The organism is Microcoleus sp. AT9b-C3, assembly GCF_036705485.1.
In the GTDB taxonomy this organism is placed as follows: Bacteria; Cyanobacteriota; Cyanobacteriia; order Cyanobacteriales; family Microcoleaceae; genus Microcoleus.
Genome location: NZ_JAUBUR010000043.1, coordinates 1 through 50,638, shown reverse-complemented (window position 1 = coordinate 50,638; position 50,638 = coordinate 1). Strand labels below are relative to the sequence as shown.

General features: G+C 47.5%; 36 protein-coding genes and 1 pseudogene. 22 read left to right on the top strand and 15 right to left on the bottom strand.

Going from position 1 to position 50,638, the window contains the following annotated elements; translation table 11 throughout:
• Window positions 1-72: 72 nt before the first annotated feature.
• Window positions 73-552, top strand: a pseudogene (locus QUB77_RS27195) (ATP-binding cassette domain-containing protein); the annotation flags it as partial.
• 17 nt (window positions 553-569) lie between these two features.
• Here the strand turns inward: QUB77_RS27195 and QUB77_RS27190 are convergent.
• Together QUB77_RS27190 and QUB77_RS27185 are read right to left on the bottom strand one after the other, a co-directional pair.
• On the bottom strand, window positions 570-1,481 hold the full coding sequence (locus QUB77_RS27190; protein WP_333179457.1) for a hypothetical protein: 912 nt from the start codon (window positions 1,479-1,481) through the stop codon (window positions 570-572).
• 290 nt (window positions 1,482-1,771) lie between these two features.
• Window positions 1,772-2,044, bottom strand: coding sequence for a hypothetical protein (locus QUB77_RS27185; protein ID WP_333179455.1), 273 nt, complete (start codon window positions 2,042-2,044; stop codon window positions 1,772-1,774).
• Between QUB77_RS27185 and dnaX the strand changes: the two genes are divergently transcribed.
• The gene (gene dnaX, locus QUB77_RS27180; protein ID WP_333179452.1) at window positions 2,021-5,371 is read left to right on the top strand and encodes a DNA polymerase III subunit gamma/tau; all 3,351 of its coding nucleotides are present in this window, start codon (window positions 2,021-2,023) and stop codon (window positions 5,369-5,371) included. The two genes, QUB77_RS27185 and dnaX, sit on opposite strands and share 24 nt — an antisense overlap.
• Before the next feature lie 138 nt (window positions 5,372-5,509).
• Here dnaX and clpX read toward each other — a convergent pair whose 3' ends face one another.
• The 3 genes from clpX to tig all read right to left on the bottom strand — a co-directional run bounded on the left by clpX (window position 5,510) and on the right by tig (window position 9,315).
• Window positions 5,510-6,853, bottom strand: a complete 1,344-nt coding sequence (gene clpX, locus QUB77_RS27175; RefSeq protein ID WP_333041646.1) for an ATP-dependent protease ATP-binding subunit ClpX — start codon at window positions 6,851-6,853, stop codon at window positions 5,510-5,512.
• Between the two features lie 9 nt (window positions 6,854-6,862).
• Complete coding sequence (gene clpP / locus QUB77_RS27170) at window positions 6,863-7,552, bottom strand: ATP-dependent Clp endopeptidase proteolytic subunit ClpP (protein WP_006632929.1); 690 nt, start codon at window positions 7,550-7,552, stop codon at window positions 6,863-6,865.
• A gap of 347 nt (window positions 7,553-7,899) precedes the next feature.
• Entirely contained in the window at window positions 7,900-9,315 is a 1,416-nt protein-coding gene (tig, locus tag QUB77_RS27165; protein WP_333179447.1) for a trigger factor, read from the bottom strand.
• Between the two features lie 679 nt (window positions 9,316-9,994).
• On the opposite strand from tig, the gene QUB77_RS27160 reads away from it, so the two are divergent.
• From QUB77_RS27160 to QUB77_RS27145, 4 genes are all read left to right on the top strand, one after another.
• Window positions 9,995-10,234, top strand: coding sequence for a hypothetical protein (locus QUB77_RS27160; RefSeq protein ID WP_333179444.1), 240 nt, complete (start codon window positions 9,995-9,997; stop codon window positions 10,232-10,234).
• A gap of 96 nt (window positions 10,235-10,330) precedes the next feature.
• Entirely contained in the window at window positions 10,331-11,374 is a 1,044-nt protein-coding gene (locus QUB77_RS27155; protein WP_333179442.1) for an aspartate-semialdehyde dehydrogenase, read from the top strand.
• A 107-nt stretch (window positions 11,375-11,481) separates the two neighbouring features.
• Window positions 11,482-12,405, top strand: a complete 924-nt coding sequence (dapA, locus tag QUB77_RS27150; protein ID WP_333179440.1) for a 4-hydroxy-tetrahydrodipicolinate synthase — start codon at window positions 11,482-11,484, stop codon at window positions 12,403-12,405.
• 260 nt (window positions 12,406-12,665) lie between these two features.
• Window positions 12,666-14,552 carry a ribonuclease J gene (locus QUB77_RS27145; protein ID WP_333179438.1) on the top strand — a complete coding sequence of 629 codons (1,887 nt, stop codon included), beginning with the start codon at window positions 12,666-12,668 and terminating at the stop codon, window positions 14,550-14,552.
• Between the two features lie 227 nt (window positions 14,553-14,779).
• On the opposite strand, the gene QUB77_RS27140 is transcribed toward QUB77_RS27145, so the two are convergent.
• From QUB77_RS27140 to QUB77_RS27130, 3 genes are all read right to left on the bottom strand, one after another.
• Window positions 14,780-15,055, bottom strand: coding sequence for a MoaD/ThiS family protein (locus tag QUB77_RS27140; protein ID WP_006632924.1), 276 nt, complete (start codon window positions 15,053-15,055; stop codon window positions 14,780-14,782).
• A 135-nt stretch (window positions 15,056-15,190) separates the two neighbouring features.
• Window positions 15,191-16,489 carry a threonine synthase gene (thrC, locus tag QUB77_RS27135; protein WP_333179436.1) on the bottom strand — a complete coding sequence of 433 codons (1,299 nt, stop codon included), beginning with the start codon at window positions 16,487-16,489 and terminating at the stop codon, window positions 15,191-15,193.
• 501 nt (window positions 16,490-16,990) lie between these two features.
• Window positions 16,991-17,251 carry a MoaD/ThiS family protein gene (locus QUB77_RS27130; RefSeq protein WP_015179186.1) on the bottom strand — a complete coding sequence of 87 codons (261 nt, stop codon included), beginning with the start codon at window positions 17,249-17,251 and terminating at the stop codon, window positions 16,991-16,993.
• 494 nt (window positions 17,252-17,745) lie between these two features.
• Between QUB77_RS27130 and QUB77_RS27125 the strand changes: the two genes are divergently transcribed.
• Window positions 17,746-18,033 carry a hypothetical protein gene (locus QUB77_RS27125; protein ID WP_006632921.1) on the top strand — a complete coding sequence of 96 codons (288 nt, stop codon included), beginning with the start codon at window positions 17,746-17,748 and terminating at the stop codon, window positions 18,031-18,033.
• A gap of 540 nt (window positions 18,034-18,573) precedes the next feature.
• Here QUB77_RS27125 and QUB77_RS27120 read toward each other — a convergent pair.
• The gene (locus tag QUB77_RS27120) at window positions 18,574-19,950 is read right to left on the bottom strand and encodes a cytochrome P450 (protein ID WP_333179432.1); all 1,377 of its coding nucleotides are present in this window, start codon (window positions 19,948-19,950) and stop codon (window positions 18,574-18,576) included.
• Between the two features lie 138 nt (window positions 19,951-20,088).
• Window positions 20,089-20,694, bottom strand: coding sequence for a hypothetical protein (locus QUB77_RS27115; RefSeq protein WP_333179429.1), 606 nt, complete (start codon window positions 20,692-20,694; stop codon window positions 20,089-20,091).
• Between the two features lie 686 nt (window positions 20,695-21,380).
• On the opposite strand from QUB77_RS27115, the gene QUB77_RS27110 reads away from it, so the two are divergent.
• The 5 genes from QUB77_RS27110 to QUB77_RS27090 all read left to right on the top strand — a co-directional run bounded on the left by QUB77_RS27110 (window position 21,381) and on the right by QUB77_RS27090 (window position 26,963).
• On the top strand, window positions 21,381-21,989 hold the full coding sequence (locus QUB77_RS27110; RefSeq protein ID WP_333179426.1) for a COP23 domain-containing protein: 609 nt from the start codon (window positions 21,381-21,383) through the stop codon (window positions 21,987-21,989).
• 116 nt (window positions 21,990-22,105) lie between these two features.
• Window positions 22,106-22,498, top strand: a complete 393-nt coding sequence (locus tag QUB77_RS27105) for a hypothetical protein (RefSeq protein WP_333179423.1) — start codon at window positions 22,106-22,108, stop codon at window positions 22,496-22,498.
• A 111-nt stretch (window positions 22,499-22,609) separates the two neighbouring features.
• Window positions 22,610-23,833 carry a COP23 domain-containing protein gene (locus tag QUB77_RS27100; RefSeq protein ID WP_333179420.1) on the top strand — a complete coding sequence of 408 codons (1,224 nt, stop codon included), beginning with the start codon at window positions 22,610-22,612 and terminating at the stop codon, window positions 23,831-23,833.
• Window positions 23,834-24,043: 210 nt separating this feature from the next.
• On the top strand, window positions 24,044-26,284 hold the full coding sequence (locus QUB77_RS27095) for a phosphoketolase (RefSeq protein ID WP_333179418.1): 2,241 nt from the start codon (window positions 24,044-24,046) through the stop codon (window positions 26,282-26,284).
• 79 nt (window positions 26,285-26,363) lie between these two features.
• A complete protein-coding gene (locus tag QUB77_RS27090) occupies window positions 26,364-26,963 on the top strand; it encodes a Uma2 family endonuclease (protein WP_333179415.1) in 600 nt (199 codons plus the stop codon).
• Window positions 26,964-27,551: 588 nt separating this feature from the next.
• On the opposite strand, the gene QUB77_RS27085 is transcribed toward QUB77_RS27090, so the two are convergent.
• Window positions 27,552-28,373, bottom strand: a complete 822-nt coding sequence (locus tag QUB77_RS27085) for a methyltransferase domain-containing protein (protein ID WP_333179414.1) — start codon at window positions 28,371-28,373, stop codon at window positions 27,552-27,554.
• A gap of 299 nt (window positions 28,374-28,672) precedes the next feature.
• Between QUB77_RS27085 and QUB77_RS27080 the strand changes: the two genes are divergently transcribed.
• From QUB77_RS27080 to QUB77_RS27045, 8 genes are all read left to right on the top strand, one after another.
• Window positions 28,673-29,344, top strand: a complete 672-nt coding sequence (locus QUB77_RS27080; RefSeq protein WP_333179412.1) for a response regulator transcription factor — start codon at window positions 28,673-28,675, stop codon at window positions 29,342-29,344.
• Window positions 29,344-31,299 carry a CHASE2 domain-containing protein gene (locus tag QUB77_RS27075; RefSeq protein WP_333179409.1) on the top strand — a complete coding sequence of 652 codons (1,956 nt, stop codon included), beginning with the start codon at window positions 29,344-29,346 and terminating at the stop codon, window positions 31,297-31,299. The genes QUB77_RS27080 and QUB77_RS27075 overlap by 1 nt, the downstream gene beginning before the upstream one ends.
• A 328-nt stretch (window positions 31,300-31,627) precedes the next feature.
• On the top strand, window positions 31,628-32,374 hold the full coding sequence (locus QUB77_RS27070) for a DUF928 domain-containing protein (RefSeq protein WP_333179406.1): 747 nt from the start codon (window positions 31,628-31,630) through the stop codon (window positions 32,372-32,374).
• A gap of 27 nt (window positions 32,375-32,401) precedes the next feature.
• Window positions 32,402-36,658, top strand: a complete 4,257-nt coding sequence (locus QUB77_RS27065) for a tetratricopeptide repeat protein (protein WP_333296152.1) — start codon at window positions 32,402-32,404, stop codon at window positions 36,656-36,658.
• Between the two features lie 428 nt (window positions 36,659-37,086).
• Window positions 37,087-37,875, top strand: a complete 789-nt coding sequence (locus tag QUB77_RS27060) for a calcium-binding protein (protein ID WP_333179403.1) — start codon at window positions 37,087-37,089, stop codon at window positions 37,873-37,875.
• A 381-nt stretch (window positions 37,876-38,256) separates the two neighbouring features.
• A complete protein-coding gene (locus QUB77_RS27055) occupies window positions 38,257-39,975 on the top strand; it encodes a S8 family serine peptidase (RefSeq protein WP_333179401.1) in 1,719 nt (572 codons plus the stop codon).
• Window position 39,976: 1 nt separating this feature from the next.
• Window positions 39,977-40,141: a hypothetical protein gene (locus QUB77_RS27050; protein WP_333179400.1), complete on the top strand. Its 165-nt coding sequence runs from the start codon at window positions 39,977-39,979 to the stop codon at window positions 40,139-40,141.
• A 244-nt stretch (window positions 40,142-40,385) separates the two neighbouring features.
• Complete coding sequence (locus QUB77_RS27045) at window positions 40,386-42,992, top strand: CHAT domain-containing tetratricopeptide repeat protein (protein WP_333179397.1); 2,607 nt, start codon at window positions 40,386-40,388, stop codon at window positions 42,990-42,992.
• A 48-nt stretch (window positions 42,993-43,040) separates the two neighbouring features.
• On the opposite strand, the gene QUB77_RS27040 is transcribed toward QUB77_RS27045, so the two are convergent.
• Together QUB77_RS27040 and QUB77_RS27035 are read right to left on the bottom strand one after the other, a co-directional pair.
• Window positions 43,041-44,999, bottom strand: a complete 1,959-nt coding sequence (locus QUB77_RS27040) for a cation:proton antiporter domain-containing protein (RefSeq protein ID WP_333179395.1) — start codon at window positions 44,997-44,999, stop codon at window positions 43,041-43,043.
• 548 nt (window positions 45,000-45,547) lie between these two features.
• Entirely contained in the window at window positions 45,548-46,816 is a 1,269-nt protein-coding gene (locus tag QUB77_RS27035) for a GH25 family lysozyme (RefSeq protein ID WP_333179391.1), read from the bottom strand.
• Window positions 46,817-46,929: 113 nt separating this feature from the next.
• On the opposite strand from QUB77_RS27035, the gene QUB77_RS27030 reads away from it, so the two are divergent.
• Together QUB77_RS27030 and QUB77_RS27025 are read left to right on the top strand one after the other, a co-directional pair.
• Window positions 46,930-47,424, top strand: a complete 495-nt coding sequence (locus QUB77_RS27030) for a DUF427 domain-containing protein (protein WP_333179389.1) — start codon at window positions 46,930-46,932, stop codon at window positions 47,422-47,424.
• A 394-nt stretch (window positions 47,425-47,818) separates the two neighbouring features.
• Window positions 47,819-48,928, top strand: a complete 1,110-nt coding sequence (locus QUB77_RS27025; protein WP_333179386.1) for a diguanylate cyclase domain-containing protein — start codon at window positions 47,819-47,821, stop codon at window positions 48,926-48,928.
• 59 nt (window positions 48,929-48,987) lie between these two features.
• Here QUB77_RS27025 and QUB77_RS27020 read toward each other — a convergent pair whose 3' ends face one another.
• Window positions 48,988-49,227, bottom strand: coding sequence for a helix-turn-helix transcriptional regulator (locus QUB77_RS27020; protein WP_333179383.1), 240 nt, complete (start codon window positions 49,225-49,227; stop codon window positions 48,988-48,990).
• Between the two features lie 278 nt (window positions 49,228-49,505).
• Window positions 49,506-50,471, bottom strand: a complete 966-nt coding sequence (locus tag QUB77_RS27015) for a methyltransferase domain-containing protein (protein ID WP_333179381.1) — start codon at window positions 50,469-50,471, stop codon at window positions 49,506-49,508.
• Window positions 50,472-50,638: the final 167 nt, after the last annotated feature.

Genomic DNA, 50,638 nt, shown 5'->3' with positions numbered 1-50,638 from the left:
TCAGCTCCGAGTTAACCATTTTTCTTCATTTTACATCATCTTGCATTTGTCTCACATTTATTTGAAATGACTATAGTTAAAATCCGCCGCGACATCGGCTATATTTTCCAAGCTCACAATTTGCTCAAATGCTTGAGTGCTAGGCAAAATGTGCAAATGTCTTTAGAACTGCACAGTCATCTTTCTCCCCAAGAAACTAATGATAAAATAGAGGGAATGCTGCAAGCTGTAGGCTTGGGAGAAAGAATGGATTATTACCCAGACAGCCTTTCTGGTGGCCAGAAACAAAGAGTTGCGATCGCCCGCGCATTAGTCAGCCAGCCGAAATTAGTATTAGCAGACGAACCCACAGCAGCACTAGACAGTAAATCAGGTCGAGATGTGGTAGAAATTATGCGAGGTTTGGCCAAAGAACAGCACTGCACTATTTTGCTTGTCACCCACGACAACCGCATTTTAGATATAGCCGATCGCATTATTCACATGGAAGACGGATACCTCGCACAAGACACATCAACAACGGCGGCAACCGGCGTTCTTTCGGGAAAATAATATTAACCCACCTAAACTTATTTCCGAGAACCGGGACGCTTTCCTCCTACCTTGGCAGGACTTTTCGTTGCACCTTTGGCTGGAGTTTTAGAACTACTTTTGCCACTTTTTTGACCCTTAATTCCTACCAATTGGCTATCATTGGCATTTGTAGGTCTGCCGGCAGGCGTTCTCGTAGTCCTAAAGGTAACATTCACCCCTTCATTCGACTGTTCCAACACCAACATCGGCGTCGGCTTGGCTTTTTGATCCCACTCAATATGAACGATGCGACCTTGAATTGTCGGCTGCCAACTGTCGTGGTCGTCTGAAGGACTCAGATAAGTTTCCAAACAGTCAATAATTTGATTAATTGTTGCTGATGTTGCCTGAGTCGGCAGTTTCATCAGCTTAATTTGAATCCGAAACAGCACACGTTTTTCTATTTTTACTGCCGGATCGCCAGTTTCGTATTCGATATCAAACATCGAATCTACTTGCCTGCCGCTGCCCGCATTCCCGTTTTTATCTCCCACTGCACCCTGAGTCGGACGCAGGGCAATACTAATTTTCTCTTTGACTTTTACCTTAATCTGGTTCACAATGGCAAAGTGAAATACTTCTTCCGCCATTCGCATTCTCAGGTAGTCTAAATTAAAGTCTCGCGAGTGGATCAGGTCGGGATTCTTTTCCATCTTTAACATGGTTTCCAGAGCCATTTTGTATTTTTTCTGGAGTTCTCGATTTCTAAACTCCTCAAATTTGAGCTTTTTGCTCAAATCGTCGAGTTTGAGCTTGGTAAACACCGCTAAACCGATAAGCAATAACAACAGTAATCCCGACCCTCCCATTAAGAGTTGGTCTGAGGACGGATCTCCGGGTTTAGCCTGTTTAGGTTTGGGAGAGGCTACTGCCAACCTTGGTTCTACAAGGATTATTTGGGTTGACATGGGCTTTTAAAGGGTAAAATTTGACGCTATATTTCTACAGGACTCCAGAGTAGAGCTGGTAGTGCAACTGGATCAACCAACATTGACATCATTCCACCATCATCTTGGTACAACTGGATTTCTGCAACTGGAGCACGCACCCTCTAATTAATACTTTATCTTTAACTGCAAGCAGGTTTCCGAAATATCGGAAAATCGCGCGCTGGTATTGGCCAATAGAAATGGTGAATTGCCTGTAATATATTATACCAATATAGCTAAAAAAAATGTTTGTTCGGCGGTCTCCGTTTCTAGAAAAATAAAAAGAAATACACATAAATTAATGGTAACTCTGGGAGCGAGCAGCGGAAAACATCACGGAGAACAGTCGATCGCCCGGACGATCGAGGGGCGGACGTTGGGAGAGTGATAATTCCTACTGTGCGCTCGCGGGCGCCGTGCAAGCCCGCTGGGCGGCTTGCTGTGAGAGTCGAGCTCTCTTTGCGATCGAACAACGTCTCCTTAGCTAAGATTACAGCTAATACCACCAATATTCGATCGTGACCTACGAACCCCTGCACCACAAATATCGCCCTCAGACATTTGCCGAATTAGTCGGTCAAGAGGCGATCGCCCAAACCCTCACCAGCGCCATCCTACAAGAGCGCATAGCACCAGCATATCTATTCACCGGCCCCAGAGGCACCGGTAAAACCTCCAGTGCCAGAATTTTCGCCAAATCCCTCAACTGTATTTCTACGGTTGCCCCCACCCCCACACCCTGTGGCAAATGCAACGTTTGCCAAGAAATTGCCCGAGGTTCCACACTAGATGTCATCGAAATTGACGCCGCCAGCAACACCGGAGTAGATAACATTCGGGATTTGATCGAACGAGCTCAATTTGCTCCCGTACAGTGCCGCTATAAAGTATATGTAATCGACGAGTGTTTGACCGGTGATTCTCAGGTAAAAACTAGCGAAGGCCTGATGCGGATCGACAATCCCAACATCAAAGGAAAACACGTTCTCAGCTATAACGAAACTTCAGAAGTTTGGGAATTTAAAAAAGTTTTGAGGTGGTTAGACCGAGGGGAAAAACAAACACTGGTGATTAAAACCGCCAACCGAGAAATCAGATGTACTGGCAATCATCCAATCAGGACAGAACAGGGATGGATACGAGCAAAAGACGTAAAAGAAGGAGTGAAGATACTATCCCCTGTGAATGTGGGTGCGGCACCCTCATTCACAAAATTGGAACAGATGGACGCTTGCGGAGATTTGCCAGAGGACATCAATTTTACGGGAATACCTACGGACAAAAATCTTACGACTTTGCCTCTATTCTCGAACAGGCTCAAGCCATCCGACCTCTCTGTGCGTGTGGCTGTGGAGAACAACTCGAAATACCAGACTTTTTACAAAAAAAAGGCAAAGGGATTAAGAGCATTCAGTCTCATTGGCAGCGACATCCGTATAAAAAAGGACATGGACTTTGGGATGCAAGAACGGAAAAGTTCTTGGCAAATGCCGAAGTTTTGCAACCAGAAACACTCGGACTCATCTACGGAACATTGCTTGGAGACGGTTTTATCACCTACCCAAATAAATATAGCCGATTTCCAAGATTGGGCTGGACACACGGAGAAAAGCAGCGGGAATGGTTGGAATACAAAGCTTCTTGCCTTTCGACACTGCGACCAAAGTTACGAGTTACACCTAACCGAGGATACGGAAATATATCAGTCTGTTGCAACACAGCCTGCCATCCCCAACTTAGAGATGTCTTTGACGCTGTTAAACCCAATGGAAACGGAAAATACGTCACAATGGATTGGCTCGATCGCGTCACTCCAGAAGGACTTGCTTGGTGGTACATGGATGATGGCTCGCTCAGCATTTCCCCAGAAGGAAGTCCAAGTATCCAAATTCATACAGAAGGATATTCTAGGGCAGAAAATCAACTCCTTGCCAATTGGCTTACAGGTTTGGGATACCCAACAACAACTAAATTTTACAGAAGGTCTAACACCTGTAAAACTTACGACTACATACACATGGGTGCTGAAACCAGTAGAAAATGGGTATCAGACTTTAAAAAGTATTCAATCCCTTCAATGGATTACAAGTTTGGAGACAGTCGAATCTGTAAAAGTCGCTGGGGTCGAGAGAGTTTATGATATTGAAGTAGAAGACAACCACAATTTTGTCGCTAACGGTCTTCTAGTTCATAATTGCCATATGCTAAGCACCCAGGCATTCAACTCTCTACTCAAAACCCTAGAAGAACCGCCCGATCGCGTTGTATTCGTCCTCGCCACAACCGACCCACAAAGAGTATTACCAACTATTATTTCTCGTTGCCAAAAGTTCGACTTTCGCCGCATACCCCTCGATGCAATGATTGCTCATTTGCACAAAATTGCTAAATTAGAAAATATCAATATTGCCACTGATGCAGTACAAATGGTTGCTCAAATCGCCCAAGGAGGTCTGCGAGATGCCGAAAGTTTGCTCGACCAACTAAGCTTATTTCAGGGTGAAGTAACAGTCGAAAAAGTTTGGGATTTAGTCGGCGCAGTCCCCGAAAATGACTTAATGGATTTGCTGCAAGCTATTGATACAGATAACGCTACAGCACTAATAGACATGACCCGCCACCTCATGGATCGCGGTCGGGAACCGCTAATCGTGCTGCAAAGTCTCGCGAGCTTTTACCGAGATTTGCTAATAGCCAAAGCTGCACCGAAACGGTCAGATTTAGTAGCTTTAACATCTGCAACTTGGGAAAAACTGGGGGATTTTGCCCGCAATTGGGATGCCGAGTTAATTTTAGCAGCTCAGAAACATTTGCAAACCCACGAAGTGCAAATTAAAAACACTACTCAGCCGCGTTTGTGGCTGGAAGTAACGCTGTTGGGATTGTTGCCCTCAGCAATTAGAACTCAGCAGCAACCTGCCGCAGAACCAGGTAAAAAAAATATTACTCCATCACAAATTCACCCCCCCCAACCCCCCCTTGCTAAGGGGGGAAGCCAGATATCTAATATTGAACAATCTTCAGTTCCCAATTCGCAAAATCCTCAACCGGCTTCACAGCCTGTGGCTAATCGAATAGAATCCACACCTCCTGCTGCAATTCCCGCACCTGTACCAACTGCTGAAACTAATCAAACAAATTATTCACCGACTAATTCAGCCGATGAAATCGATTTAAATCGAGTGTGGGAACAGGTACTTGACCGCGTGCGGCCGCATGGAACTCAATCGCTGCTTCGCCAACATGGACAGCTAGTAATTTTTAGCAATAATACTGCTCATGTTAAGATTAGTTCGCAGCCGTTGCTCAATATGGTTAAAGACAAAGTAGCTAATATTGAAGAAGCTTTTTTGCAAATTTTTAGCCGTCCAGTAACAGTAAAAGTGGGCTTGACAAATCCCGCTGAAACTAATAGTTCCCGCGCCAAGGATTTGCCAAATTCTAACGGACGTGTAGCCGAAAATCCCAGGAATTATCATCCTGCAGATGATGCGGGCCAAGAGGTTCAGAAGTCTGCGGATTCTGAGATTACAGATGATTTTTTCGGGAATGGTGGAGAAGAACAAAAACACCCGCCAGCGCCTGAAAATACTGGCGTTAATGTGCCGACAATTTCCGAATCGCGATCGCCCACAAATGGCTCTACAGACTCTCAAAATGATTTTAACGCTCAGGCTATAGCGGTGCGTGATGACGCTCAATATGTCGCGAATACGGCTAGGCAATTGGCTGGTATGTTTGACGGGGAAGTAGTCGATTTGTCGGATGACTTGGAGATTTGGGAGTCGGAAACTTTTAGATTGGAATCTGAACCGGATTTTTCCGAGTTATCTTCTGAGTTAGGTGAGGATGATTTTATAGATTGGTAAGTAGATCACTAAAAAAAACCGAGAAACCTGGTTTTTGTAGTAGGGGCGGTGCCAAGAGTGGCCGCCCTTCCAGGTTTCTTAATACCCTAAAAGTTTTAGGTTGAATTAGAGTCACCTAGTGATTGTGAATATCTACTTTTAAGCTGACTCTGGCTTGGGCAGCGAAGACGGAAGTACCAACAACTCAGCAGTCGATCGCTTCTCGACCATTTCCTTAGTAATCGTACACCGGGCAACATCCTTGCGCGACGGCAACTCGTACATCACATCCAACATCAATTCTTCGACAATTCCCCGCAGCGCCCGCGCTCCAGTTTTGCGGCGGTATGCTTCCTGGGCGATCGCCCGAATCGCCTCTGGCTTAAAGTCCAACTGCACATTATCCATCTTCAGCAGCTTTTGATACTGCTTAACCAAAGCATTGCGCGGCTCAGTCAAAATCGCCATCAGCGTTTCCTCATCCAGCGGCTCTAACACCGCCGCCACCGGCACCCGCCCAATAAACTCAGGAATCATCCCAAACTTCACCAAATCATCCGGTTCCAGTTGCTTGAGTACATCAGCAGCCCGCTTTTCCTTCGGCTGAGCTTCTCCGGGCTGAATAAAACCCATTGACTTTTTACCCGTTCTCTGCTCTATCACTTTCTCCAGACCGACAAAAGCACCGCCGCAGATAAACATGATATTGCTAGTATCAATTTGGATGCAGTCTTGGTAGGGATGCTTGCGCCCGCCTTGGGGAGGTACATTGGCGATCGTCCCCTCCAGCATTTTCAGCAGCGCCTGCTGCACGCCTTCCCCCGACACATCCCGCGTAATCGAAGGATTTTCGCTCTTGCGGGCTATTTTGTCAATTTCATCAATATAAATAATTCCGCGCTGCGCCTCTTCCACGTCCATATCTGCCACTTGCAGCAGTCGCAGCAAAATATTTTCCACATCTTCCCCGACATAGCCTGCTTCTGTCAGCGTCGTCGCGTCAGCCACCGCAAACGGCACGTCTAGCATATCCGCCAAAGTCTGAGCCAGCAGCGTTTTCCCGCAGCCCGTCGGCCCGATTAACAAAATATTCGATTTTTGCAGTTCTACTTCTTCCGGCGGGTGCTTGCCGCTATTTTTTGCATGGATAAAGCTGAGGCGCTTGTAGTGGTTGTAAACTGCCACCGAGAGCACCTTTTTCGCCTCATCTTGCCCGATCGCGTTTTCGTCGAGGTAATTTTTAATTTCCCTCGGCTTGGGAATTTGGCTCAGCGACATACTTTTGCCCGAGGTACCGCGGCGCTTTGGCGTCGTTTCCTGCTTCGGGGCCACCGCCGCTGCGGGCACTGCACTCGAATCAAACAACTCCTCATCTAAAATTTCATTGCACAAGTCAACGCATTCGTCGCAGATATACACCCCGGGCCCTGCGATCAACTTGCGTACTTGCTCTTGAGACTTGCCACAAAACGAACATTTTAGATGGGAGTCGTACTTAGACATAACAGCCTCTTAATTCAGTGCAGTGACATTCTCTCCCGCCGCCGGAAGGTTTTCTTTCGCGATAACTCGATCGACCAAACCGTAATTTTTGGCTTCCTCGGCTGACATAAAAAAGTCGCGCTCTGTATCAGCCTCTAATTTGTCGAGTGGTTGACCTGTGTGGTGCGCTAGCAGTTGATTCAGCTTACGCTTATGATAAAGGATTTCTTTGGCTTGAATCTCAATATCAACTGCTTGACCTTGAGCGCCTCCGAGTGGCTGGTGAATCATAATCCGGGAACTCGGAAGAGACATCCGCTTACCGTGGGCTCCTGCGGTCAGCAGAAATGCGCCCATACTCGCTGCCAAACCGTAACAAATCGTCACCACATCCGGGCGGATTTGCTGCATTGTGTCATAAATTGCCATGCCGGCCGTCACCGAGCCGCCGGGGGAATTTATGTACATTTGGACATCTTTTTCTGGATCTTCGGCATCTAGATACAATAGCTGAGCCACTATCGAGTCAGCAACTTCGTCGGTTACGGGAGTTCCTAAAAACACAATTCGCTCCCGCAGCAAGCGCGAGTAAATGTCAAAAGCCCGCTCGCCCATCCCCGACTGTTCTAGTACCATCGGCACTACATTGCTGGGGCTGGAACTGACATCAAAATCGTTATAGCTTGTAATTAGGTAATTGGAAGATTGAGATACAACCATAAGACACCAGTCAAGGATTCTAGACAATTTGCTGCTGCTGATGAAAGCTTTAAATTAAGCCGCCAGCTTTTAACTATTATGCCTCTTCTGAACGGATATCGGGGGAATGGGGAGTTTTGAGTTTTGAAATTGCTTTCTGCGCTGGGCGCAACGCTGGAGTGACTTGCAAGGCTCGCGGGGTGAATGAGTTAAAACACTTACTGGTAAATCATCCCTGCTTTTAGTGGACACCCCGAGCTTTTAGTAAGGATCGGGCGCACCCGGAGCTTGTAGTTAAGGATCAGGTGCGCCGTTAAAATCACGGTTGATTTCATGCCCCCAATTAGGACATTTGAACACATTAAGTTCTATTCTTCGCCTACGACTTCCACTTCAACGCTCGTGGCTGCTTCTGCTGAATCTTCAGCGTCTGATTCTTCTGATTCTGCTGCTGCAGGAGTCAGAGAGCCTTCAGGTACGAGTTCGATTGTCCCTTTTTCTTCCAACCATTTCAGGGTTTTTTGTTTGAGCAAGTCTTCTGCTACAAATTCCTGCAACCTTTGGGGGTCAAAATCTCCTTTGGGAAACTGCTTTCTGATTTTTGCTACTTCTGCTGCTACTTCTGCTGGTTCAACAGATAAGGATTCCAGCTTGGCTACTTCTGCCAAAGCTAAATTCTGCTTGAGGCGCTCGATTGCTTCCGGGCGCGAGCGTTCCCGCATCGGCCCCATATTTTCTTCCGTAAACAGTTGGTTGATATCTATGCCGTAATTTTTCAATTGCACGGCTTGTTGATTCAACAAATAATCGATTTCGCGATCGACCATTGTTTCGGGAATTTCCACGTCTATTAGCTGCACGAGGGCTGCTGATATAGCTTTTTCCTTATTTGCTGATGTCTTGTTTTCTTGGTCTGCTTTAAACCGAGTTTCGAGCGATTCGCGCAGTTCTGCTAAGGTTTCAAACTCACTGACTTCTTGGGCGAAGTCGTCGTCCAACTCCGGCAATTCTTTTTCCTTAAGTTCTTTGAGGGTAATCGTAAAGACTGCCGGTTTTCCTGCTAGTTCTTCACTGCTATACTCATCTGGGAACTGCACGGAAACTTCTCTCGTTTCTCCCGGATTCATCCCGATCATGCCTTGGATAAAGCCCGGTACAAACTGATTTTCCGACAATTCTACTTGAAAATCTTCTGCTTGACCGCCGGGAATTTCTGCTGGAGTTTCGCCTTCTGGTGCTTCGGCAAATCTACCGGAGAAATCAACCAAAGCCATGTCTCCCAACTGAGCCGGTCGGCCTTCTACGGGGATTAAAGCAGCTTTGTCCGATCGATATTTTGCCAGAACTTCATCTACCTGAGACTCATCATACTTAGCTTCTTCTGCTTGAAGCTGCAAACCAGTGTACTGACCCATTTTCACTTCGGGTTGTACATCAACCTTCGCCGAAAAAATCAGAGGCTGTTCTGGATCAAACTTCTCTAGTAATTCTTCAAACTCGGTGCGAAGTTCAAAACTGCCAATTGCGGCAATTTTTTCTTGTTCGAGGGCTTTTTGCAGGGAATCATTAATCAAATTTTCCAAAGCCGTCGCCTTCAAGCGAGTTTGGCCTAGGCGCTGTAGCAAAACTTGACGGGGAACTTTGCCTTTGCGGAACCCAGGAATATTAACCTCGCGAGCGAATTGTTTAATTACTTGCTCGTAAGCTTGTTTTGACTTTTCTGACGGTACTTCGATTTCCAGACCAATTTGGCTAGCTGGAAGTTTTTCCTGGGTTACTTTCATCGGCTTTTGTGATATTTAACAATAGTGTATTGACACTCCCTGACCTAAAGGACAGGGATTCTTAATTCAGCGACTGACCTGAAAATGTTGCGTCCTTTCGGCAATCCTCAAACTTTTTAACCGTAGAAATCCTACCAATTAACGAGCCTGATTCGCAGTCATCCCTCTTGGTCTATCTCCAAAAGCGTACTAGGATATTTACCTAGAGTTCGGGTATGCCCTACCCTACTTAACAAGACTAAAATAGTTTGTTTCTCTGGTTACAGGAACTGTGTTAAGCCCCTAGCTGTTTATAGAGTTTTCGCCGCTCTTTGTCCACCGGTTTACGCGCCCAAGTGTGTCGTTAACTGTTTTTATGCACTATGACGCCGGAGTTTAACCTTGACTACTGTAGTCTACTAGAAATTTCCTGACTTTTAGGAAGGGATTTAAGAAATTAAAGCCGTCCTAAAAGGACAGGGTTTTAGACCCAATTTCCTTGATAAAATACATACAAATCTGACTTTGCCTGCATTTTAATTTTGTACGCTTTGACTCGTAACGGCACAACTACAACACCTTTACCGGATGAGACTGTAAGTCATTTCCGGCTACTTTTTTGGCTCTTGCCAATTAGTTTTGGTTTGAGGATACTAGCTTTTGCTGCTAGGAATGTGGAGGTTAAGTCCACTAATTGCCGATGCACCATAGCACATATCGCCCTGTGATGTCAATCTTGCCGGCCTCTGCGGCCAGTCAAAGTCAATGGATGCGCCTGCGAAAATGCCGATATATCGCAAAACTTAACCGGATGCGGATTGGGCGTGGGCGAGCGGCAAAAGATGCTAAACTGGCATTGGGTACGATCGCACAGACCGATCGGGAAGTTCGATCGCCCTTTTCGCTTAACTGCACCATTGCTATCCTCTCATGCTCCTGATATCGCATAACATTAATTAAGTTTGATATTGAGAATTGCAGTTATTTAAATTTTTGATTTCGATCGTTTAGACTTTAATTTTTGGAGGAAACTAATTTGTCTCAATCCTATCGAGTTGCCATTTTAGGAGCTACCGGCGCAGTCGGGGCAGAGTTGCTAGAACTATTGCACAGCCGGAGTTTTCCGATTTCTAACTTGAAGCTGCTGGCTTCGGAACGTTCAGCAGGCACAACTTTGCCTTTTGGCGGTGAGATGCTGCCGGTCGAAGCAGTTTCGGCGCGATCGTTTGATAATGTAGATCTGGTACTCGCCTCTGCCGGTGGCTCTACTTCTAAGTTATGGGCTCCGCAAGCGGTGGCAGCCGGGGCAGTGGTAATTGACAATTCTAGCGCTTTCCGCATGGATGCGACCGTACCGCTAGTGGTACCCGAAGTCAATCCCCAAGCGGCGGCAGCTCACCGAGGTATAATTGCTAATCCCAACTGCACGACTATTTTGATGGCAGTTGCCCTTTGGCCACTTCACAAAGTTAGGCCGATACAGCGCATCGTTGTAGCGACGTACCAGTCTGCCAGCGGGGCGGGGGCGAGGGCAATGGAGGAAATGAAAGCTCAAGCAAGAGCAATTTTGCAGGGGGAAACGCCCAAAACCGATATATTTCCCTACCCCTTAGCATTTAATTTGTTTCCGCACAACACCCCGATTAATGATTTAGGGTATTGTGAAGAAGAGATGAAAATGGTAAACGAAACTCGGAAGATATTTGGTACGGACGAGATTAAAATTACGGCAACTTGTGTGCGGGTTCCCGTACTGCGGGCTCATTCGGAAGCGATTAATCTAGAGTTTGCAGAGCCATTTAGCGCGATCGAGGCCAGGGAAATCTTAAAGCAGGCAAGCGGGGTTAAGCTGGTAGAAGACTGGCAAGCTAATTATTTCCCGATGCCCGCAGAAGCCAGCGGTAAGGATGAGGTGTTAGTTGGCAGGATTCGTCAAGATATTTCTCACCCCTGCGGGTTGGAAATGTGGCTGTCGGGCGATCAAATCCGCAAAGGGGCGGCTTTAAATGCGGTGCAGATAGCTGAGTTGCTGGCCCAAAAAGATTTGTTGCGAACCCCAGTGGCGGCGGCTTCTAATTAGGGAAAATTCTGGCAATTGGAAAATTGAAATTGGGGATTTTAGATAAACCTTTCATCTGAAATCAAAAATTTAAAATCAAAAATCAACAGTCTAAAATCGGAGAAAGTGTGGTAAAGTTTGGACGGGTTCTGACTGCAATGATTACGCCGTTTAAGGAAGACGGCAGTGTTAACTATGCGGTAGCAGAACAATTGGCAGTTCATTTAGCCGATCGCGGTACAGATAGCTTGGTAGTGTGCGGCACTACAGGCGAGTCTCCCACTATGACCTGGGATGAAGAATACGAATTATTTCAGGTGGTACAAAAGGCGGTGGTCGGTAAGGCGTTGGTAATCGCAGGAGCCGGATCGAATTCTACTTCAGAAGCAGTCGCAGCTACGAAAAAAGCAGCTAAACTCGGGTTAGATGGCTGTTTGCAGGTGGTTCCTTATTATAACAAACCGCCGCAAGAAGGTTTATATAATCATTTTCGGGCGATCGCGCAATCTGCTCCCGAATTGCCTATAATGTTATATAACATCCCCGGTCGCACTGGTCAGAATATGTTGCCGGAGACGGTGGCTCAATTGGCAGAAATCCCCAACATTGTGGCCGTAAAAGAAGCAAGTGGCAACTTGGATCAAGCAAGTCAAATTCGGTGCTTGACATCCCCTGAATTTGCCATCTATTCTGGAGATGATTCCCTAACTTTGCCAATGCTGGCGGTAGGAGGATCTGGTGTAGTTAGCGTAGCCAGCCATCTGGTAGGAGAGCAACTGCAACAGATGATCGAAGCTTTCGAGGCCGGTCAAGTTCAAGTCGCTACCCAGATTCACTTGCAACTTTTTGACCTGTTTAAAGCTCTTTTTCTCACCACAAATCCCATTCCCGTCAAGACAGCTCTCAAACTTCAAGGCTGGGATGTAGGCTCCACCCGTCCGCCCCTGTGCGATCCGCCAGTTGAGGTAACTCAAAAGTTAAAGGACGTACTGAGTCAGCTAGCAGCAGTATCAGCTAGCAAGACGAGCGAGAACGAGTTTTCAGACAACTGAATATTGGTTGTTATCAGTCATTAGTTCTGAGTCATCAGTCATTAGTAATTAAGTGTTAGTAAGTAGCTAACAGTCAAGGATTAAAGACTGAAGATAGAAGAATGAAGGCCCAAGACAACTGACTGTACGGGATAGTAAAACCCGCCAGGGAGTTTTCCATAAATATTTGGAAAAATATCGCCCTACCAACTAACAGTAGACGAAAGACGACAGACGACAGACCACAGACCAATAACAAAAATAACTAACAAAGGATACGCATGATCAACAAGAATACAACTGCATCTGCTCTAAAAGTTATTCCCCTCGGCGGGCTGCACGAAATCGGTAAAAACACTTGTGTGTTCGAGTACGGCGACGAAATAATTCTTTTAGATGCCGGTTTAGCGTTCCCGACAGATGGAATGCACGGGGTAAATATAGTCCTCCCAGACATGACTTACCTGCGGGAAAACAGCCACAAAATTAAAGGTATGATCGTGACTCACGGTCACGAAGACCACATCGGCGGCATCCCTTATCACCTCAAACAATTTGAAATTCCCGTCATCTACGGCCCCCGTTTGGCGATGGCTTTGCTAGCCGGAAAACTCGAAGAAGCCGGAGTGTCTCACCGCACAGAATTGAGAACGGTTCGACCCAGGGATACTGTCAGAATTGGCAAGAATTTCTTAGTTGAATACATTCGCAATACTCACTCGATGGCCGACAGTTTTACTGTGGCAATTCACACTCCCGTCGGAATTGTGATCCACACCGGAGACTTTAAAATTGACCACACTCCTGTAGACGGCGAGCATTTTGATTTGCAAAAGCTGGCCGAGTACGGCGAGAGAGGCGTGCTGTGTTTGATCAGTGATTCTACTAACTCGGAAGTTCCGGGTTTTACCGCTTCAGAACGTTCTGTGGCTCCGAATTTAGACAGAATTATCGCTCAAGCACCGGGACGGGTGATGGTGACGACTTTTGCTTCCTCGGTACACCGATTGCAAATTGTTTTGGACTTGGCTAAGAAAAACAATCGCTATGTCGGAGTGGTTGGCCGGTCGATGCTTAACGTCATCGCTCACTGCCGCAATCTCGGCTACATCAAATGCGAAGATAGTATTTTCAAACCGCTGAAAGAAATCCGCAATTTGGCTGAAGACAAGGTACTGATTTTAACTACAGGTTCCCAAGGCGAACCGATGGCGGCGATGACTCGCATTGCTAACGGCGAACATCACGAACTGAAAATTAGAAAAGGCGATACAGTCATTTTCTCAGCTAATCCGATTCCGGGAAATACGATCGCAGTGGTAAACACGATCGATAAACTGATGATGCTGGGAGCACACGTGGTTTACGGCCGCGACAAAGGCATTCACGTTTCCGGCCACGGCTGTCAAGAAGACCAAAAGTTAATGATTAACATGACTCGTCCTAAGTTCTTCTTGCCGGTTCACGGGGAACACCGGATGCTGATCCAGCACTCCAAGACGGCTCAAAGCATGGGCATTCCCGCTAGCAATATGGTGATTATTGACAACGGCGATGTCGTAGAGTTGACTGAAAATTCGATACGGGTGGCTGGTCAAGTGGCTTCAGGAATTGAATTAGTAGATGCTTCTCGATCGGGCGTTGTCAAAGCTAGCGTCCTCAAGGAACGTCAGCAGTTGGCCGGAGATGGCGTTGTAACTGTAGCGGCGGCTTTGAATTGGGAAGGCAAATTAGTTGCCAAACCAGAAGTTCACTTGAAAGGTGTAGTGACATCAGCCGATCGTGCCGAAGTGATCAAATTAATCACTCAAACCATTGAAACAGTTTTGAGCGATCGCTGGTCAGAATTTGTCAAACCCGCCACTGCTGACTCGCAAGTTGATGTTGACTGGGTAGGAGTTCAAACGCAAATAGAAAAGGCTATTCAGCGAGTGATGCGCCGGGAACTTCAAAGCAATCCCCTGCTGGTATTCCTGATGCAAATTCCAGAAGAAGCAGTGCGATCGGAAAAAGTAGCAGCATCTCCCGGTTCCCTGGAAGCACCTAAGCTATTATCCTCGCAATCATCGCCCTCGCAATCATCGCCATCATCCCCATCCTTGCCATCTCCTGCCAATCAGGTGACGGGCCGGCGCCGTCCCCGGACTGCTGCAAGGGCAGCTTCTTAGGGCGATAATTCTCGGACGCACTGCGAACCAAGAAAGGAGTTTTAGGTTGTGTAGTTGCGCTTGGACGCCCAAGCGCAACTACAAGCCTAGATTTGATTTCACAAATAGATTTCCTCACTAAGTGAGGGAATAGTTTTTAACCGCCGATAAACGCAAATGAACGCAGATAGTAATTAATTCTATCTGCGTTCATTTGCGTTTATCTACCACCATCTGCGGTTGCAAAATCAGCCACCAGCAACTGCTGGAACAATGCTAACTTCATCGCCATCTTGGAGAGCAGTTTTTGAGCCATCCAAAAAGCGGATGTCTTCGCTGTTGACGTAGAAGTTGAGAAATCTGCGGGGCTCTCCTTTTTCGTCGCACAGGCTTTTTTTGATGCCGGGACAATTTGTTTCCAGCGATTCAATTAGTTCGGAAATGTTATCGCCAGCGCACTCGATGGTGGCTTGATTGTTGGTAAATTTTTGCAGGGGAGTGGGAATTAAAACTTTGACGGTCATTTTTTTAGTCCTTAGTCAGTAGTCATTTATGAGTTATTAGTCCTCAGTCATTAGTCATCAGTGATGGGTCAGTAGTCATCAGTCAACAGCTTAACAACCTATGACTAATGACTGCCGACTACTGACTAATAGCTGTTAAACCGAAACTTGTTGCCATTCTAAGCGTTCGAGTGTGCGGGCACGTTCTAGGGCGCGCTCGAAGGCTTCTAGTTTCGGTTCGAGGGTGATGGGTTCGCCGATGTAGCCTTGAACTGCTTCTTGCGTTTTCAAACCGTTGCCGGTGATGTAAGCGACGGTGGTTTCATCGGGATTGATTTTACCTGCTTCTACGAGTTTCTTCAAGACTGCGATTGTTGTGCCGCCTGCGGTTTCAGTGAAGATGCCTTCGGTTTCTGCCAACAGTTTCATGCCTTCGATGATTTCGGTGTCGCTGACTGATTCGATGTTGCCGCCTGTTTTGCGGGCGATTTCCAAGGCGTACATACCGTCGGCTGGATTGCCGATCGCGATCGACTTAGCAATTGTATTCGGTTTCACCGGTTTTACGAAATCGCGGTCTTCCCGGAATGCTTGGGCGATGGGGGAACAGCCGTCAGCTTGGGCACCGCTGAATCGAACTTTCTTTTCGTCCACTAAACCGACTTCGATGAATTCATTAAAGCCTTTGTAAATCTTTGTGAACAAAGAGCCGGATGCCAGGGGAGCCACGATGTGATCGGGCAATTGCCAGCCTAGCTGTTCGGCAACTTCGTAACCGAGGGTTTTTGAGCCTTCGGAATAGTAGGGACGCAAGTTGATATTGACAAATCCCCAGCCATGTGTATTGGCGACTTCGCAACAGAGACGGTTAACTTGGTCGTAGTTGCCGTGAACTGCCATGACAGTTGGATTGTAAATCAGAGTGCCGAGGACTTTGCCTGCTTCTAAGTCTGAGGGGATGAAGACTACGCAGTCGAGTCCGGCGTGGGCGGCGATCGCAGCCGTAGAGTTAGCTAAATTGCCGGTGCTGGCGCAGGATACTGTTGTGAAACCCAATTCTCTCGCTCTACTGAGGGCAACTGACACCACTCTGTCTTTAAAGCTGAGAGTGGGCATATTGACGGCATCGTTTTTAATATAAAGATTTTTTAGACCGAGGCGGCGCGCCAAGCGGTGGGATTTTAATAGAGGAGTCATCCCAGTGCCGACATCGATGACGTTATCTGTAGCGACTGGTAAAAATGCGCGATAGCGCCAGATCGAGTTGGGTCCGGCTTGGATGGTTTGGCGAGTGACGGTGCGACGGATGGCGTCGTAGTCGTACTTGACTTCAAGCGGGCCAAAACAGCAATCGCAGACGTGCTTAGCTTGGAGTTCGTACTCTTCGCCGCATTCTTTACATTTGAGGGCTGTGAAGGTTGCTGCTGTGGATTGGGTTCTGGTCGCCTGGGTCATAGCTCAACTCTCTAGTTTTGCGATGTTTTCTTAGTCTTGTGCAAGATTAGCACGGTCAATTTAGTGCGTCAACTATACCCGATTTTTTTAGTCGGGATTGATTTTTCAGTTACTTTTGAGTTAAACAGTAGTGTATTTAACTTTGAGATTTGGGCGAGCGGAATGCCCACTCCACAAGGATTTGACTTGTTTTCAGGATCTGGCTGGGAACCCAGATTGTCAGCCCCGCACGCGAGCCCGATCGAGCTCAAGGATGATTTGCCGACGGAATTGTTACAAAACTTAATAAATCTTTTTTGGGGTCACAATTGGGTAGTGGTGCGATCGAACACAACTACAAAACCTCGAATTTTTGATTAACTGAGGTGTTGCACCATTCTCGCTTAACAGGCTTTCCGGCCTGTTCCACAAAAAAATTCATCTCTTGTGGAACAGGCCCGAAAGCCTGTTCATAAAAAGCTTATTGAGAATGGTGCAACATTTCAGATTAACCAACTTAGCCTACCCACCGCTGACGGGAGGGATGAGTACAACTTCGTCGCCGTCTTGGAGGATGGTGTCGGGGGAGACGAATTCCAGGTTGAGGCCGAAGCGGGTGCGATCGCGCCATTGTTCTAATTGAGGATATTGGGCGATCGAGCTTTCGAGCACTTGAGAGACTGGGGTTTCGGGAGGAAGTTCTAAGGTAAGTTCCGAAACGCCGTAGGCTTCACCGAAGGCGGCGAACAGTTTAACGGTGATGGTAATCGAAGAGTTAGACACGGCTGTTGAGTGCGATCGACGGTTTGGCAATTATCAACTACACCATACAATTAATTAGGAATTAGGCGCGCCGAGGCTTAGAATTGAAAGCGGCAACCTCTAGTTAAGTTTTACCCCAGCGGGTAAAGATGATAGTTGATTGCAGCAAAAAGTCTTAACAAGACTGTATGCCGATCGCTCTCACCAACCAGGCGTTAGAAGCACTTGGCATCCACTTAGATGCAGCTAGCTAAGGTCTAGTTAGCTGCTGTTGAGGCTAATGGGAGAATAATTTTTGAGGATGCGGTATAGATACTTTACGGTAATTGTGGGAGAGTACAAAAAGCTCGCACTACATTTAGCAGGCTCCAACGCAGACAAGGCCTTGTCAACCCGCTTCTCCTGACAAAAAATCAGGTTATAAAGTGCGGATTGGAATTTTCAAACCTTTGCCCTGCTTAGCAAGCTAGCCTTTTTATCTAAGAACAATACTGAAGTTAACGCGATAGAGATATATGGCAAATAACGATTTTAAAGTGCTTCAAATTATTGAAGCTAAAGGCTGGTATGCCTTTGGGAGTACGAAGCAAAGCCAGCACGTTGAGAGATGGGTAAGACCTGTCGTGTGTTGGGTTTTAATAGAAGATAAAAAAAAGCGACGGGTTGTGACAGCTACCGCTAGCTATCAGATCCAGATTGACGATAAAGAAGTGGAGTTTTTTGCCCACGAAAGCGAAATTCAAGATCTGGAGAGTCTCCCGAAGTCGGTCTCGGTATCGGAATTTCTGAAAACCGAAGATTGAGAGAAGGGCAGAAGGAGATAATTTAACAAGTTATTAATTATTCCTTAGTGATTCCTTAAACTTGCTGTCGGATTCTATTGGAATGAGAGGCAGAAGCTCTAGATTGGGGAGAGGGGGAGATGAGGACAGGGGGAGAATTTATACTTTTGCTTTGCCTTCTGCATCTTGTCTCCAATGCCTCAAGTACCGCAAAAAATAAAGAGGCCGGAAGATTGCTGGCAATGCCAACACGCTTCCGACCTTGCTGAATAACAGGGTATGCATATGTTTTTAAAGTATGGCAGGCAGGCTTTTGAGATATCAAGAGGACTATTGCAATCACCCACTTTTGCTTTTAGGCTGTGTTTGCAAGGCTGCAACTATTTTAGACTGAAAATTTGAAAAGTGAGAGGGGGCGAGGGTTACAGGTTAAGGATTCTAGCTATTTATCTGTAGCGGGTGCTACAAAAAATGGTGGCATTTGCGGACGATCGCACATTCTCGCTAAATTGTTGGCACTCAAAGCTGAAAGTTCGATCGCCCGCTGCCACCGCTGCGACATCAAACCCCACTAGCGACAGGTTCAGGCATCTGCTGCCGCATCCGCCGCCCCTGCAGAGCCATCCGCACGCCGCCGGCAGGCCCTAAAGTCACCCCTCGGCGTTTGGCTTGTACGGGCTTTTTCTCGGCCAATACCAGGTCGAAATTCCGCAAAATGGTTGCCAGCACGAGTTTCATCTCCAACTGCGCCAGCGCCAAGCCGATACATCGGCGACTGCCGCCTCCAAAGGGCAAATACTCATAAGGCGAGAATTGCCTCTCCAAAAACCGTTCCGGTTTAAATTGCAGGGGTTCTGGATACAAATCCTCCCGTCTGTGGGTCAAATAAATCGAGCCGATGACAACCGTGCCCGGTTCGAGTTGATGTCCCATAAGTTCCACGGGCGTGAGAACTTCTCGCGCAAACGTCAGCATTCCCACCGGGTAAATTCGCAGCGTCTCCTGACAAACTGCACTCAGGTAAGGTAAGCGGAAAATCTCCATCGGGTCGGGATTTTCCCCCAAACTGTCCAATTCTTGCAGCAACTTCTGGCGCACCGAGGGCAAACTGTGAATCCAGTAAAATGCCCAAGCTAGGGCCGTTGCTGTGGTTTCGTGGCCTGCAAACAGCAGCGTCATCAACTCGTCGCGCAATTCTTCATCCGTCATTGGTTGCCCGTTTTCGTCGCGCGCGGCCATCATTAAGCTGAGAATGTCGGTGCGGCTGGCGTCTGGTTGCTGTCTGCGTTCTTCAATTTCCGCGTCGATCAGGGCGTCAACTTTCCGCTGCCGCTGTTTCATGCGTCCCCAAGGACTCCAAGATCCCCAATCTTGCTGCATCCAGCCGAAAAACAGTATGCTCGATCGCAGGGGAGAGTTGGTCATATCGAGGACTGAGGCAAGTAGGGGCCTGATCTCTTCCAATCGTGGCCCGTCATCCATGCCGAAGACAGCTTGCAAGATTACCCGCATGGTGACTTCCTGCATGGCGCTGCGCGCCACAAAAGGTCGATCGACCGACCACTTGCTGGCAACATCTTGAGCGATATCGCAAATTAGTTGGCCGTAATTCCGCATCCGTTCCCCGTGAAAAGGTGGCATCAATAATTGGCGCTGGCGTTTGTGCCTTTCTCCCGAGAGCATAATCATGGATTGTTCTCCCATCAAGGGTTTTAGGATGCTGTTCAGGCGGCCTGGAGCGTGAAACGCGCTGCTATTGAGCATCTCCTGGACAGCTTGCGGGTGGTGGATCATCACCAATGGTTTCCCGTTGTTCACTCTAGCTGTGAAAATGTCGCCGTATTGTTTGGCACATTTATCCATGAATGTCAGCGGATCGCCGATCCATTGAATTAGCTGCACAAAGGGTGGAGCTTTGGGGCCGTTAGGTAGTGTCATAGGAATTACCGGGGTTTGGGTCACAGGACTTAGCAGTATCAACAAATCTCAAAGGGTTTGAAGGTTGGTTCAATCCCTCCCAACCCTTGTTTTTAAGGGGAGAATTGCGTAAGTCCCATCTCCAATAATTTTAATAGCTTATTCTCGAACGGTGTTCAAAATATCCTCTCCAAGCTCTGTAAAACGAACAGTTTTGATTTGCCAAGGAGCATAACTGGTTAAAGTTTGGCGCACGCCCCCGAACAAACCTAACATCTGACAACTGGACAGATTTTGCAATTTTTGCCGTGAACTTCCCGATGCTCGCAGATCCACGGTAGCTATTCCGAGGTCGCGATCGATCTTGAGGCGATAACCAGCCAAACCAAGACTATCGAAAATCTGCTGCTTTAACACTTCATTAACCGCCGATGACATTAACTGGTTCTCTGGGCCTGTAACTGTTTCCGGCTTCAGAGTTTGACACAAATTATCTACCTTATAAACCGTAACGGTGGCAGTATTTTCTGAGAGGGTAGCACTGCCTAAAACAGAGGCAACAGAGTTAGAAGACTGCGTGAATTGACTCGATCGAGCCTCAGTTTGATTTCCCATTAGCTGTAAGTGTGGGAACTGACGCCCGCTTGCTGAGAATTGCCTCTGGTTTTCGGCCGAGTTAGCTGCATCATAGCTAGAACAACTGCTAGCGCCAGTCAGAATTAATCCAGTCGCTAAATACCCGAACTGTTTGCAGATACGGTTCATAGTTTTTAATACTCAACTAAACGTTAGTGTACCGAGGATGAACTTTGGTGGTAGAAAGCACTTACTCCCTGATTACACTCACTTAGAAGTATTTCTAGGTATCCCTAATCCGGAGATGAAAACAAGTTAAGAGTTCTGGTTAATACCTCCTATTTAGTGTTCGATCAGGCACATAGGGTAATACCCATCATCTGTGCAACCCAGGCGTCTCCGTATCTCAGCAGATAAAGCTAGCGACCTAGAGCTTAAGTGATACCAAATACCGTGTCAGTGGTCTGATGTACCGTGGCAATTCGACCCATCCCAATGTCTGAGACCAAGAGCCTCTTTCCGGTTTGCGACAGCCTGAGTTGGATTAGTAGTAATGACAACATAATTCAGACTGGCGGGCGCATTTTAAGCTCGCCTTCGGAGCGCTTTTTTAACAGCGCCGAAATCGCCGTTAGAGGGAATGTGCAAGTCGCGAACAATATCAAAACTTACGAATCAAGAGCAAAGAAACCGGGTTTTTTAACCAGGCATAAGGGCTGCAACGAAGTGTTTTCGTAAAAAAACTGGTTTCTGGTCAAGTCGCGAATCAGATAATTCCTCAGTCAGCGGAGTTGTAACGAACAGGCGTGTCAAGGGTGTTATCGCAGCATTCGGTGATTTTGGTGCCGAATCTCATAAAACACAGTGAAAAAATCATGAAACAGCAATTATTGACAAAAGTTTTGGTGGCAACAGCTTGCGCCCTCACCGGCCTGACGGTTGCTTCTGGACCGAGTTACAGTCGGGGAGCACAGGGGGAAAGTGGATTTTGGTGCAGTACCTCGACCGGTGCGCCGGTGACGGTGTACCAAAACGCTCAAGGTGCCGTAGAGCCTTGGATTGAGTGGACTTCCGATTATTTCTCCGGTTCTGGGTACGATCCGGCAACTCGGTGTCAATTAGTGAGTCAACGCCTCGAAACCTATCGCCGCCGACGAATGCTTAAGTACATTACAGCAGGTCAGATGAACGGCCAGAACGTCATCTGCACGGCGAATCAAGTCAATGGGCTGTGTCAAAATTTGATTTATACCCTCAGACCCGGCCAAGACCCGATCGGCTCTTTGTATAATTTGTTGGCTTGGCGGCAAGGATATGTCGGGATGCCGTCTTTTGATGAAACCAGTAAAATTCCTTACATTGATGTCAGGGAAAAGCTAGGGGAAAACATGGATGATGAGGCGCAACTGCCCCCTTTTCCCCACCGTTCGGACAGCCTTAAAGATTGGCAAATTTTCCATCCCATCACCAATTCCAAGGATTGAGGTGGCAAATTTGGCGCATCAAACAGCGGTACGCATCCCGACGGGAATATCTTCTGGTTCTGGGACGATCGTCGGCCAGCAGGGCCAAACCTATAGGATGCTGACTAACTAGCACGTTGTGGCGATCGGATAATGGTCACGACGACGGCCTCCTCCACCCACTGCTAGGAGTTCCGAGGCGGCTGGGCGATATCGATCGGGCGATCGATCAGTTTCGCGGCGCGATCGAGTATAAAATAGCACTATTCACCATTGAACCCGGAGCGGTGTCTGAGCCAGTGTTGGCAGTCGGCTTTCCTGCGGGTGCTGAGGTTGGGGCTTTAGGGGTGACGCGGGCTTCGTTTCGGTGCTGCTACCCAAATCTTTGCCTCAAGGTTATATTGGGCTATACAAATGAGGTTAAAATCGGTAGGAGTGGCGACCCGATTTTTAATGCCAAAGGTTTCTTGGTTGGGATTAACGTTAGGGGCAAGTATCGAAATCCAAATTTTGGCGTCTATGAAGAATGAAGATGGAAGTGAACCAACAGCGGAATTATTGGAGAAAATAATTAAATCCAGTTGGGTAATTCCGATTAGTATATATTTGCAGTTCGCCTCGTCTCATCTAGGGAGTTATCGATGAATGTGTGGAGTTTGCGGTTTGACGCGCTGACAATCATCTTGACAGGTGCATTAACAGTGACGGCGGTTGTCAGCCAACAATATGCTGCCTGTGCCAAAACAGCCGAAGAAATTGCCCAGCTAGCGACCTTGACAACTGTGGAAGTCAACAATACACTGGGTTTTTTTGCTAGTGGATCGGGAGTAATTATTGCCAAACAGGGTAATATTTACACTGTTCTGACAGCTAATCATGTGGTGGCAAGCCTCGCTCAAAAATACAGCATTCGCACTCATTTAGAGAAGGATTATGCTGCGATTAGAATACAGCGACTCCCGAAAAATGACAGGGATATAGACTTGGCTTTAATACAGTTTCAGAGCAGAGAACAATATCCAGTAGCACCAATGGGCGAGTCAGAACGTGCTGTTGTCGGTTCTGCTATTTACGTTTCTGGCTATCCGCTGCCAATTTCGGGATTTGAACGAAAACTTGAGTTTACTGCTGGTATCATCTCTTCTCGCTTGGGCAGCGCCTCATCAGGGTATCGTCTGCGCTACCAAGCTGTAACCAGGCGCGGGATGAGCGGTGGGCCTGTATTTGATGCGGATGGCAGGGTGGTAGGAATTCACGGCCAGGGGGATACTGTTGGCACAATTAGGAGTCAGTGGAACGGTCAGATTGAGGAGATAAAAACGGGGTTGAACGCGGCAATCCCGATCGATGCTTTTAGGGAGTTGCTATCACAAAATAAGCAGAACAGCTTTGATATTCTCAGCAATCTTTCTATCAGCAGCACTTTCGATCAAAACCAACCGAATCGGGGTTATGGAGGATTTGTGTGCGATACCTCGACGGGTGAGCCGGTAACGGTGTATCAAAATCCGCAAGGGTTCAGGGAGCCTTGGATTCGCTGGAATTCTAATTTCTTTTCTAGTTCGGGCTACGATCCTCTAACTCGCTGCCAACAAGTGACTCAGCGCCTTGAGAATTATAACCGCAATAAACAGCTAAATTATGTCACTGTGGGTATTGTAAATAACCAGAAAGCGATTTGCACGACTAGCCGCGTTAATGGGCCTTGCGAAGGTTTGATATACACGCTGCGCCGCGATCAAGATCCGGCTCCTGCACTTAGCAGTTTTTTTGTTTGGCTGGGGAATCAAAAGGCTGTGCCTTCTCTTTCTGAAAGCGGTACTGTGCCTTATATAGATGTTCGGGAACGGCTGGAACAATTTTAGATTTGGGATTTGAGATGGATTAGTAATGGGTAAACACAGAACCCCGACTTTTTGCATAAGTCGGGGTTCTCAAACAACTACTTATTAGCTGAAAATTTGAGATATTTTACTTATTTATCACTGACATAATAGAACTCATGATTTTTTGGAACACGGAAGCTATAAAATTACTCTTACATTAATCCAATTCAAATTTTTCAGGTATCAAGCATGACAGCAACTACCCCGCAGGCAACGTCAACAACGCCCGCTTTTTGCGAAGGCATTCAATATTTGGCTGAAACAGTCCCTGGTTTTGAGACTTACGGGAAAGCACCTGCGATCGCCTCTGGGAGCAAGTCGATCGCCGATCCGGCCGATCCCGTCGCCGTCTTTCAAACGATGCTGGGAGCCGACGCCCTGCGCTACCTGACGCTGCAAGTTACCGCGAGCAAGGCATCGGGACATCCGGGGGGTTTTGCTAGCCAAGCTGAGGCTTATGCCGCTTTGGTGATGCTCGGACACAAGAACATTGTCACCGAAGTAGGGCATCACGCGCCGGGCTTTTACAGTGCCATGTTTCTCGATCGATCTTTGGAGGATATGGGAATTTTCAACGTGCAGCAAGTACGCGATAAATTCCGAGAAAAAGACGGTTTGTTAGGGCATCTTTCCGGTTTCATTCCCGGTCTTTTAGCACCAGCCGGCCCCCTCGGACAAGGGCAGCATTTCGCAATGGCTGGAGCACTTTTGCACCGCGAAAAACTGTTTGCTTTCACAATGGGCGACGGCGGCATGGGCGAACCCTATCCGATGAGCAGCATGGCGCATTTCCACACTGCTTATCCCAGCGTTACTAACTTTTTGCCTGTGTTGGTTTGGAACGGATATTCTCAGGAACATCACAGCATGGTTTCGACTAAAACTAATGCTGAAATGATTGCTTATTGGCAAGGCAACGGTTTTGAAGAAGTTATCTTAGTTGATGCTAAGGAATTTGACGATAAAAATCAACCGGAAGATTATGTTGACAGCACTGCTTTTTCGCTTGAACAGCGCATGGCATTTACCAAAGCTGTTTTAGAAGGAGTTGACAAAGCGGCAAAATCTGCTCTCGGCGGCAAATTAACTGCGTTTATTATCAAACAGTTGAAAGGTGCCGGGGTACACGCGCGCGGAGCAAAATCTCATAACCTTTATCCGAAAGATACGCTGGATGCTCCGCACATTATCAGTGCTTTAAAAGAGCGCGCTTTGACTGCTGCTGCTTGGGAGTTGGTTCGGACAAATTGCGAGCGTGCCGGCGGCGGGCCGGCGGCGAAAACAGTTGTTACTGAGTTTACATTGCCGCTGCCCGATTTAGGCGAATTGCCTTTAGAAGAATTTGCTATTGGAGGAGAAGCGAAGATTTCGACAACAGCAATGGGGCGTTTGGTAGGGAAAGTTGGCGAGTGCGATCGTACTTTTCTTGTCACTAATGCTGACGGCAATGAAGCATCGGCAATTGCCAATATCAACCAAGCTCTCAAGATTATTCACCCGACCACAGATGACCTGTACAATCAATCGCCAAACGGTCAAGTATACGAACCTTTGAGCGAAGATGCTTGCGCCGGTTTAGCCGTAGGTTTATCGCTATTCGGAGCGCGGAGTTTGTGGTGTTCTTACGAATCTTTTGCCATCAACGGTTTACCAATTTGGCAAACTGTAACCCAAGCAATGGCAGAATTGCGCCGTCCAACTCCCGCAACTGTCACCTTATTTACAGCGGGTGCATTGGAACAAGGCCGTAACGGTTGGACGCACCAGCGGCCGGAAATTGAGGCTTATTTTGCGGCGATGATGCGGAACGGAAATGTGTTTCCTTTGTTTCCACCGGATGCTAACAGCATTCAAGCTTGTTACGAGTGGGCTTTGACTGCTAAAAATAAGGGAGTTGTGATTACTGCGAGCAAGTCGCCGCTGCCAATTCGCACTACTTTTGAACAGACTCGCCAAGCTTTGCAAGACGGTGCCATAGTGCTGCACGAAGTCGATTCCCCCCAAGCTTCCCAGAATCAAGGGGGGAGCAAGAAAGTTGTGTTTGCAGTTGTCGGCGACATGACTTTAATGCCAGTGTTTGAAGCGGCGGCATTTTTAGAAACAGAAGGGATTGGAGTGCGGATTGTTTCTATTGTGAATCCCCGGCGTTTGTATCGTGCTAGCGATGTTGCTTGGGATACTTGTTCGGAAGCTGACGGCGGCTTTTTGAGCGATGAGAAATTTGCCGAATTGTTTGGCGGAGATGCCTTGATTGGCGTGACAGGCGGTGCTTCTGGGATGTTGGAACCTGTGATGCTCCGCAGCAATTGCAAGCGGGATACTTTCGCTTGGAAGCGGGGGGAAACTACTGCTAGTGCTGGTCAGTTGATGGCGTTTAATGGGTTGACTGCTGAGGCGTTGACTAAAAGGGCGATCGAGCTAGTTCATTAAGTTAGAATCTGAGTGAATGCCCCTGCCTGGTTTGTCCTGGGTAGGGGCTAGTAATATTTAAAATAGGATCGTGATACCTATGACAGCAAAAATTTTAGAAGAAATAGGTACGCTTGCACAACAGCGATTGATTCTCCCCGGTTATTATACTTGGCAGCAATTTGAGGCGATCGAATCTTTGATGGCCGACTCTCCGGGTTTGCGGATAACTTATCTTGATGGGTGGATCGAGTTTATGACACTGGGCGAAGCACATGAGACAATCAGTTGTATTCTTAATTTTTTGCTACAACTCTACTTTTGTGAAATGGGAATTGAATATATTCCTGTAGGGAGTGCAACTCGCAGAGACCGGGAAAGAGATGTATCATTTGAACCAGACGAGTCTTATTATATAGGTTCAAGAAAAGAACATCCCGATTTAGCCGTGGAAGTAACTATTACTAGCGGTAGCACAAGTAAACTAGCTAAATATCTGCGACTTCGCATTGCTGAAGTTTGGTTTTGGGAAAATAATCAGCTTGCTGTCTATCGGCTGCGCGAGGATGATTACGAACAAGTTTCAAGAAGTGAGTTTTTGCCGGAGTTGGATTTAGAATTGTTGGTACGCTGCGTTTTAATGCCTTCAAGGATTGAGGCAAGGACAGAGTTTCTTAATGGAATTCGGCAAGTGGGTTGAATGCTGAGGAGTTGGTAAAAAGTGCGATCGTCTACGAGGGCTTCGCTAACGGCTTGATTGGTTAAGCTAAAATGTGACAGACAACCATTGGCTCTCACAAACAACCTTTGGGCGATCGGCTCCAAGGATTTGTTAGACTTGTAGGTGTAAAGTTACTAAGCTCAGAAAGAGGAAATTTTATAGCTTTTATATGAAATATTTTAGGATCGGAGTTATTCCTATCTCTATTCTGTTGATCTGCGTCAATCCATTGTCATCTGCGAGCCGAAAAATTCTCTTTTTAAAACCGCAGATGAGGGCAGATAAACACAGATTAACGCAGATGAATTAGATCTATTCCGGTTGCAGCGTCCGTGATTTTTGACGGTTGACTAGATTTCACGCCCGACGATGAAGCGCGGATTTGATATGATAGGATTCTAGAGCTATACGCGCAGCTTTAACCTAATTTTGAGGGTAGGATTTATTGTGATTTTTTTCGTATTTTACTGTTAGATAAGTTGGCTTTGTTAGCTCGTAATTTAGCGATAGTGCTAGAGGTTTTGTTGTGGCAGAACCTCAATATGTGGTGAAAAAATTGTCTTAATTTTATTCATTTTTTTCCCCGCCAGCCATTAGCCAAAAACTCATCATTAATCGTCTATCGCCCGCAGCTACAAACTCATCCCGCGAAACCAGATAGCTTTCTATTTCCGACTCGGAAATTAACCCTTGTTTGACCATTTGCAAAATGGGCCCGGAGTCCAGCAAAGGTTCAAACGCCTCAATTCCGATGATATCGCTGTGGCTGACAACCGCTTCTAAATCAACGCTAACAAACCCAGCTTCTTTGAGAATGCGGCACAGATTTCGCCCGACGCATAAATTGCCGCCCCGCGATGCTATCACCTGCTTGAATTTCTCCCGAACAATCTCGACTGACCAAGGTGGATTTGTCAGCCAAAACAAATCTGCGTCGCTATCAATAATCACCAGTTTGCCGCCGGGTTTCAAGATGCGGAATATTTCTATAGCTGCTGCGACGGGATCTGGGAGGTGAACGAACAGCAAACGGGCGATCGCAAAATCGAAAGTGTTAGCCGCCAAACCAGTATCCGCAACCGATGCTTGGATGCGATCTACTCGATCGCCCCCTTTGTCCTGTAAATATGCTACTGCTTTTTCGTGCAGGGCGGGGTCAATTTCTACTGATGTTACCGAACTGTTTGGCAGCAATTCTAACAGTTTTTCAGTGAAAAATCCCGGGCCGCTACCCGCTTCCACAACATTCATCCCGTCAGCTAAACCGAACCACTTTAAAGTGCGCGCTTCCTTTTTCCAACTGAGGTTAACTTGATCTTTTAACCGCTGGATTTCTGCTTCAAGTTCCAGATTGTACGTGCTGGCTTGATACGAACCTTCTGCTGTCATAAAATTATCCTTCTTCTTGCTTGGACACCTAGATTATAATAGAACTGCGCTTTAGCGCAATTCTCGTTGCGGACATCCACAACGCGAGTTGGCGGACAGATGCAGGACGGGAGCCAGGTAATTCCTCTATAGTAAGAAGATGACCGAGACGATTTTAGATTTGGGATTTTGAATGAGAATTTCAGCGGTTTAAAGCTCCTAGTTTCAACTAGGTCACAAATCGAAAATCGTAAATTCCAAATCTCAAATGGGTGGACGGATTACCTAAACTGACGATGTTGTGTGGCAACGAATAAATTATGCCCCAGACTTTACCTCAACCAGAGAAACGAACATTTTTAGTTGTGGATGACCATGCGATGGTGTTAGGTGGCACGCTTAACATTCTGAAGCAAGAATATCCAGAGGCAGACATTCTGACGGCTCCGACGGCTCAGGCAGCCCTTCAGCAAATAGCGCAGATTACCCCGGATTTAGTAATTGTAGATCTAGTCATGCCAGAGACGATCGGCGAAACAGCTCAAGCGAATTCAGGGCTTAAACTCCTCAAAACGTTGATGGAGCAGTATCCGAGTCTGAATATTGTGGTGCAGAGTGCCCATGTTCGGACTTTAGTTTGGCTGAAACCGTCGATCGACAATCACATGGGCGGCTTCACAGTTGTCGATAAGAGCCAGCCCATGAAAGACTTGCTAACAATGGTTGATTGGGCGCTGCACGAGCGGATTTATACACCCAGAGAGATCCGCAATGGGCTGCAACTCAAACCCGCCTGGATGCAGGTGTTGCAATTTGGTTTTCAAGAGAGCTTGCAGGATATTGCGATCGCCAAACGGATGAATGTTTCTGAACGCACTGTGCAGTGTTACTGGCGTCAGATTCGAGATGTGCTAGAGGTGTATCCTGATGATGATAAGAATCTGCGGATTCAAACGGAAGTGCGAGCTAGGGAAGAAGGATTGATTGATTAGTGAAGCGCGATCGATGGCAAGCAGTGAAAGCGGGCGTCACGACTTGGGGACGAGGAGCGCTTCCAGGGGTGATGGTGATTGTCGCTGTGATGATGGCTAGATTGAACGGTGCGCTTCAGTTTTGGGAGTTGGTTGCGTTCGATCAATTTTTGCGTTTGCGTCCTCCTGAGCCAATGGATGAACGGATTGTAATTGTCGGCATCACTGAGGAAGATATTCAACGCGCTAGAACTTATCCGATTCCCGATCGCGATATTGCCGATTTACTCAAACGGTTGCAAACGTATCGACCGATCGCGATCGGGCTGGATATTGTCCGCGATATTCCGGTGGAACCAGGTCATGCTGAACTAACATCGGTGTTTCGCAGCAGCAAGAATGCGATCGGAGTGGAGATTGCTTTGCCCGATCGCAGTGGCTTTACCGTGGCACCTCCGCCCGCGCTACCACCCGAACAGGTTGGCTTTGCAGATTTCGTACTGGATGCCGATGGCTACCAGCGTCGCAGTTTATTGGGCACTAACAACGATCGACAGGAATACCGTTTTTCCTTCGCAATCCGGCTGGCAGAGCGCTATTTAGCAACCCGAGGAATTAAGCTAGGTAATGGAATTCGCGATCGGGAGGCGATGCGCTTTGGCAGCATTGAATTTACCAGAGTGCAGCCCAACTCTGGCGGATATGTGGGGGCGGATGCAGGCGGGAACCAAATTTTACTGAATGTTCGCAGCGGGACAATGCCATTTCGCGTGCTTTCCCTGCAGCAAATCAAGGCGGGACAAGTAGATCCGAACTGGATTCGAGGCAAAATTGTGCTGATTGGGATGATGTCTTTTAGCGTGAAGGATCTGGCAAGTTCCGGTGCGATCGCAGGTATCAATCCCGGACGGATTTACGGAGTCGAAATGCAAGCCCACGAAACCAGCCAGATGATTAGCGCGGTGCTCGATCGGCGGCCGTTGCTTCAGGTTTGGGGGGAGGGCTGGGAAACGCTCTGGATTGCGGTCTGGGGACTGTTGGGGATGAGTTTGGGACAATTTCTGCGATCGCCCTGGAAAATTTTGATCGGGCTCTTAGTCGCCAGCATTAGCCCGATCGCGCTCTGTTACTGGCTGATTCTTTTGGGATGGTGGGTGCCGATCGTGCCTGTGTTGCTCGTACTCGTGTTGAATGGGGCTGGGTTGACGGCAGCGTTATTTTATCGCCACGAACAGGAACTCCGACTGCGGTTGGAGGAACGTCAATTTGCGATCGAACAGACGTTTAATGCAATTCATAGCGGCCCGTTACAAACATTGGTTGGAATTTTGAGAACTGCTCAAGAACAAGCCACACCGCCGTTATTTCTACCGGAGTTGCAACGCCTGAATCAAGAATTGCGGGCAGTTTACGGCTCTGTGCAACGAGACGCGATCGCGGATGAACCGCATCTCCGCATGGGAAGTGCGATCGAATTGGCCCTGCAGGCTCCATTGCATGAATTGCTCTACAAAGTCTATTCCAACACGCTCGAACAAGAATTGCCCTACCTCAAAACGATCAAATTCAAAATTGTGCAGTTCGATCCCTTGAACACTTCGCATCTGCGGTTGGAACACAAGCGAGCACTCTGCCGCTTTCTAGAAGAAGCGCTCTGCAATGTTGGCAAACACGCGATCGAAGCCACTCGCTTGACTGTAATTTGCACTCAAGAAGGCGATCGGCAGGTGATTCGGGTGGCGGATAATGGTAGGGAGAAACAGTCTCAGTCAGAAACGCTTAGCTTGGCTGCAATGGATCGAGAGAGGGAAATAACCGAAGATCCAAACCCTAAACTTCAACCTTCAGGATTAGGAACCCAGCTTGCAAAGAACTTAGCCAAACAGTTAGGCGGAGCATTTCGCCGCTACCCGAATGAACCGAAGGGGACAGTGTGCGAGTTAACCTGGCCAGCAAAACGGCGGTGGTTCTGCTAACAGTTGACAGTTGACAGTTGACAGTTGACAGCGAAGTTTTTAGGCAGGGGTTCAAATCCCCTGCCTAAAAACAATCCACCTAAAGGTGGGGACTTAAATCCCCTGTGCTTTGGTGATTGATTCCTCAGAGTTAGGGAATTATTCATCTCTCTCTTCTCTTCCTCTGTGTTCTCTGCGTTCTCTGCGGTTAAATCATTCCGATCGAACCGGAACTGTCAACTGTCAACTGCTATCTTTGCACCTTCCCGCAAACGAAGCTTGCGGACAGTCCTCTATTGTGTTTTTGTATTCTTGATTACTGTAGAAATACTTACACATGAGGATTCAGATGATGACTCACGAGTTGAAGCGTCGAACCGTTTACTCTGCGGGCATTGCGAGTTTAATGCTGAGTGTTTTGTTCTGGATCGCTCCTGTAGCGCTGGCAAAATACACTCCTCCTCAAAACCCTTCTAAACCGAAAGAAACGGGGACGAATACCACTCGCGGTGGCATTTGTGAAGGTAATTCATCGGCGAGATTGACTGCCTTAGTGCCGTTTAGCCATGTGGGAGAGACGATTTCTGGGCATCCGACCTTTACCTGGTTTGTACCCGATAGCCCTCCTCGTCCGCTGCAATTGAGGCTGTTTACTCGCACGGGACAACTGCTCTACAGAACCGAGATGCAGAGTCAGCCAGGAATAATGTCGGTTGCTTTGCCCTCAAATCTGCCCCAACTGTCGATCGGGCAATCCTATCAGTGGCAAGTGGTGTTGGTCTGCGATCCGGATGATCCTCCGAGGAATGTGGTGGCGGCGGCAGAAATTCAAGTAGTCCAGCCTGCTGCGTCGTTGCAGACTCAACTTGCAGCCGCGTCAACTCCCCAGCAGCGGATCGACTTGTATGCGGAGGCGGGGCTGTGGTATGACGCGATCGCCGAAGCGCGTAAAGCCTCTGAGACTTCTCAAAGCCAAGCGGCTGTGCTGGAATTGCTAGATTCTCTCGCTAGTTCGGAAGCCGAACCTTTGAAAGATTGGAGCGATCGATTGCGGCAGATTAGGGCGATCGAACAACAGCGCCAAGGACAGCGCTAACCTTCGCAATCCAAAGATTAAAATCCTATGAAATCTTTCTCGCTAAAACTGCTTAAATCCAGCGATAGAAAAGTGCGATCGGGCTTTCTTTTTCCCCTAGCCTTTTGCCTTTTATCTGGTGCTTTTTATATTGCCGTGTACTCCCCACTCCCGGCTAGTGCTCAAACTACCAATGCTCGTGAATCGGAGGGCGATCGGCTAATACAGCAGGGCGAGCAACAGTATCAGACTGACCAAGTCCCAGCAGCGCTGAATTCCTGGCAACAGGCACTGGAAATTTATCGTGCTCTCAAAAACCGCCTTAAGGAGGGTCGGGCACTGAACAATTTGGGAGCCATTTACGCCGCTCTAGGCAACAACGCCAAAGCCATTGAGTATGCACAGCAATATTTAGTCATCGCCCGCGAAACTAAAAACCGCGAATGGGAAGAGGCAGCACTGGGCATTTTGGGACTCGCTTACCAGTCTCTGGGCAACCATACTAAAGCAATTGAGTATGCACAGCAGAGGTTAGCCATCGCCCGCGAACTTAAAGACCGCCTCAGTGAAGGTGCAGCACTGGGCCTTTTGGGAGACGCTTACCAGTCTCTGGGCAACTATGCTCAAGCCATTGAGTATGCACAGCAGAGGTTAGCCATCGCCCGCGAAATTAAAAACCGCCGAATGGAGGGTGCAGCACTGGACAAATTGGGCAGGATTTACGGCTCTCTGGGCAACCTTACTAAAGTCATAGAGTATTTACAGCAATATTTAGTCATCGCCCGCGAAATTAAAAACCGAAAAGGGGAAGAGGCAGCACTGGGCATTTTGGGATTCGCTTACAACTCTCTGGGCAACCATACTAAAGCCATTGAATATGCACAGCAATATTTAGTCATCGCCCGCGAAATTAAAAACCGAAAAGGGGAAGAGGCAGCAGTGAGCATTTTGGGAGTCGCTTACAACTCTCTGGGCAATCATACTAAAGCCATTGAGTATGCACAGCAGAGCTTAGCCATCGCCCGCGAAACTAAACACCGCTTTGGGGAGAGTTGGGCACTGGACATTTTGGGAGTCGCTTACCTGTCTCTGGGCAACTATGCTCAAGCCATTGAGTATGCAAAGCAGAGGTTAGCCATCACCCGCGAAATTCAGAACCGCAAAGGGGAAGGTTCAGCACTGGCAAATTTGGGAAACGCTTACAACTCTCTGGGCAACTATATTAAAGCCATAGAGTATTTACAGCAATATTTAGTCATCGCCCGCGAAATTAAGGATCGCGAAGGGGAAGGGAATGCACTGGGGAATTTGGGAGGTGCTTACAACTCTCTGGGCAACCATACTAAAGCCATAGAGTATTTACAGCAATATTTAGGGATCGCCCGCGAAATTAAAAACCGAAAAGGGGAAGGTTCAGCACTGGCGAATTTGGGAAACGCTTACAACTCTCTGGGCAATCATACTAAAGCCATTGAGTATGCACAGCTCAGTTTAGCCATTGCCCGCGAAATTAAACACCGCGAAGGGGAAGGGAATGCACTGGGGACTTTGGGAGGTGCTTACCAGTCTCTGGGCAACCATACTAAAGCCATAGAGTATTTACAGCAGAGGTTAGCCATAGCCCGGGAAATTAAGAACCGCCAAGAGGAAGGTTCAGCACTGAACAGTTTGGGAATCGCTTACAACTCTCTGGGCAACTATGCCAAAGCCATAGAGTATTTACAGCTCAGTTTAGCCATCGCCCGCGAAATTCAGGACCGCAAAGGGGAAGGGGGTACACTGGTGAATTTGGGAGTCGCTTACGACTCTCTGGGCAACCATACTAAAGCCATTGAGTATGCACAGCAGAGTTTAGCGATTGCCCGCGAAATTAAAAACCGCGAAGGGGAAAAGGCCGCACTGGGGAATTTGGGAGTCGCTTACCGGTCTCTAGGCAACTATGCTCAAGAAATTGAGTATTTACAGCAATATTTAGTCATCGCCCGCGAAATTAAAGACCGCAAAGGGGAAGGTTCAGCACTGGGGAGTTTGGGAGTCGCTTACAACTCTCTGGGCAACTATGCTCAAGCCATTGAGTATGCACAGCAATATTTAGTCATCGCCCGCGAAATTAAAGACCGCAAAGGGGAAGGTTCAGCACTGGGGAATTTGGGAGTCGCTGACAACTCTCTGGGCAACTATGCTCAAGCCATTGAGTATGCACAGCAATATTTAGTCATCGCCCGCGAAATTAAAGACCGCGAAGGGGAAGGGAATGCACTGGGGAGTTTGGGAGTCGCTTACAACTCTCTGGGCAACTATGCTCAAGCCATTGAGTATGCACAGCAGAGTTTAGCCATCTTCCGCGAAATTAAATATCGCCGAGGGGAAGGGAATGCACTGGTGAATTTGGGAAACCCTTATCGGTCTCTGGGCAACTATGCCAAAGTCATTGAGTATACAGAGCAGAGTTTAGCCATCGCCCGCGAACTTAAAAACCGCGAAGGGGAAGGGAATGCACTGGGGAATTTGGGAATCGTTTACCGCTTGCTAGGCAACGATGCTAAAGCCATTGAGTATGCACAGCAGAGTTTAACCATCTTCCGCGAAATTAAGGATCGCAAACAGGAAGGTGCGGCACTGGCGAATTTGGGAGCCGCTTACGACTCTCTGGGCAACTATGCTAAAGCCATTGAGTACACACAGAAGAGTTTAGCGATTGCCCGCGAAATTAAAGACCGCCTTGGGGAAGGTTCAGCACTGGGGAATTTGGGAGGTGCTTACCTGTCTCTGGGCAACTATGCTAAAGCCATTGAGTATGCACAGCTCAGTTTAGTCCTCTTCCGCGAAATTAACAACCGCCAAGATGAAGGTGTGGCACTCAACAAGCTCGCAGAAGCGTTCTTAAAAGCTGGCAACCCAACAGAAGCTGAAAAAATGCTCGTCAATGCCATTCAAGTTTGGGAATCGATGCGTCAAATGCTCGGCTCCAACGACGCGCATAAAGTATCCATCTTTGAAAGACAAGCTCGCACCTATCGGACTTTACAACAAGTTCGAGTGGCTCAGAATAACCCGATCGCCGCTTTAGAAATTGCGGAACGGGGACGCGCTCGTGCCTTTGTCGATCTCCTGACAGAGCGCTTATCAACTGGTGATGCCAATCCGGTCATCGCCTCTGCTCCCAACCAGGATCAAATCCGACAAATCGCCAAAGCACAGAATGCCACTTTGGTGCAGTATTCGATCATCTACGACGACTTTCAGATTGAGGGCAAACAAGTAGGGCGAGAATCCGCGCTCTACATCTGGGTGATTCAACCGACGGGCGAAATCGCGTTTCGCCAAGTAGACCTCAAACCCCTCTGGCAAAAACACAACGCCTCTCTAGCCAGCTTGATCGTTGGCAATCAAGAATTCCTCGCTGTTCGCAGTCGCAGCAGTTTTGGCTCCACCCAACCCCAACCCAACTTACCGACACTGCATCAACTGCTGATCGATCCCATTGCCAGCCTCCTACCCAAAGATCCCAATGCCCACGTCATTTTCATTCCCCAAAATTCCCTGTTCCAGGTGCCCTTTCCCGCCCTGCAAGATGAAGGCGGTACTTACTTAATCGAAAAACACACGATTCTCACCGCCCCTTCGATTCAAGTATTGGATTTGACTCGACAACAACAACAGAAGTTAGTACAGAAGCAATCCAACAGTGGCAGGGCTCTAGTATTGGGCAATCCCACCATGCCTAGTGTGTCTCTTTCTCTGGGAGAGCCCAAACAGCAATTGTCTCCTCTACCTGGAGCAGAAGCCGAAGCGATCGCGATCGCGCCTCTGCTCAACACTCAAGCCATCACAGGCGCACAAGGTACAAAAGCCCAGATCGTCCAACAAATGCCCCAAGCATCGATTATTCACCTCGCAACGCATGGATTGCTGGATGATGTGCGCGGATTGGGAAGTGCGATCGCCCTTGCTCCTTCTGGTAGCGATGACGGCTTATTGACAGCAGAAGAGATTTTCGACATGAAACTGCAAGCAAATTTAGTCGTTTTGAGTGCTTGCAACACTGGAGAAGGCAGGATTACCGGGGATGGGGTGATTGGTTTGTCGCGGGCTTTGATTTCGGCAGGAGTGCCGAGTGTAATTGTTTCTTTATGGGCGGTTCCCGATGCGCCGACAGCGGAATTGATGAAAGCATTTTATCAAAACTTGCAAAATAATCCCGACAAAGCACAGGCACTTCGGCAAGCAATGTTAACCACGATGAAAACTCATCCCCAGCCGCGAAATTGGGCGGCATTTACTCTGATTGGGGAGGCAGAGTAAGTTTTTATTAATAGCGAATTGACTCAATATTTTTCTCCTAAATTTCCTCTTAAATTATATCAATTCCGGTTGTACCGGAATGATAGACCAGACCGCAGTGCGGTTTCCCTACCCAAAATAACATTGTAGGGAAACCGCACTGCCATCTCCTTTTCGGATACTAATAATTCCGATGCAATCGGAAACGCTCTTTATTCTTTAGTCGGCGCAGGCAGACTTTGTTTGTGTAGACGCGGTTTCAACCGCCGACTTATCTTCTCAATCTCAAAACAGATGGAAGTGAACCATCTACTCTACATATTCACATACATTGCACTTTCCCGCAATCTATTTTGCACCCCGTACTTCATCAAGTCTGTGGGTAGAACGAATGATTTTCCGATCGGGATTGCTTAAGATTTAAGTCAACTGTTAAGAGGATTTTTTTTATGGCTTTACAACCCGATCCGTCAGAATCTAGACAATTACTTGGCGACACTACATCCGAATTTGTTACTTTGTCGATCGCAGACGCAACTAATTTTCCTTTGGGAGTTTGGATGCTTGCAGGTGACGATTTCGTCACTGGCTCAACAGCTAATGATTTGGTTTATGGCAATGAAGGAGAAGATATTATCAGCGGGGATTTGGGCAACGACTCTTTATTCGGAGGAAAAGGTAAAGACTTCCTGATTGGAGATGAGGGAAATGACTCTCTCAGCGGCGGTCAAGATGCAGATTTTCTGATAGGTGGTGCGGGAAATGATATTCTCTTGGGCGGTAGAGGCAATGATTTTTTAGTCAGCGGTAACGGAAATGACACTCTGGTGGGAGGTTTGGGTCGCGACATTTTAGGAGCTTTGGATGATAATAATAGTTCAATCAAAATCGGGGGCAGCAATTTGTACGTCGTCCAAGCAGAAGCCGGAGTTACAGATGTTAATAATGCCGATTTTATTGTAGGTTTCAGAGTTGGCGCCGATCGAATTGGATTGGCAGGCGGTTTGAATGCTAGCGATCTAGACTTGCAATACGTGACAAACGTCACAGTTTTATTTGGGTATGATGCACCAGAAAGTGCCAAACTATTTACCCCGCCAGGTTCATTCGATACTCAACCGATACAGAGTCAAGGCACTCTAATTAAAGTTAGGAATTCCGGCGACATAGTAGGCTTTGTGTCAAATGTAAGAGTGACCGATCTTCAAGGTAGTATTATCTCTGCTCCGGGATTTTGATCGCTTTTTACAGCTTCGTAGCGAGGAATAAATTCCTCATCAATGGCTCTTGAAAACTTCAGTGCCTAAAAGCGACATTTATATCTAAAAGAGGACCAATGAGTTATATTCTTCAGTCCTCTTTTAGAGGAATTGCGCTATGAGACAGGGAATTAATTCCCTGGCGGACTGTGGAATGAATCTTGGTTCGCGATCGCGTCTCAATCTTAACCCTGATGGAAGTGAACCATCTACTCTACATATTCACCTACATTGCACTTTCCCGCAATCTATTTTGCACCCCGTACTAGATCAAGTCTGTGGGTAGAACGGATGATTTTTCGTTCTGTGCTGCGTAAGATTTAAATCAATAATGAATCTAAATATCTGAGGTTTTAAATTATGTTAGACATCACCACTAATCCTAACGATCGCCTTTATTTCAATCAACAGCCAAACAATCTCGCCCAATCAACATTTCCGGCTAACAGCGACTTGCTCAACGGAGCGATCGAGCCATTGAATATTCCTGGTTATAGTGCTGAATCTAGCTTGACTAATTCCACAGCATCCAGCTTCGACCCACAGATACATATAGCAGATTTTATTGTAGCTAATGCAGGCGCTGGCTTCAGTTACTCTGCGAGCGATCGAGTTACTGGCGATGTCCCCGATTCTCAACTCAAACCGCAGTCACAATCGGCGAATATAAATGCAGATCCGCTAACAGGAACTATATCTGCTTCCCAGTTGAATTTCGCCGATCCAGGGAACTCTCTTTCGACAGCTCGTAATATTCTTGGTGTTGAAAATGGTAGCATCAACTTAACTGATTTTGTCGGAGTTGGAGATTCCAACCATTTCTATCGATTCGATATCAACACTAAGAGCAATTTTAGCCTGCGTCTAGACGGTTTGAGAGCGGATGCTGACGTAAAGCTAATTCAAGATAGAAACGGCAACGGTGTAGTTGATTTTGGGGAAACTATTGAATACTCTCTTGAGAGTGGCATCGTCCCCGATGTCATTAATGTACCCAATCTGGCTCCAGGAACATACTATGTCCAAGTATCTAGCTTCTTAGGCAACTCTACTAATTACAACCTGAATCTTTCTGCAACCTCTATTCCTGAACTAAATATTCCCACACCTAGCGGCACTTTTAATAGTAATTACGGCTACGGTTTGGTGAATGCAAATGCAGCAGTTTCCAGCACCTTAAACCGCTCAAATCCTTTTCCAGATATTCCCGATATTGGCGAGGATAATTGGGCGCTAGATGTCATAAACGCACCGGAAGTTTGGAATCAAAACATTACAGGAAATGGCATTGTTGTAGCTGTCGTGGATAGTGGTGTTGACTACACCCATCCTGACTTGGATGACAATATTTGGCGGAACGCTGGTGAAATTGCTGGAAACGGCATTGATGACGATCGCAACGGATACATTGATGATATTCGGGGTTGGGATTTTGTGGCTAGCGACAACAACCCAATGGATCTGGATTTCTACGGTCACGGGACTCACATAGCAGGTGCGATCGCGGCCCAACAAAATGATTTTGGCATCACAGGAGTTGCCCCCAACGCTAAGATTATGCCTGTCAGAGTGTTGGACGCCTCCCTTTACGGCGAGCCGAATAATGTTGCTGCTGGAATCCGCTATGCTGCTGATAATGGAGCCAATGTAATTAACCTCAGCTTGGGAAATGAGTTTGTCCCTTCCAACGTAGTAAATAACGCAATTGAGTATGCAAATAACAAAGGCTCTGTTGTGGTTATGGCAGCCGGAAATTCGGGTGTTGACCAACCAGATTATCCAGCTCGTAATGCCGATCGCTTGGGAATTGCAGTGGGCAGCATTGATATAAACGGCAGGATGGCTGACACCTCGAACCGTGCGGGTTCCACACCTTTAGATTACTTAGTTGCTCCGGGAGTAGACATCTATTCTACAACTCCCTATAGCTCCTATGACACCCTAACTGGCACATCTATGGCAACGCCACAAGTAGCGGGTGTAGCGGCTTTAGTTTTGAATGCTAATCCGACTTTAACTCCAGCTCAAGTTGAGCACATTTTGACGACAACAGCTAATCGACATGGGGTGACAGGATAGCATGGCAAATCCCAACTTAAGTCTTGCGGACATTAATCGAGCATTAGAGCAGACGCCTCTGGATATGGAGGATCTAAACACGCCAGGTTTTGATGTTGAATTTGACTGTGCTACTGGATATGGTTTGATTCAAACCGATCGCCCGATCGCTAAAATAGTCGTCTAATTCAGATTAGAGTTCCCATCCCTGCAGCGAGATTGGGGAGACAGAGTAAGCTTCTATGAAGGACGATCGCCTGTGGCAGATTGAGGCGATCGCACGACGACGGCAGAAAGAGCGATCGGGCTAATTCTCTAAATTCCAACTCTAGAATCCTATGCTGTATTCCCCATTTAAGCGACTCAAATCAACCCACTCTAGGCTCACTCATGTTTTCCTAGCTTCCATTTCCCTATTCCTGGTTGCCACTATGTCCCCATTAACTAATTCTGACTCTCTCTTGCCAGCGATCGCTCAAACTACCGATGCTCGTAAAGCAGAGGGCGATCGGCTAATGAAGCAGGGGATGCAACAGTCTCAGACTGGCCAATTAAGAGCAGCGCTGAATTCCTGGCAACAGGCACTGCAAATTTATCGCACCATCAAAAACCGCCTTGGGGAGGCTTTGGCACTAAACTTTTTGGGAGGTGCTTACCGCTCTCTGGGCAACTCGGCCAAAGCCATTGAGTATTTACAGCAAAGTTTAGCCATCGCCCGCTCCATTCAAGACCGCCCAAGTGAAGGTTTCGCAATGGGCAATTTGGGAGTCGCTTACTACTCTCTGGGCAACTATGCCAAAGCCATCGAGTATTCACAGCAGAGTTTAGCCATCGCCCGCTCCATTCAAGACCGCCAATGGGAGGGTACAGCACTAGGCAATTTGGGAAATGCTTACCTCTCTCTGGGCAACTCGGCCAAAGCCATTGAGTATTCACAGCAGAGTTTAGCCATCGCCCGCTCCATTCAAGACCGCCAAGGAGAAAGTAGGGCGCTGGGCAATTTGGGGAGCGCTTACCAGTCTCTGGGCGACTATGGCAAAGCCATTGAGTATGGGCAGCAGTGGTTAGCCATCGCCCGCTCCATTAAAGACCCCCAAGGAGAAGGTAGGGCGCTGGGCAATTTGGGAGGTTCTTACCTCGATCTGGGCGACTATGGCAAAGCCATTGAGTATGGGCAGCAGAGTTTAGCCATCGCCCGCTCCATTCAAGACCGCAAGGGGGAGGGCGGGGTACTGGGCAATTTGGGAGGTGCTTACCGCTCTCTGGGCGACTCTCGCAAAGCCATTGAGTATGGGCAGCAATATTTAGCGATCGCCCGCTCCATTAAAGACCGCGAAGGGGAAGGTGCGGCACTGGGCAATTTGGGACTCACTTACTACTATCTGGACAACTATGCCAAAGCCATTGAGTATTTACAGCAAAGTTTAGCCATCGCCCGCGAATTTAAAGACCGCCAGAGGGAGGGTGAGGTACTGCGCAATTTGGGAGGTGCTTACATCTCTCTGGGCAACTCGGCCAAAGGCATTGAGTATATACAGCAGAGTTTAGCGATCTCCCGCTCCATTAAAGACCGCCTTGGGGAAGGTGTCGCGCTCAACAACTTGGGAGCGACGTTCTTAAAGGCTGGCAACCCAACAGAAGCTGAAAAAATGCTCGTCAATGGGATTCAAGTTTGGGAATCGATGCGTCAAATGCTCGGCTCCAACGACGCAAATAAAATCTCCATCTTTGAAGGACAAGCTCGTACCTATCGCGTTCTACAAGAAGTCCGAGTGGCTCAGAATAACCTGATCGCCGCTTTAGAAATTGCGGAACGGGGACGTGCTCGTGCCTTTGTCGAGCTCCTGACAGAGCGCTTATCAACTGGTGATGCCAATCCGGTCATCGCCTCTGCTCCCAACGGCGAGCAAATCCGACAAATCGCCAAAGCACAGAACGCCACTTTGGTGCAGTATTCCATCATCTATCAGGACTTCCAGATTCAGGGCAAACGAGTAGGGCGAGAATCCGCGCTCTACATTTGGGTGATTCAACCGACAGGCGAAATTACCTTCCGCGAGGTAGACCTTAAACCGCTCTGGCAGCAACACAACGCCTCCCTAACAAGCTTGATCGTTGGCAATCAAGAATTCCTCGCCGTTCGCAGTCGCAGCAGTACGGGTTTTGTTCAACCGCAACCCAACTTACCAACACTGCATCAACTGCTGATTGACCCAATTGAAACGCTTTTGCCAAAAGATCCCAATGCCCATGTCATTTTCATTCCCCAAGGTTCCCTGTTCCAGGTGCCTTTTCCCGCCCTGCAAGATGCCAACGGCACTTACTTAATCGAAAAACACACGATTCTCACCGCCCCCTCGATTCAAGTATTGGATTTAACCCGACAACAACGACAGAAGTTAGCACAGAAGCCAGCCAACAGCAGCAGGGCTCTAGTCTTGGGCAATCCCACCATGCCAAGCGTGTCTCTCTCTCTGGGAGAACCCAAACGGCAATTGTCTCCTCTACCTGGGGCCGAAGCTGAAGCGATCGCGATCGCCCCTCTGCTCAATACTCAAGCCATCACAGGCGCACAAGGGACAAAAGCCCAGATCGTCCAAAAAATGCCCCAAGCATCGATTATTCACTTAGCAACGCATGGATTGCTGGATGATGTGCGCGGATTGGGAAGTGCGATCGCCCTTGCTCCTTCTGGTAGCGATGACGGCTTATTGACCGCAGAAGAGATTTTCGACATGAAACTGCAAGCAAACTTAGTTGTTTTGAGTGCTTGCAACACTGGAGAAGGCCGAATTACCGGGGATGGAGTAATTGGCTTGTCGCGCGCTTTGATTTCGGCCGGAGTGCCGAGTGTAATTGTTTCTTTATGGGCGGTTCCCGATGCGCCGACATCGGAATTGATGCAGACCTTTTATCAAAACTTGCAAAATAATCCCGACAAAGCACAGGCATTGCGGCAAGCAATGTTAACCACGATGAAAACTCATCCCCAGCCGCGAAATTGGGCGGCATTTACTTTAATTGGGGAGGCAGAGTAAGGACGATCGCGACAAGCAGATTACAGAGTACGATCGAGGATACTGCCCCTATCGCGAAACTGGTGGCTGCAAAACTGGAGCATCCTTTGCTATTTCCGCTGACTCCAAAACCGGGTCTAAAACCGGAGAAGGAATCGGCACTTCTTCAACTACCTGATGCTTTTCCAAAGTCAAACGAGACTGCGACGAACCAGACAATCTTTTCAACAATTTCGGTTTCGGATCGTACAACAAATAAATAATTCGATCGCCTGCTTGCCAAATCTGAGTCGCCGACACTACTTGCAAGTATCCTTGCCTTTCCAGCAGCAGCGGCGCCAACTCCCCGGCTTTAACCAAAGCTTGCAAGTGAGCAATCTGAAACTGCAATCCCTCACTTTTTAACTCAGTTTCCCCTAATTTCACTTCGCTGTCATTCAAATATTCGTTCCAATCCTTCAGCGACAAATCCGAGACAAAAGCTTGATTAATTTTAGTCGGATTTGCAGGCGTATTTGCTTGCGGATCTTTGGGGAATATTGCCAAAACCCTCGGCGGTGCAAACTCTTCGGCCGCCCGCTGAGCTAACACTAAGTTTACCTCGCCGTTGTTAGTCATTGCCAGAAAAGTTCCCATCGATTCGAGTCCGGCTTCTTCTAACACGCTGTGGTCGAGTGCACTGCTCAAAAACACCCGCAAACCTTCTCGTTCTGCTTGTGCACAAGCTTCCGGGTCGGTGTCGATAATTGCCACCGATTCTCCGCGTTCTTGAAACAAGCGAGCAATTAATCTGCTTAAAGGATTTGACCCGACAATTGCAGCACCGGTTGCGGATTTTGAGGTGATGCCCAAAAGTTGAGCGATCCGTCCGGCCGTTAGTCCCTGGACGAAAACTGTCATAATAATTGTTAGGAAAACTAAGGCTTTAATCGAGTCGCCGCCGTTGATTCCCCGCTGGGTGAGCAAAATTGCAAATAAAGATGCGATCGACGCTGAGACAATTCCCCTCGGTGCTACCCAACAAACAAATAATTTCTGCCGCCAATTCAGTCCGCTGTTCCAAGTACACAGCCAAACGTTGATCGGTCGCACTACCCACATTAAAGCTAAAACTGTAAACAAACTTCCCCAACCGAGGGCGACCACACTAGCGAGTGATAAATCGGCCGCCAGCAGCACGAACAGCATGGAAATAGCCAGGACTGTCAGTTGACCTTTAAACCTCCTCAGCAGCCTTTCTTCCGGCACAGCAGCGGCTCTGAGGACGATGCCGGAGAGGACTGTTGCCATCAGTCCCGATTCGCTGCGGATTTCTTCTGCTAAGCCGAAAAATCCCCACAAACCGGCTAAAACTACTAAGTTTTTGAGGTCTTCCGAGAGAAATTGCGATCGCTTGAGAATGAATCCCAGCAACCAACCGCCCGCAACTCCGACGACTGCGCCAACGAAGAGTCGCACGATTAAATCTCGGAACAAAACCACCAAATCAGCATTGCCGTTTAAAATAATATTCAGCACCAATACCGCCAGAATTGCTCCGACAGGATCGATTAAAACGCCTTCAGCTTCTAGCAAAGCGGCAACTTGTTTGTCAACAGATACTTGTTTGAGCAAAGGGCCGATTACTGTCGGGCCTGTGACGACTACTAGAGAAGCATACAAAAATGCGATCGGCCAGGGAAATTCCCCCAACCAGTGTGCGGCCATTCCGCCGCCAATTAGCGTAATTAAAGTGCCTACGGTAACTAAATTGCGGATGCTGCCGGAAACTTTGCCCAAATCTCGCAATTCCAAATTCAAGCCGCCTTCAAACAGAATTAAAGCTACGCAAAGGGATACCATAACTTCCAAACCGCTGCCCAGCAGATTCGGGTGCAGCACTCCCAAGCAGTCTGGGCCGGCTAAAATTCCAAACAACAGCAAAAAGACGATCGCCGGAACTTTCAGATAAGCGGCGAGAACTTGAGCGCTGATGCCACAGATGACGGTCATGACCATCAACAGGGTGATGTTAAAGGAGATTTCCATAGATATAATTGTTACAGGCTGCCCGCTTAGTTTTAAATGTTCGATCGCGGGTAATTGCAGTGCAGGCGCTATTTGCGGCGCAGCTTACAAACTCGGCACGGCCCTGGATTTTTCCCAATAAGATTAAAAAAACTTGATAGTCGCTATAACTTTATCAGATAATTCTCTTGGCGTCAAAGATGGGAGTAAGCTGTAGCTCAGCGAGAGATTGTCTGTTATGTTAGAGGGTCAGATGGGGATGCGGGCACAGAGGGAGAGGATTTGACGAATTTTGATGGGGAGTCATTCGATTTTAGATTTTAGATTTTAGATTTTGGATTGACCCCACGGATAAATTCGGAGGCTTGAGGATTTTAGATTTTAGATTTTGGATTGATTCCACGGATAAATCACGTGGCGGGTACCATTAAGAAATTCGCTTGTCAATCTCAAATCTCAAATAGCAAGAGTTGTGGGCTTTCCAATTACAGAGCGATCAAACCCCCAAATTTATCTGTGGAGTCAATCTCCCCTCTAAAATCTCCCATCTAAAATCTCCCCTCTAAAATTTATAATCGACTGGCATTCTGCCACCTGCGAAAAAACTCCGATAGAATTGCCGGTGAAACTCGCCCTTCCAGCCAATCTAAAGCCTGGTTTTGCTGGGGTGCAGCCCGATAAAATTTGCACGCATCTATCAGCCGAATCGGAGAGTTAGTGACAATAGATTGAGAGCGCCATTTTTGTGCAAACTCGGTAATAATAGCCGGAGAAATTTGTTTTTGCAGCCAATCTAAAGCTTGGTCTTGTTGTGTTAAACCGCGATAAAATTTGCCCACATCTATCAATCGCAAATTACTGTCTGGAGGTAAGGCAGTTGCCCGCCATTTTTGAGCAAATTCCCCTAAAATAGAGGGAGGAACCTGACTTTGCAGCCAAATTAAGGCTGTATCTTGGCTAGCGCTAGCTTTATAAGACGAGAATACCTGAGTCAGCCGCACGTCTGATATGGGAGTGGGAGTCGGCTGCGGGACGGGTGTGGGGGCTGGAGGGGGGACAACTACTTTGGGAGATTTTCGCATCAAAGCGGCCCAAGTTTTGAGGCTGGCAATGCCGTCTGGATTGAGACCTTGAGATTTCTGAAACGAGATGAGCGCCGCTGTGGTGGTGGCTCCAAATTTACCATCCATCGCGCCTTGATAAAAACCTTTAATTCTTAATTCCCTCTGGATGTCTGCAACTTTATAACTTAGGGCGCCTTCTCGGACGCTTTCATAAATATTGGTGTCTACATTGCCCGATACGCCGGACACGGTGCCTGTGTCGCTGTACTGCCAAAAAGTCCAAGTTTTCCAGCCGCCGGGAACCCAAGGTTCTTCAGCACTGGTATAGTGAGCAATCCACAGCGGGTAATCAGCAAACCGTTTTGTCCCCAAGTTGTCCCAGAAACCAGGGTAGGTGTAGATAATCGGCCGCATCAAGGTGGCTTTTTCGACAGCTTCTAACCAAATTGCGGCTCGATCGCACAATTGATCCACACTCAAACCGCCTGTAGTTTCCACATCCAAGACTGGCGGCAAATCCCCCGGTTCGAGTTTTACAGTTTTCAAGAACAAATCTATTTGTCCTTGAATGCTGCTTGCAGGTTGAAAAAAGTGGTAAGCACCGCGTTGAATCCCGGCCGCTTTCATCGCCGCCCAATTGCGGGCAAAAGTTTGGGCAACGAATGTTGCACCCTCGGTCGATTTGACAAAACTGAAGGTAATACCATCCCGGGCAACTGCTTGCCAATTGACATTGGGCTGGTAGTCGGAAACATCTATACCGCGAATGCTCATATTACGAAGAGTTGAGAAAAGCTGGTTTGCTCTGAAGCAGCGACTCGATTAAGGGTACATTAAATTGTAATGCTAAGTCGCTAAGTGTTTTTTTTGCAGGGGAGATAGTGCAAATGAACTTCGATCGAATAGAGCCCGGCCCTGGTGAAGAGTCTGTTTGGGATTACCCGCGTCCCCCTCGGCTGGAGGAATCGACCAAACACGTACAGATAATTTTTAATGGAGTGACGATCGCCGACACGCGCCGTCCTCAGCGGGTATTGGAGACAAGTCACCCTCCTGTCTACTATATCTGCCCCGATGACATCAAAATGGAATATTTGCACAAAACTTTACGGGGTTCTTGGTGCGAGTGGAAGGGACAAGCCGGTTATTACACTGTGACGGTAGAATCGAAAGAAGTAATAAATGCCGCTTGGTTTTATCCCAATCCTAATCAGGTTTTTGCAGCTATTAAAGATTATGTGGCTTTTTATCCCAGCAAGATGGATGCCTGTTATGTGGACGGAGAATTAGTGCAATCTCAACCAGGGGATTTTTACGGCGGCTGGATTACCAAAGATATTGTCGGCCCGTTTAAGGGAGGGCCAGGAACTTGGGGGTGGTGAGGGAGTTGAGTGTTGAGTTTTGAGTTAAAAACAGCGGCAGAGACTACGTTTTTTTTATGCAAAACCTCGTTACAGCCTCGACCCAGGGTTAAAAACTCACCACTTTTTTGGAGTTTTTGTGCACCGCGAATGAGTTGAGGACTGGTGCAGAAACTGTTTTTTTTTACGGCGCAAAAAACCCCGAGTCAAAAATTGAGTAATAATTCAATAAATCTCTAATTGAGTGAGGATGAATCAATGCAATGCAAGTACGGCAGAAACTAACGCAGCAGCTTATCCCCTTAAATAAATAGTGTAGTAAAGAATACAGCCACTGGTAATAAATAAATAATTATATAATTTAATAGCTGACACTAGCTTTGTTGCTGGTTTATTATTTATTCGGATCTGCGCTGTGTCTGTTGAATTTATTGAGCCGTCTAACTCGCCAGAAAACTCACCCAATAATTTATCTTTAGAGTCTACTCTTAAGGATTTGGCTCTATTCAATTTTCAGGTTGACTCCTCATATCTCGCCAAAGAAGTAGCTCGGTTTTTTCAAGCTCACCCGCTGCTTCCGGGAGTTATCTTGACCGTAAATGGGGAATTTTTAGGGATGATATCGCGTCGGCGATTTATGGAACGCATGAGCCGCCCTTACGGAGTAGATATATTTGCTTGCAGGCCGATTATAGCCTTGTATCAAATAGCTCAAACCGATAGTTTGATTTTACCAGGAGTAGCCTTAATTGTCCTGGCAGCTCAGCGCTCCGTGCAGCGGCCGCCGGAATTACTTTACGAGCCGATTGTTGTGCAGTTAGAGCCTCAAGTTTACCGACTTTTAGACGTGCATCAACTCTGGGTAGCTTTATCCCAAATTCACCAACAAGCTACTTGGTCTATGAGCGAACTTTATTACAATTTATCGCTCATGCAATCCGAGTTAGAAGCAGCTAATTCTCAATTAAAAGCAGCTAATTCGGAATTGTATCGCCTTGCCAACTTAGATGGCTTAACTCAGATTGCCAACCGCCACTGTTTTAACGAATACTTAGAGAAAGAATGGCAGAAATTGGGACAAGAAGCAGCAGAACTATCTTTAATTTTATGCGATATTGACTTTTTTAAGAAATACAACGATACTTACGGACATCAGGCAGGAGATGCTTGCTTGCAGCAGGTAGCCCAAACTATTGTGGCAGCGGTAAATTACTCAACAGGCGCAGTTTCGGGGGAGACTCTGGTAGCTCGTTACGGAGGCGAAGAATTTGCAGTGATTTTGCCTCGGATTTCACCTGAAATAGCTGTCAGGATTGCAGAGCAAATTCGAGTTTGGGTAAAAGAACTACAAATCGAACACCTTAATTCAGCGGTGTGTTCTTTCGTGACGCTGAGTTTGGGAGTAGCGAGTACGGTTCCTCGATCGTCCGCAACACAAAAAAACTTGATTGCAGCGGCAGACCGCGCGCTTTATCAAGCTAAAGACCAAGGGCGCGATCGAGTGATTTTAGATTTTAGATTTTAGATTTTAGATTGGAAAAAGTGATCCACGGATTTATCCGTGGGCTTGTTTAATGATTTCGATCACAGATTGTCTGGCAAGTCCCCGATCAACCTGCCGATGCTAGCCAGCAACTTCTCCAAAGCTTTCATCTGCTTGACGGTGAACGTCGGTACGTTCTTTCCCAACTCCCAACGACTGATTGTTTGCGACGAAACGCCAAGCTCTCGTGCCAAATCTTCCTGACTCATCTCCAGTTCTTCCCTGAGCTTCTTCAAATGCGACTCTTGATCTTCTGGTCGCGGAACGGGCTTTTTCGGCATAACTTCGATCGCACATTTTTCCGATCAGATGCTTAAACATCTTACTTCCTTCCTCGGAGAAGATTATCTACTTCTGATTCTTCCTGACTCTTCCTTCGCGTCCTACCCTTCGGGAACGGCTTCGCCGAACGCGTCTTCGCGGTTCAATCATACTAATTTTTCCGACCCGCCAACACTAATTAAACAACAAACAGAGCGTGCAACGCTAAGGCGCATAGGTGGAAAGGCGCGATCGCTCCTATCCTCAATTGAAATGTTATCGGGCGATCGTCCCCAGTCTACAAAGACTCGCACCAAGCACGTTCTGCCGTCCAGTGCCTGTCTGAAGATTCATAAATCCTCAACCCATCCAACCCGGCATTTTGGATCATCTCCTCAACTTCATCCAGCGTAAATGCTGCTTGCAACGAATCGCTGAATAACTGTTTCTGATGCGCGTTGCAATCTCCCGCATACAGCTTGACTAAATTATCCCTGATTTCCGGTGTTTCCGGCCGCAGCAAATCCCGCAAAAAAATTGCTCCCTGCGGTTTCAACACCCGCTTGACTTCCTGCAAAAACGGCAGCGGATCGGGCAAATGGTGGATAATGCTGTTAGAAATCACCATGTCAAAATAGTTGTCAGGGTAAGGCATTGCCTTAGCATCAATTAATTCGAGACTAATTTGCGATCGCACGCCCGCCTTTTCCACATTTTGGGCCCCGACTTTCAGCATATTTGCCGACAAATCAATGCAAGTCAATTTCCATGCTGGCCGCACTTGACAAAGGGCGATCGGAATTCTCGCCGTACCCGTCCCCGCATCCAAAACGTTTCCAAAAACCGGCCCCAAGACCGCAGCACTCTGAGCAAAAGCAGCATTAACCTCAGTAAAGTCCATCGAATCGTATTCGATCGCCTCTTCCAAGGAATCCATCACTTCCGGTTCCAAAACTCGCTGCATAAAATTTATCTCGTTATCTGGCATTTCCATATAGGGGTTCAGTTTCGCCTGCAAAAGCTCGACTAACTCCGGTTCCATATATTCGTAACTGTCCGGGATTTGCAGACAAATAACTTTCTTGCCTTCGAGACTTTCCGGGAATTTGCTGCGAAGTCGATCGCCATGCTTCTTCTCCATCACAAATATCACATCCGCCCAACCGACAAGACCCTCAGTTACTCTAATTCTTGCACCTTTTTCCGTTCCCGCCGATCGCACGCTGTAGCCACTAACCTTCTGGCATATCTTCTCGGCAGTCAAACTTCTCCACTTATTCTGACTGCACACAAACAATATCTTGATTTTATCCACAAGTTTAAAAAGCAAAATTCGATCTTACTTATCTGCGTTATACCAATTTTATGTGAAGTTGCATATAATAGAGAGGTAGCGTTGATGGTGCGTTTTATGGCTCGTATTTTAAAAAT

What these genes read in the sequence shown, in the direction of transcription:
- tig (WP_333179447.1), bottom strand. Translation starts at nt 9,315, where the DNA reads ATGAAAGTAACCCAGGAAAAACTTCCAGCTAGCCAAATTGGTCTGGAA.
- QUB77_RS27040 (WP_333179395.1), bottom strand. Translation starts at nt 44,999, where the DNA reads ATGGAAATCTCCTTTAACATCACCCTGTTGATGGTCATGACCGTCATC.
- QUB77_RS27035 (WP_333179391.1), bottom strand. Translation starts at nt 46,816, where the DNA reads ATGAGCATTCGCGGTATAGATGTTTCCGACTACCAGCCCAATGTCAAT.
- QUB77_RS27085 (WP_333179414.1), bottom strand. Translation starts at nt 28,373, where the DNA reads ATGACAGCAGAAGGTTCGTATCAAGCCAGCACGTACAATCTGGAACTT.
- QUB77_RS27020 (WP_333179383.1), bottom strand. Translation starts at nt 49,227, where the DNA reads ATGCCGAAAAAGCCCGTTCCGCGACCAGAAGATCAAGAGTCGCATTTG.
- QUB77_RS27110 (WP_333179426.1), top strand. Translation starts at nt 21,381, where the DNA reads ATGAAACAGCAATTATTGACAAAAGTTTTGGTGGCAACAGCTTGCGCC.
- QUB77_RS27160 (WP_333179444.1), top strand. Translation starts at nt 9,995, where the DNA reads ATGCACCATAGCACATATCGCCCTGTGATGTCAATCTTGCCGGCCTCT.
- QUB77_RS27065 (WP_333296152.1), top strand. Translation starts at nt 32,402, where the DNA reads ATGAAATCTTTCTCGCTAAAACTGCTTAAATCCAGCGATAGAAAAGTG.
- clpP (WP_006632929.1), bottom strand. Translation starts at nt 7,552, where the DNA reads ATGGTTGTATCTCAATCTTCCAATTACCTAATTACAAGCTATAACGAT.
- QUB77_RS27100 (WP_333179420.1), top strand. Translation starts at nt 22,610, where the DNA reads ATGAATGTGTGGAGTTTGCGGTTTGACGCGCTGACAATCATCTTGACA.
- QUB77_RS27030 (WP_333179389.1), top strand. Translation starts at nt 46,930, where the DNA reads ATGAACTTCGATCGAATAGAGCCCGGCCCTGGTGAAGAGTCTGTTTGG.
- QUB77_RS27120 (WP_333179432.1), bottom strand. Translation starts at nt 19,950, where the DNA reads ATGACACTACCTAACGGCCCCAAAGCTCCACCCTTTGTGCAGCTAATT.
- QUB77_RS27190 (WP_333179457.1), bottom strand. Translation starts at nt 1,481, where the DNA reads ATGTCAACCCAAATAATCCTTGTAGAACCAAGGTTGGCAGTAGCCTCT.
- QUB77_RS27055 (WP_333179401.1), top strand. Translation starts at nt 38,257, where the DNA reads ATGTTAGACATCACCACTAATCCTAACGATCGCCTTTATTTCAATCAA.
- QUB77_RS27050 (WP_333179400.1), top strand. Translation starts at nt 39,977, where the DNA reads ATGGCAAATCCCAACTTAAGTCTTGCGGACATTAATCGAGCATTAGAG.
- thrC (WP_333179436.1), bottom strand. Translation starts at nt 16,489, where the DNA reads ATGACCCAGGCGACCAGAACCCAATCCACAGCAGCAACCTTCACAGCC.
- QUB77_RS27145 (WP_333179438.1), top strand. Translation starts at nt 12,666, where the DNA reads ATGATCAACAAGAATACAACTGCATCTGCTCTAAAAGTTATTCCCCTC.
- QUB77_RS27060 (WP_333179403.1), top strand. Translation starts at nt 37,087, where the DNA reads ATGGCTTTACAACCCGATCCGTCAGAATCTAGACAATTACTTGGCGAC.
- QUB77_RS27090 (WP_333179415.1), top strand. Translation starts at nt 26,364, where the DNA reads ATGACAGCAAAAATTTTAGAAGAAATAGGTACGCTTGCACAACAGCGA.
- QUB77_RS27140 (WP_006632924.1), bottom strand. Translation starts at nt 15,055, where the DNA reads ATGACCGTCAAAGTTTTAATTCCCACTCCCCTGCAAAAATTTACCAAC.
- clpX (WP_333041646.1), bottom strand. Translation starts at nt 6,853, where the DNA reads ATGTCTAAGTACGACTCCCATCTAAAATGTTCGTTTTGTGGCAAGTCT.
- QUB77_RS27080 (WP_333179412.1), top strand. Translation starts at nt 28,673, where the DNA reads ATGCCCCAGACTTTACCTCAACCAGAGAAACGAACATTTTTAGTTGTG.
- QUB77_RS27115 (WP_333179429.1), bottom strand. Translation starts at nt 20,694, where the DNA reads ATGAACCGTATCTGCAAACAGTTCGGGTATTTAGCGACTGGATTAATT.
- QUB77_RS27045 (WP_333179397.1), top strand. Translation starts at nt 40,386, where the DNA reads ATGTCCCCATTAACTAATTCTGACTCTCTCTTGCCAGCGATCGCTCAA.
- QUB77_RS27095 (WP_333179418.1), top strand. Translation starts at nt 24,044, where the DNA reads ATGACAGCAACTACCCCGCAGGCAACGTCAACAACGCCCGCTTTTTGC.
- QUB77_RS27070 (WP_333179406.1), top strand. Translation starts at nt 31,628, where the DNA reads ATGATGACTCACGAGTTGAAGCGTCGAACCGTTTACTCTGCGGGCATT.
- QUB77_RS27125 (WP_006632921.1), top strand. Translation starts at nt 17,746, where the DNA reads ATGGCAAATAACGATTTTAAAGTGCTTCAAATTATTGAAGCTAAAGGC.